At 70.6% G+C, this 55,657-nt stretch carries 48 protein-coding genes and 3 pseudogenes (1 of these 51 cut by a window edge); 28 read left to right on the plus strand and 23 right to left on the minus strand.

The genetic code is table 11. From position 1 onward, the window contains the following. Nucleotides 1–44: 44 nt before the first annotated feature. Entirely contained in the window at nucleotides 45–530 is a 486-nt protein-coding gene (locus ACIHCQ_RS06535; RefSeq protein ID WP_399658546.1) for a group II truncated hemoglobin, read from the minus strand. Between the two features lie 133 nt (nucleotides 531–663). Between ACIHCQ_RS06535 and ACIHCQ_RS06540 the strand changes: the two genes are divergently transcribed. The 5 genes and pseudogenes from ACIHCQ_RS06540 to ACIHCQ_RS06560 form a co-directional block, all read left to right on the plus strand. Then, a complete protein-coding gene (locus ACIHCQ_RS06540; protein ID WP_399658547.1) occupies nucleotides 664–990 on the plus strand; it encodes an ArsR/SmtB family transcription factor in 327 nt (108 codons plus the stop codon). Continuing rightward, nucleotides 983–1,252 carry a hypothetical protein gene (locus ACIHCQ_RS06545; protein ID WP_399658549.1) on the plus strand — a complete coding sequence of 90 codons (270 nt, stop codon included), beginning with the start codon at nucleotides 983–985 and terminating at the stop codon, nucleotides 1,250–1,252. Before ACIHCQ_RS06540 ends, ACIHCQ_RS06545 begins: the two co-directional genes overlap by 8 nt. A 155-nt stretch (nucleotides 1,253–1,407) precedes the next feature. After that, entirely contained in the window at nucleotides 1,408–3,696 is a 2,289-nt protein-coding gene (locus ACIHCQ_RS06550; protein WP_399658550.1) for an MMPL family transporter, read from the plus strand. A gap of 38 nt (nucleotides 3,697–3,734) precedes the next feature. Then, nucleotides 3,735–4,331 (plus strand): hypothetical protein, encoded by a 597-nt coding sequence (locus ACIHCQ_RS06555; RefSeq protein WP_399658551.1) that lies wholly within the window; start codon nucleotides 3,735–3,737, stop codon nucleotides 4,329–4,331. Nucleotides 4,332–4,643: 312 nt separating this feature from the next. Continuing rightward, a pseudogene (locus ACIHCQ_RS06560) lies at nucleotides 4,644–4,775 on the plus strand (site-specific integrase); the annotation flags it as partial. A 7-nt stretch (nucleotides 4,776–4,782) separates the two neighbouring features. On the opposite strand, the gene sodN reads toward ACIHCQ_RS06560, so the two are convergent. Then, on the minus strand, nucleotides 4,783–5,178 hold the full coding sequence (gene sodN, locus ACIHCQ_RS06565) for a superoxide dismutase, Ni (RefSeq protein ID WP_399658552.1): 396 nt from the start codon (nucleotides 5,176–5,178) through the stop codon (nucleotides 4,783–4,785). Nucleotides 5,179–5,329: 151 nt separating this feature from the next. Between sodN and sodX the strand changes: the two genes are divergently transcribed. Further along, the gene (gene sodX / locus ACIHCQ_RS06570) at nucleotides 5,330–5,758 is read left to right on the plus strand and encodes a nickel-type superoxide dismutase maturation protease (protein ID WP_399658554.1); all 429 of its coding nucleotides are present in this window, start codon (nucleotides 5,330–5,332) and stop codon (nucleotides 5,756–5,758) included. On the opposite strand, the gene ACIHCQ_RS06575 is transcribed toward sodX, so the two are convergent. After that, nucleotides 5,653–6,291, minus strand: coding sequence for a CGNR zinc finger domain-containing protein (locus ACIHCQ_RS06575; protein ID WP_399658555.1), 639 nt, complete (start codon nucleotides 6,289–6,291; stop codon nucleotides 5,653–5,655). The genes sodX and ACIHCQ_RS06575 overlap by 106 nt on opposite strands. A 94-nt stretch (nucleotides 6,292–6,385) precedes the next feature. On the opposite strand from ACIHCQ_RS06575, the pseudogene ACIHCQ_RS06580 reads away from it, so the two are divergent. The 3 genes and pseudogenes from ACIHCQ_RS06580 to ACIHCQ_RS06590 all read left to right on the plus strand — a co-directional run. Next, a pseudogene (locus tag ACIHCQ_RS06580) lies at nucleotides 6,386–6,522 on the plus strand (SAM-dependent methyltransferase); the annotation flags it as partial. Nucleotides 6,523–6,652: 130 nt separating this feature from the next. Then, nucleotides 6,653–7,156 carry a SigE family RNA polymerase sigma factor gene (locus ACIHCQ_RS06585; protein WP_399658557.1) on the plus strand — a complete coding sequence of 168 codons (504 nt, stop codon included), beginning with the start codon at nucleotides 6,653–6,655 and terminating at the stop codon, nucleotides 7,154–7,156. Continuing rightward, the gene (locus ACIHCQ_RS06590; RefSeq protein WP_399658558.1) at nucleotides 7,153–7,983 is read left to right on the plus strand and encodes a hypothetical protein; all 831 of its coding nucleotides are present in this window, start codon (nucleotides 7,153–7,155) and stop codon (nucleotides 7,981–7,983) included. Before ACIHCQ_RS06585 ends, ACIHCQ_RS06590 begins: the two co-directional genes overlap by 4 nt. An 88-nt stretch (nucleotides 7,984–8,071) precedes the next feature. On the opposite strand, the gene ACIHCQ_RS06595 is transcribed toward ACIHCQ_RS06590, so the two are convergent. The 3 genes from ACIHCQ_RS06595 to ACIHCQ_RS06605 are packed head-to-tail and all read right to left on the minus strand — an operon-like array spanning nucleotide 8,072 to nucleotide 10,785. Then, complete coding sequence (locus ACIHCQ_RS06595) at nucleotides 8,072–8,833, minus strand: amino acid ABC transporter ATP-binding protein (protein ID WP_399658559.1); 762 nt, start codon at nucleotides 8,831–8,833, stop codon at nucleotides 8,072–8,074. Continuing rightward, nucleotides 8,830–9,771: an amino acid ABC transporter permease gene (locus tag ACIHCQ_RS06600; protein WP_399658561.1), complete on the minus strand. Its 942-nt coding sequence runs from the start codon at nucleotides 9,769–9,771 to the stop codon at nucleotides 8,830–8,832. Before ACIHCQ_RS06600 ends, ACIHCQ_RS06595 begins: the two co-directional genes overlap by 4 nt. A gap of 36 nt (nucleotides 9,772–9,807) precedes the next feature. Next, nucleotides 9,808–10,785: an ABC transporter substrate-binding protein gene (locus ACIHCQ_RS06605; protein ID WP_399658563.1), complete on the minus strand. Its 978-nt coding sequence runs from the start codon at nucleotides 10,783–10,785 to the stop codon at nucleotides 9,808–9,810. Between the two features lie 531 nt (nucleotides 10,786–11,316). Here ACIHCQ_RS06605 and ACIHCQ_RS06610 point away from each other — a divergent pair. The 4 genes from ACIHCQ_RS06610 to ACIHCQ_RS06625 all read left to right on the plus strand — a co-directional run bounded on the left by ACIHCQ_RS06610 (nucleotide 11,317) and on the right by ACIHCQ_RS06625 (nucleotide 14,615). Further along, entirely contained in the window at nucleotides 11,317–12,573 is a 1,257-nt protein-coding gene (locus ACIHCQ_RS06610) for an NADP-dependent malic enzyme (protein WP_399658564.1), read from the plus strand. A 211-nt stretch (nucleotides 12,574–12,784) separates the two neighbouring features. Further along, on the plus strand, nucleotides 12,785–13,750 hold the full coding sequence (locus ACIHCQ_RS06615) for a zinc-binding dehydrogenase (protein ID WP_399658566.1): 966 nt from the start codon (nucleotides 12,785–12,787) through the stop codon (nucleotides 13,748–13,750). 71 nt (nucleotides 13,751–13,821) lie between these two features. Next, nucleotides 13,822–14,031, plus strand: coding sequence for a helix-turn-helix domain-containing protein (locus tag ACIHCQ_RS06620; RefSeq protein WP_018571396.1), 210 nt, complete (start codon nucleotides 13,822–13,824; stop codon nucleotides 14,029–14,031). Further along, on the plus strand, nucleotides 14,031–14,615 hold the full coding sequence (locus ACIHCQ_RS06625) for a Clp protease N-terminal domain-containing protein (protein WP_399658567.1): 585 nt from the start codon (nucleotides 14,031–14,033) through the stop codon (nucleotides 14,613–14,615). The genes ACIHCQ_RS06620 and ACIHCQ_RS06625 overlap by 1 nt, the downstream gene beginning before the upstream one ends. A gap of 689 nt (nucleotides 14,616–15,304) precedes the next feature. Here the strand turns inward: ACIHCQ_RS06625 and ACIHCQ_RS06630 are convergent. The 3 genes from ACIHCQ_RS06630 to ACIHCQ_RS06640 all read right to left on the minus strand — a co-directional run bounded on the left by ACIHCQ_RS06630 (nucleotide 15,305) and on the right by ACIHCQ_RS06640 (nucleotide 17,503). Continuing rightward, a complete protein-coding gene (locus ACIHCQ_RS06630) occupies nucleotides 15,305–16,279 on the minus strand; it encodes a helix-turn-helix transcriptional regulator (RefSeq protein ID WP_399658568.1) in 975 nt (324 codons plus the stop codon). Between the two features lies 1 nt (nucleotide 16,280). After that, on the minus strand, nucleotides 16,281–17,138 hold the full coding sequence (locus ACIHCQ_RS06635) for a DUF4097 family beta strand repeat-containing protein (RefSeq protein WP_399658569.1): 858 nt from the start codon (nucleotides 17,136–17,138) through the stop codon (nucleotides 16,281–16,283). Nucleotides 17,139–17,314: 176 nt separating this feature from the next. Further along, complete coding sequence (locus ACIHCQ_RS06640; protein ID WP_399658570.1) at nucleotides 17,315–17,503, minus strand: DUF6104 family protein; 189 nt, start codon at nucleotides 17,501–17,503, stop codon at nucleotides 17,315–17,317. A 146-nt stretch (nucleotides 17,504–17,649) separates the two neighbouring features. Between ACIHCQ_RS06640 and ACIHCQ_RS06645 the strand changes: the two genes are divergently transcribed. The 4 genes from ACIHCQ_RS06645 (at nucleotide 17,650) to ACIHCQ_RS06660 (ending at nucleotide 24,470) form a co-directional block, all read left to right on the plus strand. Next, entirely contained in the window at nucleotides 17,650–18,006 is a 357-nt protein-coding gene (locus tag ACIHCQ_RS06645; protein ID WP_399658571.1) for a CU044_2847 family protein, read from the plus strand. Nucleotides 18,007–18,019: 13 nt separating this feature from the next. Further along, nucleotides 18,020–20,047, plus strand: a complete 2,028-nt coding sequence (locus ACIHCQ_RS06650; protein ID WP_399658572.1) for a trypsin-like peptidase domain-containing protein — start codon at nucleotides 18,020–18,022, stop codon at nucleotides 20,045–20,047. 91 nt (nucleotides 20,048–20,138) lie between these two features. Continuing rightward, on the plus strand, nucleotides 20,139–21,164 hold the full coding sequence (locus ACIHCQ_RS06655; RefSeq protein WP_399658573.1) for an AAA family ATPase: 1,026 nt from the start codon (nucleotides 20,139–20,141) through the stop codon (nucleotides 21,162–21,164). A gap of 6 nt (nucleotides 21,165–21,170) precedes the next feature. Then, nucleotides 21,171–24,470, plus strand: coding sequence for an SAV_2336 N-terminal domain-related protein (locus tag ACIHCQ_RS06660; protein ID WP_399658575.1), 3,300 nt, complete (start codon nucleotides 21,171–21,173; stop codon nucleotides 24,468–24,470). Nucleotides 24,471–24,854: 384 nt separating this feature from the next. Here the strand turns inward: ACIHCQ_RS06660 and ACIHCQ_RS06665 are convergent, their stop codons facing one another. From ACIHCQ_RS06665 to ACIHCQ_RS06675, 3 genes are all read right to left on the minus strand, one after another. Beyond that, nucleotides 24,855–28,736: a multifunctional oxoglutarate decarboxylase/oxoglutarate dehydrogenase thiamine pyrophosphate-binding subunit/dihydrolipoyllysine-residue succinyltransferase subunit gene (locus ACIHCQ_RS06665; RefSeq protein WP_399658576.1), complete on the minus strand. Its 3,882-nt coding sequence runs from the start codon at nucleotides 28,734–28,736 to the stop codon at nucleotides 24,855–24,857. A gap of 319 nt (nucleotides 28,737–29,055) precedes the next feature. After that, nucleotides 29,056–30,243 carry an ATP-binding protein gene (locus ACIHCQ_RS06670; RefSeq protein WP_399658577.1) on the minus strand — a complete coding sequence of 396 codons (1,188 nt, stop codon included), beginning with the start codon at nucleotides 30,241–30,243 and terminating at the stop codon, nucleotides 29,056–29,058. Further along, complete coding sequence (locus tag ACIHCQ_RS06675) at nucleotides 30,240–30,977, minus strand: response regulator transcription factor (RefSeq protein ID WP_399658578.1); 738 nt, start codon at nucleotides 30,975–30,977, stop codon at nucleotides 30,240–30,242. The genes ACIHCQ_RS06670 and ACIHCQ_RS06675 overlap by 4 nt, the downstream gene beginning before the upstream one ends. A gap of 569 nt (nucleotides 30,978–31,546) precedes the next feature. Here ACIHCQ_RS06675 and ACIHCQ_RS06680 point away from each other — a divergent pair. Further along, entirely contained in the window at nucleotides 31,547–32,374 is an 828-nt protein-coding gene (locus tag ACIHCQ_RS06680) for a rhomboid-like protein (RefSeq protein ID WP_399658579.1), read from the plus strand. On the opposite strand, the gene ACIHCQ_RS06685 is transcribed toward ACIHCQ_RS06680, so the two are convergent. Genes ACIHCQ_RS06685 through ACIHCQ_RS06695 form a run of 3 tightly spaced genes read right to left on the minus strand, consistent with a single transcriptional unit; the run spans nucleotide 32,340 to nucleotide 34,746 of the window. Next, nucleotides 32,340–33,362, minus strand: coding sequence for an ABC transporter (locus ACIHCQ_RS06685; RefSeq protein WP_399658581.1), 1,023 nt, complete (start codon nucleotides 33,360–33,362; stop codon nucleotides 32,340–32,342). The genes ACIHCQ_RS06680 and ACIHCQ_RS06685 overlap by 35 nt on opposite strands. Further along, a complete protein-coding gene (locus ACIHCQ_RS06690) occupies nucleotides 33,359–34,303 on the minus strand; it encodes an ABC transporter ATP-binding protein (protein WP_399658672.1) in 945 nt (314 codons plus the stop codon). The genes ACIHCQ_RS06685 and ACIHCQ_RS06690 overlap by 4 nt, the downstream gene beginning before the upstream one ends. An 8-nt stretch (nucleotides 34,304–34,311) precedes the next feature. Then, nucleotides 34,312–34,746 (minus strand): GntR family transcriptional regulator, encoded by a 435-nt coding sequence (locus ACIHCQ_RS06695; protein WP_399658582.1) that lies wholly within the window; start codon nucleotides 34,744–34,746, stop codon nucleotides 34,312–34,314. Nucleotides 34,747–34,937: 191 nt separating this feature from the next. On the opposite strand from ACIHCQ_RS06695, the gene lon reads away from it, so the two are divergent. Continuing rightward, complete coding sequence (gene lon / locus ACIHCQ_RS06700; protein WP_399658583.1) at nucleotides 34,938–37,367, plus strand: endopeptidase La; 2,430 nt, start codon at nucleotides 34,938–34,940, stop codon at nucleotides 37,365–37,367. A 15-nt stretch (nucleotides 37,368–37,382) separates the two neighbouring features. Here lon and ACIHCQ_RS06705 read toward each other — a convergent pair whose 3' ends face one another. Continuing rightward, nucleotides 37,383–38,249, minus strand: coding sequence for a trypsin-like serine peptidase (locus ACIHCQ_RS06705; RefSeq protein ID WP_399658584.1), 867 nt, complete (start codon nucleotides 38,247–38,249; stop codon nucleotides 37,383–37,385). 66 nt (nucleotides 38,250–38,315) lie between these two features. Continuing rightward, nucleotides 38,316–39,161 (minus strand): lysozyme, encoded by an 846-nt coding sequence (locus tag ACIHCQ_RS06710; RefSeq protein ID WP_399658585.1) that lies wholly within the window; start codon nucleotides 39,159–39,161, stop codon nucleotides 38,316–38,318. Nucleotides 39,162–39,442: 281 nt separating this feature from the next. On the opposite strand from ACIHCQ_RS06710, the gene ACIHCQ_RS06715 reads away from it, so the two are divergent. Further along, a complete protein-coding gene (locus tag ACIHCQ_RS06715; protein ID WP_399658586.1) occupies nucleotides 39,443–39,874 on the plus strand; it encodes a MarR family winged helix-turn-helix transcriptional regulator in 432 nt (143 codons plus the stop codon). Between the two features lie 132 nt (nucleotides 39,875–40,006). Here the strand turns inward: ACIHCQ_RS06715 and ACIHCQ_RS06720 are convergent, their stop codons facing one another. After that, the gene (locus tag ACIHCQ_RS06720) at nucleotides 40,007–40,441 is read right to left on the minus strand and encodes an ankyrin repeat domain-containing protein (RefSeq protein ID WP_399658588.1); all 435 of its coding nucleotides are present in this window, start codon (nucleotides 40,439–40,441) and stop codon (nucleotides 40,007–40,009) included. A gap of 146 nt (nucleotides 40,442–40,587) precedes the next feature. Then, nucleotides 40,588–40,992: a winged helix-turn-helix transcriptional regulator gene (locus tag ACIHCQ_RS06725; protein WP_399658590.1), complete on the minus strand. Its 405-nt coding sequence runs from the start codon at nucleotides 40,990–40,992 to the stop codon at nucleotides 40,588–40,590. Nucleotides 40,993–41,091: 99 nt separating this feature from the next. Between ACIHCQ_RS06725 and ACIHCQ_RS06730 the strand changes: the two genes are divergently transcribed. Beyond that, nucleotides 41,092–41,919, plus strand: coding sequence for an NAD(P)H-binding protein (locus tag ACIHCQ_RS06730; protein ID WP_399658591.1), 828 nt, complete (start codon nucleotides 41,092–41,094; stop codon nucleotides 41,917–41,919). Nucleotides 41,920–42,025: 106 nt separating this feature from the next. On the opposite strand, the gene ACIHCQ_RS06735 is transcribed toward ACIHCQ_RS06730, so the two are convergent. After that, nucleotides 42,026–42,817, minus strand: a complete 792-nt coding sequence (locus tag ACIHCQ_RS06735; protein ID WP_399658592.1) for a hypothetical protein — start codon at nucleotides 42,815–42,817, stop codon at nucleotides 42,026–42,028. 253 nt (nucleotides 42,818–43,070) lie between these two features. On the opposite strand from ACIHCQ_RS06735, the pseudogene ACIHCQ_RS06740 reads away from it, so the two are divergent. The 3 genes and pseudogenes from ACIHCQ_RS06740 to ACIHCQ_RS06750 all read left to right on the plus strand — a co-directional run. Beyond that, nucleotides 43,071–45,029, plus strand: a pseudogene (locus ACIHCQ_RS06740) (nitrate- and nitrite sensing domain-containing protein); the annotation flags it as partial. A 206-nt stretch (nucleotides 45,030–45,235) separates the two neighbouring features. Further along, nucleotides 45,236–45,730 carry a roadblock/LC7 domain-containing protein gene (locus ACIHCQ_RS06745; RefSeq protein WP_399658593.1) on the plus strand — a complete coding sequence of 165 codons (495 nt, stop codon included), beginning with the start codon at nucleotides 45,236–45,238 and terminating at the stop codon, nucleotides 45,728–45,730. After that, nucleotides 45,727–46,110, plus strand: coding sequence for a DUF742 domain-containing protein (locus tag ACIHCQ_RS06750; protein WP_399658595.1), 384 nt, complete (start codon nucleotides 45,727–45,729; stop codon nucleotides 46,108–46,110). The genes ACIHCQ_RS06745 and ACIHCQ_RS06750 overlap by 4 nt, the downstream gene beginning before the upstream one ends. Before the next feature lie 7 nt (nucleotides 46,111–46,117). Here the strand turns inward: ACIHCQ_RS06750 and ACIHCQ_RS06755 are convergent, their stop codons facing one another. The 3 genes from ACIHCQ_RS06755 to ACIHCQ_RS06765 form a co-directional block, all read right to left on the minus strand. Further along, entirely contained in the window at nucleotides 46,118–47,260 is a 1,143-nt protein-coding gene (locus ACIHCQ_RS06755) for an NlpC/P60 family protein (RefSeq protein WP_399658596.1), read from the minus strand. Nucleotides 47,261–47,380: 120 nt separating this feature from the next. Beyond that, a complete protein-coding gene (locus ACIHCQ_RS06760; RefSeq protein WP_399658597.1) occupies nucleotides 47,381–50,281 on the minus strand; it encodes a PQQ-binding-like beta-propeller repeat protein in 2,901 nt (966 codons plus the stop codon). A 36-nt stretch (nucleotides 50,282–50,317) separates the two neighbouring features. Then, nucleotides 50,318–50,605: a hypothetical protein gene (locus ACIHCQ_RS06765; protein ID WP_399658598.1), complete on the minus strand. Its 288-nt coding sequence runs from the start codon at nucleotides 50,603–50,605 to the stop codon at nucleotides 50,318–50,320. Nucleotides 50,606–50,907: 302 nt separating this feature from the next. Here ACIHCQ_RS06765 and ACIHCQ_RS06770 point away from each other — a divergent pair, with 302 nt between their 5' ends. From ACIHCQ_RS06770 to ACIHCQ_RS06785, 4 genes are all read left to right on the plus strand, one after another. Then, on the plus strand, nucleotides 50,908–52,839 hold the full coding sequence (locus ACIHCQ_RS06770) for a hypothetical protein (protein WP_399658599.1): 1,932 nt from the start codon (nucleotides 50,908–50,910) through the stop codon (nucleotides 52,837–52,839). Between the two features lie 195 nt (nucleotides 52,840–53,034). Continuing rightward, nucleotides 53,035–54,294, plus strand: a complete 1,260-nt coding sequence (locus ACIHCQ_RS06775) for an extracellular solute-binding protein (protein ID WP_399658600.1) — start codon at nucleotides 53,035–53,037, stop codon at nucleotides 54,292–54,294. Then, the gene (locus ACIHCQ_RS06780; protein ID WP_399658601.1) at nucleotides 54,291–55,250 is read left to right on the plus strand and encodes a carbohydrate ABC transporter permease; all 960 of its coding nucleotides are present in this window, start codon (nucleotides 54,291–54,293) and stop codon (nucleotides 55,248–55,250) included. The genes ACIHCQ_RS06775 and ACIHCQ_RS06780 overlap by 4 nt, the downstream gene beginning before the upstream one ends. Continuing rightward, on the plus strand, nucleotides 55,250–55,657 hold the 5' portion of the coding sequence (locus ACIHCQ_RS06785) for a carbohydrate ABC transporter permease (protein ID WP_399658602.1). Its footprint extends 396 nt past the window's final position; 408 of the gene's 804 nt are visible here — the first part of the coding sequence; the start codon lies at nucleotides 55,250–55,252; the stop codon falls past the right edge of the window. The genes ACIHCQ_RS06780 and ACIHCQ_RS06785 overlap by 1 nt, the downstream gene beginning before the upstream one ends.

Genomic DNA, 55,657 nt, shown 5'->3' on the forward strand with positions numbered 1-55,657 from the left:
CGACGCCGACGCCGGCGGACAGCTGAGGGGCGGCGGCACAGGCCTCAGCGAAGCCCGTCCCAGCCCCAGCGTGGCGTCGGACCCGGGTCGCCCAGGTCCGTGCCCGCCGGGTCGGCCGAGACCTCGCGGGCGATCTTCGTACCCCAGTTGAAGTACTCCACGACCCGGCGGCGCAGCAGCTCGTCGTCCGGGAGGTCTTTTGCCACCGCGTCGGTCATCAGCTCCATCCAGCGCAGCCGCTGCTCCTCGGTGATCGAGAGCCCGAGGTGGGCGCGGAGCAGGGACTGATGACCGCCCAGTTCGGCGGTGAAGCGGGCCGGTCCTTCGAAGATCTCGGCCAGCCAGACGGCGACATGCTCGATGTGCGCGGCGGTGAAGTCCGCGAAGACGGGTGCGAGCAGCGGGTCGGCGAGGACGGCGTCGTAGAAGGTGCTGCTCAGCCGCCGCAGCGCGTCCGTGCCGCCCACGGCCTCGTGCAGCGTCGCCGGGCGCTCGCCCGGCGTACTCGCGCGCTCACTCTTTTCGATCATGCGGCCTCCTGGGTCCGTTCTGTGCGGCCAGGATTCATCGGATCCCGGATACTTCTGCCCTCTTCCGCTGTCGGCGGAAGCGTGTCGCCTACCCGCTAGCAATGAAACTCGGCACCTGCTAACTTTTCTTTGCATGACAGGCGACGAGCTGGTGCGCATGATGGCCACGCTCTCCAATCCGCACCGGCTGCGGGTCCTGGCGGCGCTCACGGCCGGCGGGCGCGACTACGTCAGCAGGCTGGCCAGGGAGCTGGGCATCAGCCGGGCACTGCTTCAGGTCCATCTGAAGAAGCTCGAAGCGGCCGGCCTGGTGTCGTCGCGGCTGGAGCTGTCGGACGACGGGAAAGCCATGAAGTTCTACGAGGTGAACGCGTTCGCGCTGCACCTGACGCCGGAGGACATCGTCACTGCGGTACGGACGCTGAGCAGCGGCGACGAGAAGGGATCACCTCATGAATGAGCACGAGTGGCAGGAAATCATCGGGGCCATAGGGCTGTTCACCCTGCTGATCATCGTGGTCACCATGACGCTCTGGTACCTCGTGACGGGGCGGCGGTCGCGGTCGGCGCTCGCCCGCGAGGACGAGCTCAAGGCGCTCGCCGAACAGGCGGTCGCGGGCCAGCGGCGTACTGAGCGGCAGCTGGCGGAACTGGGCGAGCAGCTCACCGATCTGCAGGGACGCACCGGTTCGCTGGAGCGGATCCTCAAGGACGTCGAGTAGTCGAGTAATCGACCGACGGCCGACCGACCGATCGCACGCAAGAGACAGACCCTGGGCCGCAGAGCTGCAACTCGGCGGCCCAGGAATGGAAGCCGTACCACCTCGCCATGGGCGAGTTCCACGGGAACGACCCTCCGAGTGAAGGAGAGCAGCTCATGCTGCCCAAAATCAAGTCACGGCAGGCCGGAGCGGTCGAAGCCGTCTCGGGCTGGTCCGCCCGCCACCCCTTCCGGGCCATCACCGCCTGGCTGCTCCTGGTCGTGGTCGCCGTCATGTCGAGCGCCCTCGCGGGCGCCTCCCCGGCGCCGCACAGCGACCCCGGGGAGGCGGGCAGGGCCCAGGACCTGGTCAACGCCCAGGACGCGGGCGACTCGATCCGCGAGAGCGTGCTGATCCAGGCGGGCACCGAGAAGGAGCGCCGCGCGGCCACGGCGGATCTGGTGGCCACCCTGCGCCGGATTCCTGACGCGGCGCACGACATCGGCTCCCCGCTCGGGGGCTCCTCGGTGGGAGGCTCTGCGGCCGAAGACTCCGCGGCCGGGGCTTCCGCGCCCGGAGGCTCCCCGGCCGGAGCGAACGGCGGGCGCTGGGTGTCCCAGGACGGACGCTCGCACCTCGTCACCTTCGAGGTCCCGGGCCCGGACGCGCGGTTCGAGGCCCACTACGAGTCCGCGCTCGCCGCCGTCGAGGAGGTACGCGACCGCCACCCCCGGACCCGTATCGCCCAGGCCGGCGACCGCAGCCTCTCGCAAGCGGTCAACGAGGGCATCCAGGGCGACATGAAGCGCGCGGAGACCACCGCCCTCCCGCTCACCCTCCTGATCCTGCTCTTCGTCTTCGGCTCGCTGATCGCCGCGGGCCTGCCCCTGCTGCTGGCGGGCACGGCCGTCGCCGCCGCTTTCGGGCTGCTCGAATTCGCCGCCCAGTGGGTCCCGTTCAACAGTGCCGCCTCCGCCATCGTGCTGCTCATCGGCATGGCGGTCGGTATCGACTACTCGCTGTTCTCACTGCGCCGGGTCCGCGAGGAGCGGGCCGCGGGCCGCTCCGTACGTGAGGCACTGGCCATCGCCTCCCGCACCTCCGGCCATGCGGTGCTCGTCTCCGGACTGACCGTGATGGTCTGCATGACCGGGCTGCTGCTCACCGGCATCGACGTCTTCAAGGGCCTCACCCTCGGCACCCTCCTGGTGGTGGGCCTCGCCGTGCTCGGCTCGGTGACCGTGCTGCCCGCGCTGCTCTCCGCGCTCGGCGACCGGGTCGACAGGGCGCGGGTGCCCTGGCTCGGCAGGCGCCGCACGGCCGCGGGCCAGTCGCGCGTCTGGACGTCCATCGCCCGTGCCGTCGTCCGCCGCCCGCTGCTGACGGGCTCGGCGGCGGCGCTGGCCCTCGTCGTCCTGACGTTGCCCGCGTTCTCCATCCACCTCCAGGACGCCGCGCAGACGCAGAGCCTGCGGCCTGGGGTCTCGGCCGCCGTCGACGCGGCGATCCGGATGCAGCGGGCCTTCCCCGGCGCGCCGACGCCCGCCCGCGTCGTGGTCTCCGCCGACACCCCCGAGGTGCGCGCCGCGGTGGACCGGCTGCACGCCGAGGCCGCGGCGAGCGAGGGCGCGCTGCGGGAGCCGATCACCGCGGTCCCGGTCGGCGGGACGCTGGTGGTACGGGTGCCCCTGGGCGGCACGGGCACCGACCCCGCCTCCGTAAGGGCGCTGCACACGCTCAGGGACGTGGCGCTGCCCGCGACGGTCGGGCAGATCGACGGAGTCTCGTACGCGGTCGCGGGCCGCACCGCCACGCCGTACGACTTCGCCCGGCAGGTGCGCGAACGGACCCCCGCCGTCTTCGCCTTCGTCCTCGCCCTCGCCTTCGTGGTGCTTCTCGTCGCGTTCCGCTCGGTGGCCATTCCGCTGGTGTCGATCGCGCTGAATCTGCTGTCGATCGGGGCGGCGTACGGAGTGCTGGCGTGGATCTTCCAGGACGGTCACCTGGAATCGGTGCTCGGCTTCAACTCCTACGGGGGAGTGGTGAGCTGGCTGCCGCTGTTCATGTTCATCATTCTGTTCGGGCTGAGCATGGACTACCACATCTTCATCCTCAGCCGGATCCGCGAACGCTGGTTCGCGGGGGGAGTGAATCCGAAGGAGGCGATCGTCGGCGGGATCGGCGCCAGCGCAGGGGTCGTCACCAGCGCGGCGGCCATCATGACCGGGGTGTTCTCGGTCTTCGTGATCCTGTCGGCGATCGAGTACAAAATGCTGGGCGTGGGAATGGCCGTCGCCATTCTCATCGATGCGACGGTGGTACGCGGGGTGCTGCTGCCCGCGGCGATGGCGCTGCTGGGGGAGCGGGCATGGTGGTTGCCGGGGCGCGGCCGTGGCGCCGGAACCGAGGTGTGTGACGCCGCGCCAACGCCCCTGCGCGTACGAGAAGTTCCCGCCGACCTGTGAGGGGTGCGGGGTGTGCGGCTGCTGGCATGATCGTCACCATGGCCCGGATACCCCGCCCCCGCCTCCCCGTCGCGATCACCGTGACCGCGGTCACGGCCGTCACGGTGATGGTCGTGACCGCTGTCGGATGGACCGTGTTCCAGCGTGTCGACGCCGGACTGGACCGGGCGAAGGACCGCCGGGACCTGATGGACCTCACCAGGCCGGCGCCCTGGCCGTGGGAGGAGCTGCACATTCCCGACGGCACTCCGCGCGAGGGCGCGCTGGGGGAGACGTACGACTCCGGCTTCAGCGTCACCTTCCCGTTCCCGCTGCCCACCGCCGACGACCCGCTGGCGCTGGTGACGTACCGCATGCAACTGCCGCCCGCCGAGGCGTGCGTGACGACGAAGACACGCACCTGTACGGACCTCGGCGGCGGCATCGCCAGGGTCGTCACGCACCGGACCGGCACCAGCGCCCCTTCGCTCGCCCTCTACCAGCGCCGCGACGGCCGGGTGTTCAGCGTGACGGCGCTCGATGTGCGTACGGGGGAGGACAGGCTGCGCGGCCTGCTCACGCGTACGCACCGGGCGACTGACGAGGAGCTGCTGCGGGTGTTGCGACCGCCCGGCTACCGGACCGACTGGAGCTGAACTGAGCTGAGTCGTTCGGTCGGTATCCGGGTGTGACGTGCGGCGTTGGCTGCGCCGCTTCCACCACGCCGGGCTGGAGGATCTCGGCGGGCAGGCAGCAAGCGGCGGATCACCGAGGCCGAGCGGTCCCGCGGGAAGGCTGGTGACGGATCTTCCGCAAGACCACCCTGACCGGGCGGTCCTTCGCCAACCCCAACGACATCACCCGCCGCTCCTGTCGAGAGGTGGCAACCGCCAACGCGTTGAGAGTAGCGCCGCTACCGCATGGGAGTAACGGCGCCACATGGGTCGCTGGGCACGCGTCCGCCGTCACTACACGCCCACCTGTGGCCGGGCAAAGAAGACCGCACCCGCTCCGTCATGGACGCCGTTCTCGGCGGCCTGCGGACCGGGTGCGGACAGGTAGGCGACGCGACCCGCGAAAACGCAGGTCAGACGGCCTAGGCAAAGATCAAGCCTTCTTGGTCTCCCAGAAGATCTTGTCGACCTGAGCGATGTAGTCCAGTGCCTTCTGGCCCGTCGCCGGGTCCGTCGACGCCTTCGCCGTGGACAGCGCCTTCAGGGTGTCGTTGATCAGCTGGTGCAGCTCCGGGTACTTCTCGAAGTGCGGCGGCTTGAAGTAGTCGCTCCACAGCACCGAGACGTGGTGCTTCGCGAGCTCCGCGCGCTGCTCCTTGATGACCGTGGCGCGGGCCCGGAAGTGCGGGTCCTCGTTGGCCTGGTACTTCTCCTGGATGGCCTTGACCGAATCGGCCTCGATGCGGGCCTGGGCCGGGTCGTACACACCACAGGGGAGGTCGCAGTGGGCGCTGACCTTCACTTTGGGGGCAAACAGGCGGGAGAGCATTGAGCCGTCCTTCCTCGTGATCGTCTTCTCAGGTGGGACATTACTCCGTGAGAGACCCGTTTTCGCGAGTGCCCCCTAGGGCTTACGACAAAAGTCCGGGGTCAGTATGGGACCAGTGGCCGAACATGCCGTTGGGACTGGGAGGTGGCGGATGACTGAGCAGGGGCGGGAGCCACGAGTGCCGTTCGGGGTCGCCGAGGTGATGGGTCCTTCCATGTACCCGACGCTGAAACACGGCGATCAGCTGCTGGTGCACTACGGCGCGGAGATGCGGGCCGGCGATGTCGCCGTACTGCGCCATCCGCTGCAGCAGGATCTGCTCATCGTCAAGCGGCTCGTCGAGCGGCGCGAGGGCGGCTGGTGGGTGCTCGGGGACAATCCCGGGGCCGAGGGGGACAGCCGGGTCTTCGGGACCGTGCCCCACGAGCTGCTGCTGGGGCGTGTACGCGGCAGATACCGGCCGCTCGCCGAGGATCAGCGGTCGGTGCGCGGGCTCGTCTCCTGGGTTGTGTCGGCGGTGCGGCCGGTGCTTGCCGACCGTTCCGTCCGTTCGGTTTCCAGACGTTTGCGGGCGCGGTAGGCGGCCACATTGGCGCGGGTCGCGCAGCGGTCCGAGCAGTAGCGGCGGGATCGGTTTGTCGATGTGTCGAGATACGCGTTACGGCACGGCGCCGCCTGGCACAGGCCGAGCCGGTCGACCCCGTACTCCGTCAGGTGGAACGCGAGGCCCATCGCGGCGATCGCCGCGTACCCCGCCGTCGCGTTGGAGGGGTGGTCGGCCAGGTGCATATGCCACTTCGGGTGGCCGTCCTCGTCCCGGAAGTCGTGGCCCGAGATCTGCGGGTTGACCGGGAACTCCAGCAGCAGCGAGTTGAGCAGGTCGACCGCCCGCGTCTCGTCGCCGGAGTCGGCGGCGGTGAAGACCGCGCGCAGTCTCGCCCGTACGGAGCGGAAGCGCGTGACATCCGCGTCCGTGGCGCGGCGGGCAGGCTGGGAGGACGCCCCGAAGAGTTCGCGGATGGCGTCGACGGAGGTAAGGGAGTCCTTGTTGCGAGCCGGTTCCTCGGTGTTGACCAGGCGCACGGCGTAGTCCGAGTAATAGGCCAGTTCCACTTGTAGTCCTTACTGCGGCGCTCTAGGTTCGGCGTAAGAGCTCACTCTGCTTTGAGGGTATTACGGATGGGAGGGTTCCGGTGTGCAGACGCACCTCGCATGCGGTACGGGAAGTATTACGGACCGGCTGCTCAACCGGTTCCCGAAGGCCACCAGTACGGGGCCGACCTGGACCCCGCCCGGTTGACCACCGCCGAGGGGCACTTCGATGGCGATGACCGCGTCACCTTCGGGCCGCACCCTCCGACACGCTGCTCCTGGCCCTGAAGTAGCTTCCCCGAAGCAGCCGCAACCTTCTTGCCGTCCCACCGCACTGGAAGGGTGAGACGGTCCGCACCCGCGGGCCCGGAGAGGGGCGGGGATGAGGCAGACCGACGCGGACGCGGACGCCGCGCTGCACGCCTTCGTCGAGGGAAGACGCACCGCGCTGTTCCGCAGCGCCTGTCTGCTGTGCGGCGACCGCGACGAGGCCGAGGACCTGGTCCAGACGACACTCGTCAAAGTGGTGCTCGGCGGGCGGCGGCTGCAGCGCCTCGACAACGTCGAGGCGTACGCCCGCAAGACCCTGGTCAACACCTTTATCGCCTCCCGCCGCCGGTTCTGGCGGCGCGAGCAGGCGTACGGCGAACTGCCCGACAACGTACAGCCGTTGACGGACACGGAAGCGGACACCGGGCTGGTGGTACGGGCGGCGCTCGCCCGGCTCAGCCCGAAGCAGCGCGCCGTGCTGGTGCTGCGCTACTGGGAAGACCTGAGCGTCTCGGCCACCGCCGAGGTGCTCTCCATGCGGGAGAACACGGTCAAGAGCCATGCGGCTCGGGGGCTTGCGGCGCTGCGCGCCGAGGTGCAGGAGGCATTCGTATGAAGGACGCAATGAACGACATGGGCGGGGACAAGGGCGACGGCATGAGCGGTGCCAAGGAGCTGCTGGGGCGGGCCGTCGCGGACGTCGGCCGCTCCACGGTCAGCGCCGACGCCGTGTACGCCAAGGCCGCCAAGGTGCGGTGGCGGCGCCGGGCGGTCATGAGCGGCGCGGCACTCGCCCTCGTCGCGGCCGGAGCGGTCTCCGTCCCCGTGCTGGCGGCCCAGGACAACAACACCACCTCGGTCGCCGCCCCGCCCCGACTCGCCGAGGACAAGGGCGACCAGGCCAAGGCCAGGCAACTGGCCAAGCTGCTGCCCGCCGAGGTGGGGACCATCGAGCGCGTCCGCTGGGACGTGCTGATCAAGATGGCGAACCCGAAGAAGGGCGAGCCGAAGTACGTCGGACCGCTCGACGGGCAGTACGCGATAAGCCGGGACGGCGGCGTGGGCTACCTCTCCATGGAGATCAAGGACCAGAAGTACATCGACGGCAAGACCGGCGGCAAGGGAATGGCGGACGATCTCTGCGCGCCGGACCCCCAGGCGGGGGTGCGACTCGACTGCGTCCGCGAGAAGCTTCCCGACGGTCGTGTCCTCACCATCTGGCGGAAGCCGGTCGCCAACACGAGCGGGGAGCCGCGCTGGGGGGCCGAGCTCACCGCGCAGCTGACGCTGAAAGGCGGTCAGGTGCTCCTCTCCCGGGACATCACCGGCTTCGCGGGCAAGGGCGAGCTGGGGCCGCTGCTGAAGACCCCGCCGCTCACGCGTGCGCAGTTCCGCGAGCTGCTGCTGCGGCCCGAGCTGCTCCCCGCGGAGTACACGAAGTAATAGCGGGGGGCGTCGGGGGTACCAGACGTACGAGAGGAGGGGCGGTACGGACCCGTGTCCGCATCGCCCCTTCTCGTACGCGTACCGCCTAAAGGACCTTCGACAGGAACGCCTTCGTACGGTCGTGCTGCGGGTTCGTCAACACCTCGCGCGGGTGGCCCGACTCCACCACCACACCGTCGTCCATGAACACCAGCGCATCGCCGACCTCGCGCGCGAAGCCCATCTCGTGCGTGACGACGATCATCGTCATGCCGTCCTCGGCGAGGCCGCGCATGACGTCGAGGACATCACCCACCAGCTCCGGGTCGAGCGCCGACGTCGGCTCGTCGAAGAGCATCAGCTTCGGCTCCATCGCCAGCGCGCGGGCGATGGCGACCCGCTGCTGCTGGCCGCCGGACAGCTGCGACGGGTAGTTCTTGGCCTTGTCGGACAGGCCCACCCGGTCGAGCAGCCGCTCGGCACGCGCCCGGGCCACCGCCTTCGTCTCGCCCCTGACCTGGACCGGCGCCTCCATGACGTTCTCCATCGCCGTCATGTGGGGGAAGAGGTTGAAGCGCTGGAAGACCATGCCGATGTCCCGGCGCTTCACGGCGACTTCGCTGTCCTTGAGCTCGTAGAGCTTGTTGCCCTTCTGGCGGTAGCCGACCAGCTCGCCGTCGACGTACAGCCGCCCGGCGTTGATCTGCTCCAAGTGGTTGATGCACCGCAGGAACGTCGACTTGCCGGAACCGGAGGGGCCGACCAGGCAGAACACCTCGCGCGGGGCGACTTCGAGGTCGATGCCCTTGAGGATGTGCGCTGCGCCGAAGGACTTGTGGACGCCCTCGGCCTTCACCATGGCGGTCATACGACGCCTCCCTTTGCGCGGCCGAGGCGCAGCACATTGAGCTTGATCCGCTGCAGAGGGGTCGGCGGCAGGCTGCGGCTGGAACCGCGTGCGTAGTACCTCTCAAGGTAGTACTGGCCGATGCTGAACACCGTCGTCAGGATCAGATACCAGGCGGCGGCCAGGAAGAGCATCTCCACTGCCGCGCCGGAGGTCTGCCCGATGTCCTGGGCCTGCCGCAACAGCTCGTAGAACTGCACCGCCGACACCAGCGAGGTCGTCTTCAGCATGTTGATGACCTCGTTGCCCGTGGGCGGCACGATCACCCGCATGGCCTGCGGGATCACGATCCGGCGCAGGGTCTTGCCGTGGCTCATGCCGAGTGCGTGTGAGGCCTCGGTCTGGCCCTCGTCGACCGCGAGCAGACCGGCGCGGCAGATCTCCGCCATGTACGCGGCCTCGTTGAGGCCGAGCCCGAGCAGCGCCGTCAGCAGCGGCGTCATGAACGAGGACCAGTAGTCCTTGTAGACCGGGCCGAGATTGATGTACTCGAAGACCAGGCCCAGGTTGAACCAGACCATCAGCTGGACGAGCACCGGGGTACCCCGGAAGAACCAGATGTAGAACCATGCGATGGACGAGGTCACCGGGTTCTTCGACAGCCGCATGACGGCCAGCAGGATGCCGCCGACGATGCCGATGGCCATCGACAGGAACGTGAGCAGCAGGGTCTGGCCCACACCGTCCAGGATCCGGTCGTCGAAGAAGTAGTCGGGGATCGCATTCCAGTTGATCTTGCCCCGGGCGAACGCGGAGACGATCGACGCCAGCAGGGCGATGGCGACGACCGCCGACACATACCGCCCGTAGTGCCGGACGGGGATGGCCTTGATGGCCTCCGGTCCCGCGGGCGGGGTGGGGGGCGTGTCGGACGGTCCCACCTTCTTGATGTCAGTCACAGATGTTGCCTCTCAGCTCCGTGATCGAGCACTCGATCAGGAGCCGCCGTTGATTACGGCCTCGGGGACCGCGCCGGCCTCGGCGCCCCACTTGGCGAGGACCTTCTTGTACTCACCGTTCTTGATGATGGCGTTCATGGCCGTCTGGAGCGCCTTGGTGAGCTGGTCGTTGCCCTTGGCGACGGCGATGCCGTACGGAGCGGCCTCGACGGCCTCGCCGACGATCTGGAAGTCGTTGCCGCCGCCCGAGGTCTTCACCGCGTATGCGGCGATCGGCGAGTCGGCCGAACCGGCGTCGGCGCCGCCGCCGCGCAGGCGGGTCTGGGCCTGCTGGTCGTTGTCGAACGCCTCGATCGTGATCGCCTTCTTGCCCTCCGTGGTGCACTTGGTGGACTGGTCCTTCGCCAGGTCGTTGGAGACCGTGTTGCGCTGGACGACGAGCTTCTTGCCGCAGAGGTCGTCCCAGCCGTTGATGCCCTGGTCCTTGCCCTTCGGGGTGTAGATCGAGACACCGGCGGTGAAGTAGTCGACGAAGTCGACGCCCTCGCCGACCTTCTTGCCGCCCTCGACGCCTTCCTGGCGGTCCTTGGTGTCGGTCATCGCGGACATGGCGATGTCGTAGCGCTTGGCGCGCAGACCCGTGACCAGGGTGTCGAAGACACCGTTCTCGAACTGGAACTTCACGCCGAGCTGCTTGCCCATCGCGTCGGCGAGGTCCGGGTCGATACCGGTCGTCTTGCCGTCCTTGTCCTTGAATTCGACAGGTGCGTAAGCGATGTCCGAGCCGACCTTGATGACACCCTTGTCCTGAATGGCCTGGGGCAGCAGGTCGTGGAGCGGGGCACCCTGGGTCGACGCGGTGGTGGGGCTCTCCTTGCCGCCGTCGGTCTGATCGCCGCAGGCGGTCAGCAGCATGGCGCCGGCGACCGCGATGGCGCCGACCGCGGCTGTCCGAGACGTCCAGGGCTTCCGGACCTTCGCGGCGGTCGTGGTGCGCGTAGTGCTAGCGGTCATGGTCGGGGTCCTCCGGCGGTGAGGGATTTTCCAGGGATTTTCCAGCGCGGTCATGTACTCGTCTTTGAGTGTTGCGACCTTGTCTGCTTTCGGCATCTTGCCATTCGGACTAGCCCAATCAGGGGCCCAGGCATGTCAAAATCGGGTAACGGGACACCCCCGGACCCCAACAGGCCGGTACATCAGGGCCGGACCTTTTACGGGTATGCCTTCTTGTGACCGGAAGATCTACGGTCGGTCGCGCGTCGCGGGCGGCATTCTTGGCGCATTGCGGACTTGTCCAGACATCCAGCCATGAGTCATGTCACCGGACTGATATCGACTCGTCGGCGGTGCTGCTTGTCCGGTAAGAAGGACGTTTACACCCCTCATCCGGGGCTCAGGGCGCGTGTGCGGCGCGCCCGCGCGTCTGTACCTTCCCCCTGCCAGGCGGGCCAACCGCTGCGGCGGGGCACGGACGCGGTGCCCGCCCACCCCTCCTCAACCAGGAGTGGCCACCCTCAAACCGATGAAGACCTAAGGGGTTAATCAATGGCAGCGGAGATCGTCAATCCTCGGAGCGACAGCGACAGCGACGGCGAACTGGGCGAACAGGGGGAGCTGGGCGAGCAGGGCGAGCTGGGCGAGCAGGAGTCGCCCTTCGACCCGGTTTTCGCCCTGCACCGCGGCGGCAAGATGGCCATCCAGTCGACCGTGCCCGTGCGGGACAAGGACGACCTGTCCCTCGCGTACACGCCCGGCGTCGCCAAGGTGTGCAGCGCCATCGCCGAGCGGCCCGAGCTCGTCCATGAGTACACCTGGAAGTCGCAGGTCGTCGCCGTTGTGACGGACGGGACCGCGGTGCTCGGCCTCGGCGACATCGGGCCCGAGGCGTCACTTCCGGTCATGGAGGGGAAGGCGATCCTCTTCAAGCAGTTCGGCGGGGTGGACGCGGTGCCGATCGCGCTCGCCACGACGGACCCCGACGAGATCGTGGAGACCGTGGTCCGGCTCGCGCCCTCGTTCGGCGGAGTGAACCTTGAGGACATCTCGGCGCCGCGCTGCTTCGAGATCGAGCGCAAGCTCCAGGAGCGCCTCGACATCCCCGTCTTCCACGACGACCAGCACGGCACGGCGGTGGTGACTCTCGCCGCGCTGCGCAACGCCGCGAAGCTGACCGGGCGCGGTCTCGGCGACCTGCGCGCCGTCATCTCCGGCGCGGGCGCGGCGGGCGTGGCGATCGCGAAGTTCCTGCTGGAGGCCGGGATCGCCGATGTGGCGGTGGCCGACCGCAAGGGCATCGTCAGCAGCGACCGCGAGGACCTGACGGCGGTCAAGCGCGAGCTAGCCCGGATCACCAACCGCGCGGGGCTGAGCGGCTCCCTGGAGAGCGCGCTGGTGGGCGCCGACGTGTTCATCGGCGTCTCCGGGGGTACGGTGCCGGAGGCGGCGATCGCGTCGATGGCGCCGGGGGCGTTCGTCTTCGCGATGGCCAACCCGAACCCGGAGGTGCACCCCGATGTGGCGCACCGGTACGCGGCGGTGGTGGCCACGGGGCGCAGCGACTATCCAAACCAGATCAACAATGTGCTGGCCTTCCCGGGGATCTTCGCGGGCGCCCTGCAGGTGCGGGCGTCGCGGATCACCGAGGGCATGAAGATCGCGGCGGCGAACGCGCTGGCGGACGTGGTGGGCGACGCGCTGGCGGCCGACTATGTGATCCCGTCGCCGTTCGACGAGCGGGTCGCGCCGGCGGTCACGGCGGCGGTGGCGGCGGCGGCGCGGGCGGAGGGCGTGGCGCGGCGCTGACGTTCTGCGCTGACGTTCTGATGGTGTGCGGCGGACCGCCCTGTGCCCCCTTGCCGGGGGTGCGGGGCGGTTTTCTTCTGGCTGTGGGCCGGCTGCGGGCGTGCGCCAGGAAAGTCGGTGCCGGGCCTTCTGCCGAACGGGTGGAACCTGGGGCGCGTGTCACACGGGTGTGCGGTACCGCCGCGCACCCGCCCGCCCTACGCTCAAGGTCATGTTTGCCGCCTATGCCGCCCGCATCGACCGTGACCACCCCCTCAACGGCCTTGAGCTGGGCGAACGCCCGGCCCCCGAGCCCCGGCCCGGCTGGACCACCGTCACCGTCAAGGCCGCCTCCCTCAACCACCACGACCTCTGGTCGCTCATGGGCGTCGGTCTCGCCGAGGACAAGCTGCCGATGATCCTCGGCTGCGACGCCGCCGGCATCGACGCGGACGGCAATGAGGTCGTGCTCCACTCCGTCATCGGCCAGAGCGGGTACGGCGTCGGTCCGGACGAGCCCCGCTCCATCCTCACCGAGCGCTACCAGGGGACGTTCGCCGAACAGGTCTCGGTCCCGTCCTGGAACGTCCTGCCGAAGCCGAAGGAGCTCAGCTTCGAGCAGGCGGCCTGTCTGCCGACGGCCTGGCTCACGGCGTACCGGATGCTGTTCACCAACGCCGGCGTGCGGCCCGGGGATTCGGTCCTCGTGCAGGGCGCGGGCGGCGGCGTCGCCACCGCCGCGATCGTGCTCGGCAAGGCGGCCGGGCTGCGGATGTACGCCACCAGCCGTGATGGAGCCAAGCGGGAGCGGGCCGTCGAGCTGGGCGCGGAGGGGGCGTACGAGCCGGGGGCGCGGCTGCCGCGGCGCGTGGACGCGGTCATCGAGACGGTCGGCGCGGCGACCTGGTCGCACTCGGTCAAGTCCCTGCGGCCCGGCGGCACGCTGGTGATCTCGGGCGCGACGAGCGGCGACCGGCCCTCGCACGCGGAGCTGACGCGGATCTTCTTCCTGGAGCTGAAGATTGTCGGCTCGACCATGGGCTCGAAGGACGAGCTGGAGGATCTGCTCTCGTTCTGCGCGGCGACGGGGGTGCGGCCGGTGATCGACCAGGTGCTGCCGCTGGACCGGGCGAGGGAGGGGTTCGAGCGGATGGCGGGCGGCGAGCTGTTCGGAAAGATCGTGCTGACGAACGCGTGACGGCTCGCGGTGGCGGACGGTGGTGTCAACGAGGGTTGACGGTTGAGTGGTCGTCAATGTAAGTTGACGTCATGACCGAAGCAACCGATCTCGCCGAGCGGGCGGGCGACCGTGACCCCCGAGTCGGGCTGCGAGCGGTCGCCGCGCTGCGGCGACTCCTTGAGCAGCTGGAAGCCGTACAGGTGCGCAGCGCCCGTAACCAGGGCTGGTCGTGGCAGGAGATCGCGGCCGAGCTGGGTGTCAGCCGGCAGGCCGTACACAAGAAGTACGGGAGGCAGTGATGTTCGAGCGTTTCACGAAAGAAGCCCGGGCGGTGGTGACCGGCTCCGTGGAGGTCTCGACGCGGACGGGCGCGGACTCGGTTACCGAAGAGCATCTGCTGCTGGCGATGCTGGACCAGGAGGGCACGCGGACGGCGTTCGCGTTCGCGGCGCTGGGGGTCACGGACCGGCGCGCGTCGGTGGAGGCGGCGCTGGCGGACGCGCGGCGGCTCGGGGGCCTGTCGAAGGCGGACATGGAGGCGCTGGCCGGGCTTGGCATCGATGTGGCGGAGATCGTCTCGAAGGTGGAAGAGGCGCATGGGCAGGGCGCGTTGCAGATGGGCGGGAAGTCGAAGCGGTGGTGGGCGGGGCATCGTCCGTTCACCCCGGCGGCGAAGGACATGCTGGTGAAGTCGCTCCGCATCGCGCTGGGCCGCGGGGACCGGCATATCGGCGGGGAACACTTGCTGTTGGCACTGACGGCGCGGCCGGGGGTGGTGGCGGATGTGCTGGCGGAGCACGGGGCGACGTATGGGTCGGTGGAGAGGGTGATGTTCGGGGGCGGAAGTGGGAGCGGGGGCGGGGACGTGGCGAAGGCGGGGTGAGGCGCCTCGGGGTGCGGGCGGTTTGTTCCCCCACCCCGCCCTTTCCCGTAACTGGGGGCTGCGCCCCCAGACCCCCTGTCGGGGGAGGGGCCATGTGGGGACTGACGCCCCCACACCCCCGTGCTCCGGCGGCTCCGCCGCGGAGCCGGTAGGAGCACCTTGTGGTGCGGCCGGCTTGGTGCCCGCGTCCCAACTTGTGGCCGAGACGCGTTGCGCAGTCACAGCCGGATGGGCATCTTCGCGCGCGCCGGGCCCTGGGTGAGTCGGCTTCGCCCGAAGCCGGTACCCATGCCTTGCCGGCGCGGCGGCGTCGCGCCCTCCCGGCCGGGGGCCGGCTGTGTGGGGCTGACGCCCCACACCCAGTCTCCAGCGGCTTCGCCGCGAAGCGTGTGGCAGCTTGGACCGCGTCCCCGGTGTCTGGGGGAGGGATTGTGTGGGAGCTGACACCCCCGGGCTCCGGGGCGCGGGGGACGCGCAAGGGTCGTGTTCTGGACGTAAAGCGGCGCAGCTCGCGCGAAGCGCGGTGGGGCAGTCGGGAACGCGAGCCCCTGCGCGGAGGTGACCGGCAGTGGGTGGACGTGGGTCAGGGGCGTGGGTGCTTGCTGCCGGTGGTCGGTCTCCCGGGCGCAAGCCCAGAGCTGCCCGCCCGCATTGCGGGCAACCCGCACTGGGCGTGGCCCCCCGGCGCGTCAGGGCTTTTTGGGGTGGAGCAGCGCTCCGATGTGGGCCGCCGCCGTGGACAAGTGGCGGCGTGCCTCGCCCAGTTGTTGTTCCGTTACGCCATGGTCCCGCGCCGCATCCCGGATGTCGTCCCGGAAGCGGTCCAGCAACCGGTCCAAGTCGCGCGCGGGGTCACCCGAGTCCATCGTCTCCTTCGCCCACTCCGGGTCCTCCTCCGCCGGTTCAGGCTTCCCATGGGGCGGCCAGACCGTACCCCGGGCCAAGCCCCCCAGCTGCGTACTGAGTTCGGACAGCCCCTCCCGTACGCCCGTGGGCCAGTCGCCCCGCGCGAAGTGGACCTGCACCTGGTCCTGCACCTGCTTGGCGATGCGCTGCATCTCCTCGCGCGCCGTCTCCTGCGCCTCCTTCGCCTGGCGGCGCGCCTGCTGCGCGTCCTCCCGGGCCCGGCGTGACTCATCCTTGGCTCGGCGCGCCTGCTCTTTCCACTCCTGCTTCGCCTTCCGCAGCTCCTCCTTCGCCGCGCGCCAGGACTCCTTGTCCCCGAAGGCGGACTCCCAGTCCACCCCTCCGGCGCCGGAGGCAGAGGCACCGCCGCTGCGCGTCTCCGTCGCCGCAGCCCGCATCTCGCTGCGCAGCTTCCCCGCCGCGCCCCGCACGTCGTCCCGGATCTCCGCGGCCAGTTCGGAGACCGACTCGCGGATCTCCAGCTCCAGGTCCGCCAGTTCGCCGCTGCGCCCCGCCAGTTCCGCGCGGCCGGCGTCGGTGATCGAGTAGACCTTGCGACCGCCCTCCGTGGCATGGGTGACCAGTCCCTCGGCCTCCAGCTTGGCCAGCCGCGGATACACCGTGCCCGCGCTCGGCGCGTACAGGCCCTGGAAACGCTCCTCCAGCAACCTGATCACCTCGTAGCCGTGGCGCGGGGCCTCGTCCAGAAGCTTCAGCAGATAGAGGCGCAGTCGGCCGTGTGCGAAGACGGGCGGCATGTCAGAGGACCTTTCCGGTAGGGGCTGCGTCGTACAGGTCGTCCTCCGTGGGCGGCCGGCGCAGCAGCGCGATGGAACCCGAGACCGTCGTCGCCTTGAGCGTGCCCGTGCCCGCGCCCAGCGTGCCGGTGATCTTCTTCGCGCCCCACTGGCCGCTGACCCGCAGATCCTCGAACGCGTTGGACACCGCGCCGCTCGCGGTGTTCGCCTCGACCCGCGCGTCCGCGGGGTGCGGCAGCCGGATCGCGATCTCCCCGGAGACGCTGTTCAGCCGGATCTCCGTGGGCTTGCCGGCCTGGTCGATGTCGACGACCATGTCGCCGCTGACGGAGTCCGCCCGTACGGATGAGCCCGCGCCGTCGATCACCGTCAGATCGCCGGATACGGAGTTGTAGCGCAGATCCCCGGTGACCGACTGGGCCTCCAGGTCGCCGGAGACGGTGTCGGCGCGGACCGTTCCGGAGACGCTGACGAGGGTGGTCTCGCCGCTGACGCCGCGTACGGAGGTGGGGCCCTGGATGCCGGAGACGACGGCCGCGGCGCCGACGACGCCCACCTCCACGGACGCGCGGGCCGGGACGGTGAGGGAGACGACCGCGCTGCGGTGCCAGCCCTTGCGGTCGAGCCACTGGAGGAAGCCCTTCCAGGGCAGGTCCTCATACGCGACGGTGAGGGTGGTGCCCTGCTGGGTCACGACCAGCGGGGGGCCTTCGAGCTCGGAGACCTCCAGACGGGCGGGACCCTCATCGGTGCCGACGACGTTGACCGTGCCATTGACGATGCGCACGTTGAGCGCTGTCACTGGGGTGTCGAAGGTGAGCTTCTGGGGCTCGGCGACTTCCCATGTCGACTCTGCCATGGTGATGGGCTCCCTTGAGCGGGCCGCGACGCAACATATCGCGTCTTCTGACCAACACGATATATCGCGCTTGTGGGATGTCAAGCGTGAAGTACCGAGCGCTCAGCCTCCGGGCATACGGGCCTCCGGGCATACGGGCATACGAGCGTCTGGGCCCGCGCCGTCGGCCGCCGGGGCTACTCCCCGTCCTCGTCCTCTTCGTCGTCCAACCGCGCCAGCCACGTCGCCAAGCGTTCCACCGGGACCTCGAAGTCCGGGTTGAGGTCGACAAACGTACGCAGTTGTTCCGCGAGCCACTCGAAAGTGACCTCCTCCTCGCCGCGTCGCTTCTCCAGCTCCTCGATGCCGCGATCGGTGAAGTACAAGACATGCTCCTGGTACGGGATGAAGGGATAAGGAAGGGATAAGGGGGACAGGGCCGACCCCTCCAGATTACGGCGACTTCCGGCTCTCCCCCGCAACCGCACAGGCCACTAACGTCGTCGTCATTGGTCGTGGAGACGGGGGAACCATGAACGAACGCGTCCAGCAGATCGAGTTACCCGGGGGAGCCGTCGTCCTTGCCCGGCTGTCCGCCCCGGGCGGCGGCGGATACGGCGAGGACGAAGAGGACGTCGGCTTCATCGAGAACGTCACCGCCAAGGTCGAGCAGCTCGACACACTGATCACCGAACTCGGCGCCTCCGTGCTGGAGGCCGCCGCTGCCGCCGGGCCCGACGAGGCCAGCGTCACCTTCGGCATCGAGCTCACCGCCAAGTCGGGCGTCGCCCTCGCCGTACTCGCCGCCGGCGAGGCCAAGGCATCCGTCCAGGTCACCCTCACCTGGAAGCTGAAAGATCAGCAGGAACCCGGCGAAGACACGCCATGAGCGAAACCGCGCCATGAGCGAATCCGAATCCGACTCCGACCCCCTCATAGGCGCCCTCGCCCGCGCCGCCACCGTCCACTTCGCGCTCACGGAAGACACCGGTATGTGGGGCACCGGCTTCTTCATCGCCCCCGGCTGGGTCCTGACCTGCGCACACGTCCTCGCGCCCCACCTCAGGGGCGACCGCACCCGCCCCTTCCACCTCATCGGCAGCGAGGTCAACGGCGGCGAGCCCCTCGAAGCGCGCCTCGCCTGCTGGCTCCTCGACGGCGACGGCGAGCCGCGCGCCGAACAGCGCGTCCCCGTCGAGCAGGATCTCGCCCTCGTACGGCTCATCGAGCCCGACGCCGAGCACGAGTGCGTCTGGCTCACCGACCGTACCGAGTACCCCGGCGGCCGAGGCATCGTCCAGGGCTACCGCCCGGAACAGTCACCACAGTCGCCAGAACGGTCAGAGGCGGAGACACAGCGCGCCGTCCGCTGGAGAGCCGCCGCCCGCATCAACGGCTTCGATGACGACTACGGGATGCGTTTCAGGCCAGAGGCCGAGTTCCCCAAGGGCGGCTCCGGCTCACCCGTCCTCGACGCCCACACCGGCGCCGTCGTCGGCATCCTCAAGTCCCGCCGCGTCGGCAGAGACGGCGGCACGGCCATCGCCGCCACCGCCCTGCGCCGCTTCGGCACCACCTACCAGCTCGTCATGGCCGCCCATGACCGCTGGCACGGCCACTCCCCCAAAGTCACCGGGCACAACTGGATCGAGCGACAGCACCAGCTCCCCGGCGCGGGCGTCCACACCAGCGGCGACCAGTGGAGCCCCGTCGACCGGCGCGAAGCGCTGTCGCTGCTCGCCGCCGTACACCCGCCGGCCTCCATCCGCCCCGTCGCCGAGCTCGCCAAGAAGGCCCGCGGCGGCGTCCCCCCGCCCCCCGGGCAGCTGCCGCCGCGCATCTGGCGCGACGGACACGGCCTGCTGTACGAGGCCGGGCAGCCCGTCGCCGCCATCGCCGCTCTCCACTACCTCCAGCTCGTGGTCGAGTACGAGCGCAGCCGCGGCGCGGACCCCGCTCCCCTCGCCGACTGGGTGGCCCGGCGGCTGATGGAGGTGCCCCGGATCGTGCACACCGTGGTCACCCAGGCGACGCTGCCGCCCGGACTCGTACACCCCCGTGCCCTCAGCGGCCAGGACAGGATCGTCGTCCCCTATCCGCGGCCCGGCGACGGGTCCGCCGTCGTCATTGTCGAGCTGGAGCCCGTCTGCGACGCCCGCCCCACCCGCTTCTACTGGCGCATACGCGTCGACGACGGCCACGACGTCAACGAGCCGCTGCACGAGGAGCAGACCGGCGACGGCGTCCCGCCCGAGCAGCTGATCCAGCGGCTGCGCGGCCCGCTGGACGAGGTGTTCGCCTCCGTCGACGGGCCAGGCGCCCCCGCCCCCCTCGAAGTCGCCCTGCCCGCCGACCACTTCGACACCGCCGTACACCGGTGGCAGCTCACCGAGATGGCCAGGCTGCACCATCCGGCGTACGTCGGCGTACGGCGGATGGTGGTCCTGCGCGACCTCGCCAGACGAGGCGAACCGGACACCGTGTGGGCGCGGCGCTGGGAGGAGATGCTCGCCGCCGACGCGCTCACCGCCTTCCGCGCCCCGCCGCAGCGGCAGGTTCCCCGGCCCCGCCACTTCGAGGACCTGCCGCCGTCCGCCGTGCCCGTCCTGTGCAGACCCGCGGGCAGGGGAGTGGGACGAAGGGCCATCGGCATGGCACTGCGCGCCGGACACGGCATCGCCCTGTGGCACACCGACGGCCATTCCGACCACGGCTGTACGGAGTTCTGCGAGGACCTGTACCAGGGCGCGGCCGCACTGCTCGCGCAGACCGCCGGCGCCGGTGAGCTTCCCGACCGGCTGCGCCGTATCAGAGACGACATCAGCGGATCGAGGAACAGCGGACACTGGGCGGAGGGAGTGGCCATCCTCTACGACGACCCGGGCCGCCCGCTGCCCGCCGACGACAGTTGTCCGCTGGACTCGCCATGAAAGAAGTGAGGGGCGGGTACGTATCGGACGTGGTCCGCCACGGGTCCCGCTGGGTTCCCCGATGCCACCGGCCGCCGACGAGGAGCGAGCGATGGACGACTGGCTGATCTACCGAGGTGTGGGCGCCCCCGATCCGGGCCGCATCCGGCACCTGCCGCCGCCGCCTCCCTGGCGCGCCTTCTCCGGTGAGCCGCTGCCCGGCGCCGCGCCGCCCATCGACAGCTCCTCCACCCGGCGGCTCGGCGCGCGCGTGGCCGCGCCGCCCGCGCAGGACGCCGAAGCCCTCGAACTGATCAACGCCGCCCTCTACTTACGGCGTCCGCTGCTCGTCACCGGCGAACCGGGCTCCGGCAAGTCCACGCTCGCGCACTCCGTCGCGTACGAACTGGGCCTGGGCCGGGTGCTCCAATGGCCCGTCGTCAGCCGCACCGAGCTGAAGGACGGGCTGTACACGTACGACGCCATCGGCCGCCTCCAGGACGCGCAGCTCGCCCAGCGTGACGAGCACCAGCGTGACGAGCACCAGTCGGACGACATCGGGCGCTACATCCGGCTCGGGCCGCTCGGCACCGCGCTGCTGCCCGCCGAGCTGCCCCGCGTCCTGCTCATCGACGAGCTCGACAAGAGCGACATCGACCTGCCCAACGACCTGCTGAACGTGGTCGAGGAGGGCGAGTTCGCGCTGCCCGAGCTGGAGCGGATGGCCGACCGGCCAGGTCAGGACCAGGTGCGCGTGCTCACCGACGACGGCCGCCGGGTGCCCGTCCAGGGCGGCCGGGTGCGCTGTCACGCCTTCCCCTTCGTGGTGATGACCAGCAACGGAGAGCGCGATTTTCCCGCGCCGCTGCTGCGCCGCTGCATCCATCTGCACCTCGACCCGCCGCGTGACGAGCGGCTCGCCGCGATGGTGCAGGCGCACTTCGGGCCCGGTTCCGACGAGCGGAACCTCGATCTGATCGGGCAGTTCACGCGGGAGGACGGCGACGGCGAACTGCGCCCCACCGACCAGCTGCTCAACGCGATCTTCCTCACCCAGCACGCGGTCCGCGAGGAGCCGGGGCGGCGGGAGGAGATCGCCGAGCTGCTGATACGTCCACTCGACACCCGGCAGCGGTGACCCGCCATGACGGCCACCCAGGGCCCGCTGACCGCGCTCGTCACCCGCCTCCGCGAGGCGGAACTGAAGCCCACCGCCGAGGAGGTGGCGGACGCCCTGTGGCTGTCCCGCTTCGTACCGGCGGCAGCGCCGCCCCACCGCCCTGGCGCCCGGCCGGACACCGGCCCTCCGGAGCAGCCGCCCGCGGACTTCCCGCCCATGGAGGCCGCGGAATCGCCCGCGCACTCGTCGTTCACGGCAGACCCGTTGCCGCGCGCCGCCCGAGTCGACCTGTTCGGGCCCGGTAGCGGCGTACCGGACGACGAGCCCGGCGGCGTACCGGACGGAGCGGACGGCCCGCTCGGCGGCGGCCTGCGGCGGGTGCCCGTACCTGCCCCCTCCGTGCTGCCCGACACGCTCGCGTTACAGCGCGCCCTGCGGCCCCTGCAGCGCTACCGGCCGCCCATGCGCCTGGTCCGCCGCGAGCTGGACGAGGTCGCTACGGCCGACCGGTCCGCCGACGCCGGTCTGGTGGTGCCGGTGCTGCACGCCGTCCGGCGGCGCGAGGCGCGTCTCGCCCTTGTCGCGGACGTTTCGACGTCGAACCTCGTGTGGGAGAAGGCGCTTGACGAGCTACGGCAGATCTGCGAGCGCGCCGGGGCGTTCCGTGAGGTGGCCGTGCACCACGTCCGCGAGGGAGAGCGCGCCCCCGCCCAGCTCGGCGACCCCACAGGCCGCCAGCTGACGCTCGTACTGAGCGACTGCGCGGGCCCCATGTGGCGCAGCGGCCGTATGCAGCGGCTCCTGCACACCTGGGCGTCGACCGCGCCGGTCGCCGTGGTGCAGCCGCTGCCGCAGCGCATGTGGCGGCGTACGCATCTGCCCGCGCTGCCGGGGCTGCTGCGGCGGCGCGAAGGTCCGGCCGGGCGGCTGGAGTTCAGCCCGCGCCGCAGGGTGGCGGGAGCGGGGATTCCGGTGCCGGTGCTGGCGCTGCGGCGGTCCTCCTTCGAGGCCTGGGCCCGGCTGGTGGCCGGTGCCACCGGCCAGTCGCTGCACGCCGCGGCCGGCCTGGTCAGGGCCCGCCACGAACCGGCCGCGGACCAGCCCCTCGCGGCACAGGACCTCGACCCCGTGGAGCGCGTGCGCGCCTTCCGCAGGACGGCCTCGCCCGCCGCCGCGCAGCTCGCGGTCTACTTCTCGGCGGTGCCGCTGATGCTGCCGGTGATGCAGCTCGTACAGCGCGCGATGCTGGTACGCAGCGGGCCTGACGTACTGGCGGAGGTGCTGCTCAGCGGGTTGCTGCGGCGGGCGGCCGACGAGGAGGACGAGAGCGCGGACGACGGCGACGGCGTCCCCTCGTACACCTTCCTGCCGGGCGTACGCGACGAGCTGCTCGGGCAACTGGGCACGAGCAGCGCGGCGCTGGTGCTCAAGCACTGCTCCGAGTACGTCGAGTCACGCTACGGCCGTACGGTACGGAACTTCCCCGCCATGGCCGCGGCCTTCCTCACCGGCGCGGTGGACCCGAGGCCCGCGGCGGCCGAACGCCCCGGCAGCCGGGGCCTGTGGGCCTTCGCGCAGGTGTCGGCGCAGGTGCTGCGGCGGCTCGGCGGCGCCGCGCCGACCGCGCCGCCGGGCGGTCTGCCCGGCGAGGGCCCGGCCGGTCTGGTGGCGCAGGCCCACGCCTGCCTGGCGCACTTCGGCGAGCACGGGACCGTACGGGACCTGGACGCGGCGATCCAGCTGCTCGGCGCGGCGACCCAGGCGGAGCGCCGGGCCGCCGAACGGGCCGCGCTGTACGGGGAGCTGGCCGAGGCGCTGTGGCGGCGCTGGCTGGTGCGCCGGCTCCCCGAGGACCTGCGCGAGGCCCTGGATGCCGCCCAGAACGCCATCACCGGCAAGCCGCGGGCGCATCTGACGCTGGCGCAGGTGCTGGAGGCGCTGGCGGACGAGGTGGAGGCGGGCCGGCTGAGCCCCGGTCTGATGCCGGAGTGGGTACGGGTGCAGACGTCCGCCGATCCGGATGACGTGCGCTGGGCGGCGGCTGTTCTGCTGTCGGCCGCGGACAGCAGCCTCGCCGAACTGACTGAAGGACCGCTGCGGTTGGAGGGCGCGGCGTCGGCCAGGGTCCGGGTACTGCGGCGGCTGGCGGTGACAGGTGCGCCGTACGCGCAGCGCGGGGGCGGGGGCGGGCAGCGGCGGCCCGAGGACTGGTTCACCGACACCCTCCAGACCGCGCTCGGTCTCGTACAACTGCTGCTGGCGGACGAGCGGCGGGAGACCGCGCTGCTGGTCAAGGGCGGGATCCTGCTCGAACTGGCCCGCCACTACCGGGGCGAGGGTCCCGTCGCCAGGCCCGGGGGCGCGGCGGCGGAGGACCTGATCAACGCCCGCGCGTTCGCCGACCGGGCCGACAAGGACCTGCACGCGGGCATCGACGGCCTCGACTGGAACGCCGTACCGCAGGCGGAACTCTGCCGCGCCTGGCTGGACTACGCCGACGCCATTGAGTTCGCCCACGAGTTCCCGGACGACGACGCGAGGCTGCGCACCCTCCAGGCTCTGGACCAGGCGCGCAGGCACGTCGGCAAGGACGAGGAGGCCGAGGCCGACTGCCTGCTGCGGATGGCCCGTGTGCTGGAGCAGCGGTACGAGTCGACGGGCGTCTGGGCGCACCGCGACTCGGCGATCGCGGCCTGGACCTCGGCGCTGCCGCTGCTGCTGCTCGGCGATCCGCGCCGGGCGGTGATCCACACGGCGCTCGGCAGGCAGCTGACCGAGCGCGGCGTCGACAAGGGCGCGCCCGCGGATGTGCACGCGGGGGTACGGGCGCTGCGCGGGGCGACCGACGAGACGCCCGCGGGCGATCCCGAACTGCCGCGGCGCAGGGCGCTGCTGGGCCAGGCGTACATTGAGTCCTTCCGCGCCGAGGAGGCGGTTGCCGACCTCCACGAGGCGGACTGGGCCCTGGGCGCGGCGGCCCGTACGGCGGCCGACCCCGCCCTGTCCGCCGAGGCCTGGTGGCACCGGGCCCTGGCCTCGGCGCTGCTGGCCCGCCGCACCGCGTCGCGCCACCGGCTCCGGGACGCGGCGGCGTACTACCGCCGCGCCGCCGCGGAGGCGGGCCCGGGCGAGGCGATGGAGCGGGCGGTCACCGCCCAGCGGCTGCGGGTCACCCGCCTGGAACGGACGGCGGGCCCGGAGCGCGCCCTGGAGGAGCACCGGGCGGTGCTGTCGATGCTGGTGACAGCGGACGCGGCGGACACCGGGGCGGCGGCGCACCTGCGCCAGGAGATAGCGAGACTGGAGGTACCGGGCGCGGCGTGAGCCGTACCGGGCGTGCCAGGCGTACCCGGAATGCCCAAGCCTCTGCGCCGGAAGGCTCCCGGGCCCCTGCCGGGCCCGGCAGGGTGTCCCAGGTGCCGAGCGCCCCGTACCGCGGGGACGCTCGACGCGGCCGACCCGCCGCCCCGGCGCCGCCCGAAGGGCCCGAATGCGCGCCCGTACGGCCGACCGGGCCGTGGCCGCCTGAGGTGAGCCGGGCCGAACCGGCTGCCGGGTCGTGCCGAAAGGCGCGAGGGCAGGATCCGAACGCGCCCGGATCGGCCGGCTGAGCGGGCCGCCCGTACGTGATGGAGGGCCCGGCGCATGCGCCGGGCCCTCCATCACGTACGGCCGTACGAGCGTGCCGAACCGAACTCAAGCGGTTCGTCAGGCCTCGAAGACCTCCTTGACCAGCTGCTGCTGCTCCGCCTGGTGGCGCTTCGCCGAGCCCACCGCCGGCGACGAGCCGTGCGCGCGCGAGATGCGTCGCAGCCGCTCGCCGTGCGGGATGTCCGCGCCGACCGCCAGGTCGAGGTGGTCGATCAGGTTCAGCGCGATGAACGGCCACGCGCCCTGGTTCGCGGGCTCCTCCTGGACCCAGAGGTACTTCTCCGCGTTCGGGAACTTGGCGATCTGCGCCTGGAGCTCCGCGCCCGGCAGCGGGTACAGCCGCTCCAGCCGGATGATCGCCGTTTCCGCCGCCGCCGCGTCCTGGCTGCCGCGCTTGTTCCGCTCCGCGTCCAGGTCGTAGTAGACCTTTCCGGAGCAGAACACCACCTTGCGGATCGCACTCGGGTCAACCGCCCCCGAGTCGACCCCGGTGTCGCCGATCACCGGGCGGAAGCCGCCGTTGATGAACTCCTCCGCCTTCGACGCCGCCGCCTTCAGACGCAGCATCGACTTCGGCGTGAAGACGATCAGCGGCTTGTGGTGCGGGTTGTGGACCTGCCAGCGCAGCAGGTGGAAGTAGTTCGACGGCAGGGTCGGCATCGCCACCGTCATGTTGTTCTGCGCGCACATCTGGAGGAAGCGCTCAGGACGCGCGGACGAGTGGTCCGGGCCCTGGCCCTCGTAACCGTGCGGGAGGAGCAGGGTGACGCCCGAAGTCTGGCCCCACTTCTGCTCCGCCGACGAGATGAACTCGTCCACCACCGTCTGCGCGCCGTTGACGAAGTCGCCGAACTGCGCCTCCCACATCACCAGCGCGTCCGGACGCGCCAGCGAGTAGCCGTACTCGAAGCCCATCGCCGCGTACTCGCTCAGCAGCGAGTCGTAGACGTTGTAACGGGCCTGGTCGTCGGAGAGGTTCTGCAGCGGGGTGTAGTCCTCGCCCGTCTCCTGGTCCACCAGCACCGCGTGGCGCTGGCCGAACGTACCGCGGCGGCTGTCCTGGCCCGACAGCCGGACCGGGGTGCCCTCCATCAGCAGGGAGCCGATCGCGAGCGTCTCGCCCATGCCCCAGTCGATCGTGCCGTCCTCCACCGAGGCCGCGCGCCGCTGCATCTGCGGCACCAGGCGCGGGTGGACCGCGATGCGCTCGGGGATGTTGACCTGGGACTCGGCGATCCGCTTCACGATCTCCTGGCTGATCGCCGTGGTGACGGCCACCGGGAACTCGGCCTGCGGCTCCGGGAGATGCGCCGGAGCGGACTGGCTGGTGGCCTCGCGGACCTCCGCGAAGACCTTCTCCAGCTGGCCCTGGAAGTCCTGGAGCGCCTGCTCCGCCTCTTCCAGCGTGATGTCGCCGCGACCGATCAGCGACTCGGTGTACAGCTTGCGCACCGAACGCTTCTTGTCGATCAGGTTGTACATCTGCGGGTTCGTGAACGACGGGTTGTCACCCTCGTTGTGACCACGGCGCCGGTAGCAGATGAGGTCGATCACGACGTCCTTGTTGAACGTCTGGCGGAACTCGAAGGCGAGCCGCGCCACGCGCACCACGGCCTCCGGGTCGTCACCGTTCACATGGAAGATCGGCGCCTCGATCATGCGGGCCACGTCCGTGGCGTACATCGAGGAGCGGGCCGACTCCGGCGCGGCGGTGAAGCCGACCTGGTTGTTGATGACGATGTGGACCGTGCCGCCGGTGCGGTAGCCGCGCAGCTGCGACATGTTCAGCGTCTCGGCCACCACGCCCTGGCCCGCGAAGGCCGCGTCGCCGTGCAGGGCGACGGGCAGCACCGTGAAGTCCGTGCCGCCCTTGTTGATGATGTCCTGCTTGGCGCGGGCGATGCCCTCCAGGACCGGGTCCACCGCCTCCAGGTGGGAGGGGTTGGCGGCCAGCGAGACCTTGATCTGCTCGCCGTCCAGGCCGGTGAAGGTGCCCTCGGCGCCCAGGTGGTACTTGACGTCGCCGGAGCCGTGCATCGACTTCGGGTCGAGGTTGCCCTCGAACTCGCGGAAGATCTGGGCGTACGACTTGCCGACGATGTTCGCGAGGACGTTGAGGCGGCCCCGGTGGGCCATGCCGATGACGACCTCGTCGAGGCGCGCCTCCGCGGCGGAGTCGAGGACCGAGTCCAGCAGCGGAATGACGGACTCGCCGCCTTCGAGCGAGAACCTCTTCTGACCGACGTACTTGGTTTGCAGGAACGTCTCGAACGCCTCGGCGGCGTTGAGGCGGCGCAGGATCCGCAGCTGCTCCTCGCGCTCCGGCTTGGAGTGGCCGCGCTCGATCCGGTCCTGGAGCCACTTGCGCTGCTTCGGGTCCTGGATGTGCATGAACTCGACGCCGGTGGTGCGGCAGTACGACTCACGCAGCACGCCGAGGATGTCGCGCAGCTTCATCATCGCCTTGCCGGCGAAGCCGCCGACCGCGAAGTCGCGCTCCAGGTCCCAGAGCGTCAGACCGTGCTCGGTGATGTCCAGGTCGGGGTGCTTGCGCTGCTTGTACTCCAGCGGGTCGGTGTCGGCCATGACATGGCCGCGCACCCGGTAGGAGTGGATCAGCTCGAAGACGCGCGCGGCCTTGGTGACGTCGTCGTCGTGCGAGGCGTCGATGTCCTTGAGCCAGCGGACCGGCTCGTAGGGAATGCGCAGCGACTCGAAGATCTCGTCGTAGAAGCCGCTCTCGCCGAGCAGGAGGTTCGCGACGATGCGGAGGAACTCGCCGGAGGCCGCGCCCTGGACGACCCGGTGGTCGTACGTCGAGGTCAGCGTCATGACCTTGGCGATGCCCAGCTTGTTCAGGGTGTCCTGGGAGGTGCCCTGGAACTCGGCGGGGTAGTCCATCGAGCCGACGCCCATGATGACCGACTGTCCGGGCATCAGACGCGGCACGGAGTGGACGGTGCCCAGGCCGCCGGGGTTGGTCAGCGAGACGGTGACGCCGGTGAAGTCGTCCATCGTCAGCTTGTTGGTGCGGGCGCGGCGGACGATGTCCTCGTACGCCTGCCAGAAGTCGAAGAAGTTGAGCGTCTCGGCCTTCTTGATGCCCGCGACGACCAGCTGGCGGTCGCCGTTCGGCTTCACCAGGTCGATGGCCAGGCCGAAGTTGATGTGCTCCGGCTTGACCAGGGTCGGCTTGCCGTCCTTCTCCGTGAAGGACCAGTTCATCGACGGCATGGCCTTGATGGCCTGGACCATCGCGTACCCGATGAGGTGGGTGAAGGAGACCTTCCCGCCCCGGGCGCGCTTGAGATGGTTGTTGATGACGATGCGGTTGTCGAAGAGCAGCTTCACCGGGACGGCGCGCACGGACGTGGCCGTGGGCACCTCCAGCGAGGCGTTCATGTTCTTCGCGACCGCGGCGGAGGGGCCCCGCAGCGTCACGTACTGAGGCCCGGCGGCCGGTTCCGCCGCCGGCTCCGCGCTGGGCTTGGGCGCATCCGCGGGTACGGCGTTGGCGGCAGGCGCGGACGGCCTGGTGGTGGCGGGGGTCGCCGCCGCGGGCGCGGCCGGTGGCGCCGCGGGAGCCGCAGCCGGTGCGGCCGGTGCGGCCTGTACGGGCGGGGCGGCCGGTGCGGCCGGGGCGGGCGCCCGGGCCGGGGCGGGAGCAGCCGGTGGCGCCGCGGTGACCGCAGCCCCCGCGACTGCGGCAGCCGAGGCCTGGGGGGGCTTCACGGCTGCGTCAGCCGCGCCCGCACCGGGCTTCTTGTAGTCGGCGAAGAAGTCCCACCAGGCGCGGTCGACCGAATTCGGGTCCTGGAGGTACTGCTGGTAGATCTCATCGACGAGCCACTCATTGGGGCCGAAAGCCGCGGCAGGGTTCTTGCCCTGCCCGGCTTGGTCGGGCGAGATGCTGGGGTTACTGGGGGACTGAGACGACACGGCGGCAACCGCCCTCTTCCGCTTCACAAGGTGATGGACAGCGGAAATAAAGGCTACGCCTCCCTGGCCGCGAGGTGCAGGCGGGGGCGGCCCATCGTCGCGCAAGTCACACCGGATGATCAGTTTCGTGGCAGGGAATGGCGGGAAACAAGCGTGGTTCTGCCCATTAGGGGTATGCGAGGCCCTGGCTACGACGCCCGGGCTCGGCCCTGCCGCGTCGCCGCCGGTGGTTGGGCGGCGTCTCCGCCGTGCGCCTGACCTCTGACTGCCTACGCCGTGTACGCGACTGACTGCGTACACGTGTATACGGCACCCTACGTCAATCGCGCGGCGGCGGGTTGCCCGGAAGGATGACCTGTATCCGGCAGCCCCGCGACGATTCGGCCACCCCGATATGGCCGCCGTGCAGATCCACCGCCCAGCGGGCGATCGCCAGCCCCAGTCCCGTACCGCCGTCGCTGCCCGGCCCGTGCGGCGAGGCGACGCGGCCCCGGTTGAAGCGCTCGAAGACGCGGTGGCGCTCCTGCTCCGGGATGCCCGGGCCCTCGTCCACCACTTCCAGGTCGAGGGACTCCGGCTGGAGCCCGCGGCGGGCCCTTACCGTCACCCGGCCGTGCGGCGGCGAGTGCTTGACGGCGTTGTCGATCAGGTTGGCGACCACCTGGTGCAGCCGTTCCGCGTCCGCGTGCGCGGTCAGCTCCGGCGGCGACACATCCAGGTGCAGATGCACGTCCGTACGGGAGTGATTGCCGGATCCGGAGGGCAGCCCGCGCTGGGCGGCGGCCAGATTGGCTTCCTTCAGCACACCGGAGAGGTACGGCCACACCTCGAAACGGCGGGACCTGAGCGGTACGACGCCGTTGTCGAGCCGGGACAGATCGAGCAGCGTCTCGACCAGACGGCTCAGGCGTTCGGTCTGCTTGAGGGCGGTGCGCATCGTCTCCGGGTCGGCGGCGGACACCCCGTCCACGACGTTCTCCAGTACGGCGCGGAGTGCTGCTATCGGGGTGCGCAGCTCGTGCGAGACATTGGCGACCAGTTCCTTGCGGTGCCGGTCCACGGCCTCCAGATCGTCCGCCATGCGGTTGATGGTGGAGGCGAGGTCGCCGAGCTCGTCGCGGCGGTCGGCGCCGCGTACCCGGCGGGTGTAGTCGCCGTGCGATATGCCCTTGGCGACGGTGTTCATCTCGTCCAGCGGCGCGGTCAGGCCGTGCGCCACGAACTGGGTGATCAGAAGGGTCGCTATCACCGAGAAGACCGTGATGAATCGGAGCTCGGTCTCGGTACGCAGGGCGACGAGCAGCAGGCCGGTGGTGATGAAGACGGAGACGACGACGAGCGTGCCGAGTTTCGTCTTGATCGAGACGGCGATGGAGCGCGGGCGGACCCGGGTCTGCCGTCGCGGGCCCGGCTCGGACCGCGGGTCCGGGTCCTCCTGGCTCCGCCGGTTCCTCGGGATCCGCCGGAGCCGCGTCCTGTCCCCGGCCTGCCGCCTTGTCGCGCTCATGGCGCGGGCGTCTCCAGCGCGTAGCCGACGCCGTGGACCGTACGGATCCGCTCGGCGCCGATCTTGCGGCGCAGCGCCTTGATGTGGCTGTCGACCGTACGGGTGCCGGAGGCGTCCGCCCAGTCCCACACCTCGGCGAGCAGCTGCTCGCGGGAGAGAACCGCGCGCGGCGTGTTCGCCAGGCAGACCAGCAGGTCGAACTCGGTGGGCGTGAGATGTACGTCATCGCCGCGCACCCGGACCCGGCGCTGCGCGTGATCGATCTCCAGCTCGCCGAGGCGCAGGATCCCGCTGCGCGGCGTCACCGCGGCGAGCGCCGCGCGCTCCACGCGGCGCAGCAGGACGTGCACCCTGGCCGCGAGCTCCCGCATCGAGAACGGCTTGGTCATGTAGTCGTCCGCGCCGACCCCGAGGCCGACGAGCATGTCGGTCTCGTCGTCGCGCGCCGTGAGCATCAGCACCGGCACCGGGCGCTGGGCCTGGACGCGACGGCAGACCTCAAGGCCGTCGAAGCCCGGCAGCATCACGTCGAGAACCATCAGATCGGGTTGCCAGGCCTCGGCGGCGTCGACCGCCGCCGGGCCGTCCACGGCCGTGTGCACCAGGAAGCCTTCCGCCCGCAGGCGGGCGGCGATGGCTTCGACAATTGTGGCGTCATCCTCGACGACCAGCACCCGGCGCTGGGCGCCTGGCGTAGCCGCGACGCCGTTGTGCGTGGTGTGTGTCTGCTCCATCGCCCCGCCCCTGTACGCGTTCTCGCAAGCTGCATGCAGATGTAGATCCCGTGTGTAGGTCAGCAGCGTAAGGGCTTTGACGGTGTCCCGGCTACGCAGGGCGAACAGCGAGGCGTACGACGCCGGGTTCGCCTCGGGCAACCCGGATCTCTTCGGTTCTTACCCCGGTGAACCCGGCATTCCGCAACGCGTCCGCGAAAGCGGGGGAGGGCCGCGCGGACCGTACGGCGAGGATGCGGCCCGGCTCCAACCGTCCCTGACAGGCGGCGAGTCAGGCGGTGAGAGGAGGTTCTCGCGGGTTCATTTGTCGATGTCCGGACAGAGCGCGTCGTAGCGGTCCGTCATACGTGACGAGGTCCGTGTGCAGGATCACGCCGCGGTGGTCGGCGAGGGGCGCGGGCCGGATATGTGTCGATGGCCATAGGGGCGGTCCGCGACGCGGCCGGGCCTGTGAAGGTTGCTCCCGAACCTGTGAAAGTCCTTATGTGTGGCGCAGGTCATAGACGGGGGAGAGCTTGATCGCGTTGGGTGGGGGCTGTTCGGGGGCTTGGTGGAAGGGGCCTCACGTGGTGGATCAGCTCACAACACGCGACTGGACTGCCACGGACCGCGCCAGGGACCAGGCCAGGGACCAGGCCACGGACCGGGAACTGCTCGGCGGTGTCCCGGCGCAGCGGACGCCCCCGCGGGCGACGGCGACGCCCATGCCGATGCCGCTCGTCACGGCCGCCCCGCCCGTACGAAGGCCCCTCTGGCGGCCGGTGCTCCACCTGCTGCCCACTCCCACGGGCACGCCGTTCACCTTCGCCTACATCCTCGTGCTGACAGCCACCTCGCTCTTCGTGGAGTACGGCGCGCCCGCCACCGTCTCCTCGCTGCTCCGCGGTTCCAGTACCGATGTCGCCCATTTGGCCCAGTCGCCGGTGCTTGTTCTCGGCGCCAGTGCGCTGTGGGTCTCGGGCAGCCTGGTGTCCCCGTACACCGTTGCCTTCCTTTTTGTTCTCACCGCGCTGGAGCGCCGTATCGGCGGCCTGCGCGCCGCCGGGGTCTTCATGGCCGGACATGTGGCGGCGACCCTGGCCACCGAGATCCCGGTCGGGCTGTGGGTGGTCGCCGGGCAGCTGCCCGTCACCTCGCTGCACCGCCTCGACTACGGCATCAGCTTCGGGCTGCTGACGAGCATCGGCGCCCTGGCCGGAGTGCTGAGCCCGGTCGTACGCGGCACGCTGCTCGGTTTTGTGTTCCTGATGCTGCTCCAGGATCTGCTGGCCCTCACCGATCCGCTCACCAACTGGGGCCACCTGCTCGCGCTGCTGGCGGGGATCGCCTGCTGGCCCGTGGTGCGTCACTGGGCGGGCGTCGTCAGGCCAGGCGCTTACGGCCCCACAGCAGGATGAACGCCGCGATGGCCGCGGTCATGCCCAGCAGGATCGCCGCCCCAGACCACTGCATGCCCGTCATCTGGGAGATCGGCAGGTACTCCGTCGACCAGCCGAAGAGGTCCGCCTTCTGCTGACAGGCCGCCATGGCCGCGTCCGACGGCTCGCGGGCACAGGTGCTCCAGCCGAGGAGCTCGCCGGAGCCGGTGACGTACGACCGGTCCATCTCGTACGCCCCGGGCGGCAGCGCCGGGAGGGACTCCCAGGCGAGGCCTTCCGAAGCCACCCTGGCCGAGTTTCCGAGGTCGATCAGAAAACTGGCCCAGACGAACTGCACCGTGACGGTGAACCCCAAGGTGACCACCATGGCCATCAGCGTCCGGCGCAGCAGCATGCCGATCGCCACGCCGCCGACGAGCGAGAGCAGGGAGAGCGCGACCGGCACGGGGCCGGTGTTGTTGAACGCGAGGGCCTCGTGCCAGGGGAAGCTGGTCTCCTTGCCCTTGATCGGCGCCCACCACCAGTTGAAGGCGAGGGACAGCGCCGTGGTGCCCACCGTGACCACCAGCGCGGTGATCCCGAGCTTCATGGCGAGCCAGCGGACTCGGGTGATGGCCTGCGAGGTGACCAGCTTGGCGGTGCCGTTCTCGAGGTCGGCCGCGAGCAGTGGCGCGCCAACGAAGACGCCGAGCAGGACGGGGACGGCGGCCAGAGCCAGTCCGGTCCGGTTGAACTCGCTGGTGTACGGCTGGAAGCCCAGCTGCCACTCCTCGGACTTCGGGTGGGGCCAGTCGTACCGGTCGAGATACTCCAGCATCCCCATGCGCTGGTAGGCGATCAACGCGATGGTGAGCAGCGTGAAGGCGATGAGGGTGCAGTAGGCGGCGCGGTGCTGACGCCAGACGAGCCAGGTCGCACCGCTCAGGCGGAGTCCGCGCCCGCGCGCGGTCGGGGCGGCGGGGGCGTGGCCGGGGGCGTTCGCCGGGGAGCCGGTCAGGGTGGTCACGCTGCCACCGCCGTCGCCGCGGAGCGGTCGCCGACCTGGGCGGTTGGGCTGACGAGGGGTGGTGCCTGCGGGGAGCGCAGATAGGCGAGCAGGAGTTCCTCCAGGTTCGGGGCGTCGGCCTGCCACGCGCCGTCGACCGGTCCGTGGGCGCGGACGAGTGCGGTGAACTGCCGTCCGCTCGTACGGGATTCGACAACGGTGTGGTGCGCGAGAGCCGCGGGAACGCCTCCGTCGGCTCCGGCTGTGGCTCCCGTGAGCAGTGTGTGGGCGCCGAGGAGTTCGTCCACGTCACCCGCGAGGCGCAGGCCGCCCTCGGCGACGACCACGAGGTAGTCGCACACGTGCTCCAACTCGGCGAGCATGTGGGTGGACATCAGCACGGTGGTGCCGTGCTCGGCGGCCTTGGCCATGATCAGGCCCATCATTTCGTGGCGCACCAGCGGGTCGAGGTCGGACATCGGCTCGTCCAGGAGGAGCAGGTCGGGGCGTTTGCCGAAGGTGAGGGCGAACGCGACCCGGGTGCGCTGCCCGCCGGACAGGGTGCCGACCTTCGCGTCGAAGGGGACGTTGCCCGCGCGGACGATGGCCTCTGCGGTCGGCTGGTCCCAGGTGGGGTTCAGCTCGCGTCCCATGCGCAGGGTCTCGGCCACCGTGAAGCGGCGGAAGAGCGGCTTCTCCTGGGCGAGGAAGGCGGTACGCCGGTTGGCCTCCGCGGATTCCGGCGGCGCGCCGAAGACCCGCAGGGTGCCGTCCGTCGGCTCCAGCAGGTTGGCCGCGATTCCCAGGAGCGTGGTCTTGCCTGCCCCGTTGGGGCCCACCAGACCGCAGATCCGGCCGGCCGGCAGCCGGAAGGAGCAGTCCCGCAGGGCCCACCCCCGCCGGTACTTCTTGCCGACGCCGTACGCCTCTATCGCCGAGCCTGTCGGGCCGCTGTGGCCCATCGGGTCACTCACCTGTTGCTGCTCCTTGCTTCCGATTCTGAGCCGCCCGTGTTTCCGGCGGCGTACCGCTGTTCCAGCACCGACGCGAACAGCGCGGCCACGTCCTCCTGCTCCAGACCCGCTTCGCGCGCCCGGACCATCCAGCCGTCCAGCTCCTCGCGCAGCGGCGAGTCCGCGCCCGCCTGCGGGCGGGCCAGCGACCGGCGCACGAAGGTGCCCAGACCGGGCCTCGGCTCGACCAGCCCCTCCCGCTCCAGCTCGCGGTACGCCTTGAGCGTCGTGTTCGGGTTGACGGCGCAGGTCTCCGCGACCTCCTTGGCGGTCGGCAGCCGGTCTCCCGGCATCAGGACGCCGAGCCGCAGGGCCTGCTTGGTCTGCAGAACGATCTGCTGGTAGGCGGCGACCCCGCTCCGTCTGTCGATGCGGAACTCCAACGCGCTCACCACCCTTTAGCTACTTGATTAGTGAAATGATGATGCAGGGGTGACGGCGGCCGTGTCAACGGAGCTGGTCAGCAGGGGTGTTGGCGCGCCGAGGAGAGGTGATCGCTCACAGCGAACGCCCGCCGGGGAACAACGCGGCCTCTCCGATCATTGAGTCGACATAGCTCAACTTGAGTGCCGAAGGGGAGATCATGGCTGCTGAGTCCACCGCGTTCACGTCGCTCACTCTGCCCGTGCTGCCGCTCGACAACGAGGTCGTGCTGCCCGGAATGGTGGTGCCGCTGGACCTCAACGACACCGATGTACGAGCCGCTGTGGAGGCCGCGCAGGCCGCCGCCCGTTCCTCCGGCGGCTCCGGCAAGCCACGCGTACTGCTGGTGCCGCGCATCGACGGGACGTACGCCGCGACCGGCGTCGTCGGCACCGTCGAGCAGGTCGGCAGGCTCTCCGACGGAGACCCCGGCGCCCTGATCCGCGGCCGGGGCCGCGTCCAGATCGGCGCGGGCACCACAGGACCCGGCGCCGCGCTGTGGGTCGAGGGCGTCCCGATCGACGAGAGCGTGCCCGACCCGCTGCCCGGCTCGGTCACCGAGCTGGTCACGGAGTACAAGGCGCTCGCCACCGACTGGCTGAAGAAGCGCGGAGCCTGGCAGGTCGTGGACCGCGTCCAGCAGATTGACGACGTCTCGCAGCTCGCCGACAACTCCGGCTACTCGCCGTTCCTGTCCACCGCCCAGAAGATCGAACTGCTGGAGACGGCCGATCCGGTGGCCCGCCTCAAGCTCGCCACCCTGCAGCTGCGCGAGCACCTCGCCGAACAGGACGTGGCCGAGTCCATCGCCAAGGACGTCCAGGAGGGCGTCGACAAGCAGCAGCGCGAGTTCCTGCTGCGCCGCCAGCTCGAAGCCGTACGCAAGGAACTGCGCGAGCTCAACGGCGGGGCCGCCGACGGCGCGGACGAGTCCGACGACTACCGGGCGCGCGTCGAGGCCGCCGATCTCCCCGAGAAGGTGCGGGAAGCCGCCTTCAAGGAGGTCGAGAAGCTGGAGCGGGCGAGCGACCAGAACCCCGAGGGCTCCTGGATCCGCACCTGGCTCGACACCGTGCTCGAACTGCCCTGGAACGAGCGCACCGATGACACCGCCGCGCACGACATCAAGGGCGCGCGGGAGATCCTCGACGCCGAGCACGCGGGCCTTCAGGACGTGAAGGAACGGATCACCGAGTACCTGGCGGTACGCAAGCGGCGCGCCGACCGAGGGCTCGGCGTGGTCGGCGGGCGGCGCGGCGGGGCCGTGCTGGCGCTGGTCGGACCGCCCGGCGTCGGCAAGACCTCGCTCGGCGAGTCCGTCGCGCACGCGATGGGACGCAAGTTCGTCCGGGTGGCGCTCGGCGGCGTACGCGACGAGGCGGAGATCCGCGGCCACCGGCGTACGTACGTGGGCGCTCTCCCCGGCCGTATCGTCCGCGCCATCAAGGAAGCGGGCTCGATGAACCCCGTCGTCCTGCTGGACGAGATCGACAAGGTCGGCTCCGACTTCCGCGGCGACCCGGCGGCCGCCCTGCTGGAGGTCCTCGACCCGGCGCAGAACCACACCTTCCGGGATCACTACCTGGAGGTCGAACTCGATCTGTCCGACGTGGTGTTTCTCGCCACGGCGAACGTCCTGGAGGCCATCCCGGAGGCCCTGCTCGACCGGATGGAGCTGGTCAGGCTCGACGGCTACACCGAGGACGAGAAGGTCGTCATCGCCCGGGACCACCTGCTGCCGCGTCAGCTGGAGCGGGCGGGCCTGGAGCCCGGCGAGGTGACCCTGGACGACTCGGCGCTGCGCAGGATCGCGGGCGAGTACACGCGTGAGGCGGGCGTCCGCAACCTGGAGCGCTCGATCGCCCAGCTGCTGCGCAAGGTGGCCTCCCAGCACGAACTGGGCGACCGGAAGCTGCCGTTCACCATCGGCGCCGATGACCTGCGCGGCCTGATCGGACGGCCGCACCATGTGCCCGAGTCCGCCCAGGACCCGGCTGAGCGCCGTACGTCCGTGCCCGGCGTGGCGACCGGCCTCGCGGTCACCGGCGCGGGCGGCGACGTGCTGTTCGTCGAGGCGTCGCTGGCCGACCCGGAGACGGGCGCGGCGGGGCTGACCCTCACGGGCCAGCTCGGCGACGTGATGAAGGAGTCCGCGCAGATCGCGCTGAGCTTCCTGCGCTCGCACGGCGCGGAACTGGAGCTGCCGGTGGCGGACCTGAAGGACCGGGGCACGCACATCCACTTCCCGGCGGGCGCGGTGCCCAAGGACGGCCCGAGCGCGGGCATCACGATGACGACGGCGCTCGCGTCGCTGCTCTCCGGACGCCTGGTGCGGACGGATGTGGCGATGACGGGCGAGGTGTCGCTGACGGGGCGGGTGCTGCCGATCGGCGGTCTGAAGCAGAAGCTGCTGGCCGCGCACCGGGCGGGCATCACGACGGTCGTGATTCCCAAGCGGAACGAGCCGGACCTGGACGACGTACCGGCCGAGATCCTGGAGAAGCTGGAAGTGCACCCGGTGACGGACGTCCGCCAGGTCCTGGAGATCGCGCTCGCACCGGCGGAGGTGGCGGTGGCGGCGGCGGCCTGACGCGCCGGGCGCTTGTCAGTCGGCGGCGGCCCGCTCGTACAGCGAGCGGGCCCGGCCGTCGAAGAGCGCGGCCGTCGACTCGCGGTCCGTGTCGCCGCCGCTCAGTACGCCGATGAGCCGGCCCTGATCTCCGGCGTCCCGGTAGTCGGCGAGCCAGGGGCCGCCGCTGGTGCCGTCCCAGAAGCCCGCGCATTCGATGAGCAGCGTCTGCGGCAGTTCCGGATCGGGCCGGGCGTCGGTGGTGCAGGCGATGGGCCGGTTGCTGGGGTGGTCGTCCGGGTTGGGGTAGCCGACGACGGTGACCCGGCGCTCGGAGCCCGATGACCAGTCGGGGGTGACGGCGCCGACGACCTGCTGCGCCTGGCGGCCCCGCGCGTCCGGCGCGAGGGTCAGGAAGGCGTAGTCGGCGACGTCGGCGTCGTCCGCATTGTCCGTCCACCGGTCGTCGAGGTGGACAGAACTCACCTTCCAGCGCCCGTACGGAGAGCTTCCCTGGCCCTTGCCCCGGCCCTTCTCCGAGAACCCCGGAGCGAACTCCAGCTCGCCCGGCCGGTGGTCCGGCTCGCCGCCCGCGTCCTGGAGACAGTGCGCGGCGGTGGCGATGACGTTGCCCTTGGGGCTGGCCACGACGCTCGCGGTGCAGAAGTGGTCGCCGTCGGCGCCGATCAGCACGCCCACGGAGGGGGTGCCGGCGAAGGGAGTGGCGGCTCGTACGCTGGGGGCGGCGAGAGTGGGGACGGGAGCGTGGTCCTTGCGCGGCGGCGCGGAACACGCGGCCAGTGCGACGCACAGCACGCCGCCCACCCCGACTGCGAAGCGGGTACCACTCATGGTGCTGGCGCTGGTGCCGGTGCTGGTGCTCGTACGGCTGTGCTTCTCCATCCCGGCATCATGCCCCGGCCGCCGCACCGCACCCGCCCGCATCCGGGGCGGGTGCGGCGGGTGTGCTCAGCCGTTGGCGAGCGCCACCACGCGGTCCAGCGCGCCGTTGAACCTGTTGTGGTCGCCGACGATCGGACCTGACGAGGTGTACTGCCACATCGTGTACGTGCCCCAGCCGGCCGGGAGTGTGCCGACGGTGGTGTTGTAGCGGGCCACCCAGAGGGGGTTGGTGGCCGCGAAGCCGCTGTAGTTGCCCGTGCACTGTGTCCACCAGCTGGTGGCGGTGTAGATCACCGCGTCACGCCCGGTGCGTGACTTGTAGCGGTTCAGGAAGTCGCGGATCCAGGTGACCATCCCGGCCTGGCTCTTGCCGAAGCAGGCGGCCCCGTACGGGTTCCACTCGATGTCCAGCACGCCCGGCAGGGTCTTGCCGTCGCGGGACCAGCCGCCGCCGTTGTTGACGAAGTAGTCGGCCTGCGCGGCGCCGGTCGTGGTGTCGGGGGTGGCGAAGTGGTACGCGCCCCGGACCATGCCGACGTTGTAGGAGCCGTTGTACTGCTGCGCGAAGTACGGGTTGTTGTAGTACGTGCCCTCGGTGGCCTTGTTGTAGGACCACCGCACGCCGCTGGACCACAGGCTCGCCCAGTTGACGTTGCCCTGGTGGCTGGAGACGTCCACGCCTTCGGTCTGGACGGCCCGGCTGGAGGCGGGGAGGCCGCCCTGGCCGTCGTGGGCGACGACGCCCATGCCCATGCGGGCGGAGCCGCGTGCGGGGGTGGCGGCGGCGGTGTCGGTGTCGGCCGCTCCGGCGGCTCCGGGGAGGGCGAGGAGGAGGGAGAAGACGGCGAGGAGAGTGCCGGTTGCTGTGGCGAGGCGATATCGGCGGGTCGTTCCGGATCTGAGCACGTGCATGGCGTGACTCCGAAGAACTCGGTGGGGGGGACCTGACGATGCATCAACATGTCGCTGGGAAATTATGGTGTGGACATGCCAGGCGCGACGCTACGCACGTAGACCGGTGTGGTGGAAGGGGGCCGAGGTGCTGCCGATGGTCTACGCCTGCGAAATACTGGCCGAGCTGCGGTGATGGCCGCCGCTGAAAGAAAGTTTCACGATTCGGAAAGCGCGCGAGGGGTGCTGACGTGCACGAAAGCGATACGGGGAGTGAACCGGACGCCACGGGCAGAAGTGGTATGGACCAGGTGGTTCTCGCGCTGGAGCGGGAGCTGGCCGTCTTTATGCGCCGGGCCCGCGCGTCCTCGGGCGAGATGGCGCGCGAGGTCCATCCCGAGCTGGAGCCCGCCGCGTACGGCCTGTTCGTACGCCTGGAAGACGCGGGCCGGCAGCGGGCCACCGAACTGGCCGCCTACTTCGGCGTCGGCAAGGCGACGATGAGCCGCCAGCTGCGCGTTCTGGAGGACCTCGGCCTGGTGACCCGCGAACCCGACCCGGCGGACGGCAGGGCGTCCCTCGTCCGCCTCACGGACGAGGGAATGGCACGCTTCCGTCAGGTGCGGGACGCGCGCCGGGAGCGCTATGTGAACAAGCTGGCGGACTGGGACCAGGCCGAGATCGCGGAGCTGGCGCGTCTGCTGCACCAGCTGAACGAGCGAGCCGAAGGCTGAACCAGCTCGGCCTGGATGCGCGCGACGGTGCGGTGTTCGACGCTGAGCCGGGCGAAGGTGTCGGTCAGGTGGGGGTTGTGGACCGCGATCCCCGGGAACAGGCGCGCGTTTTCGTGATGATGACCGGCGTAGCTACGTGGTTTCCCCGCTGGGGGTCGCGCCCGCTGTGGTGAGGACAGCGGCAGTTTCGGGATGGGGGCCATGGTTCGCCCAGTCCAGAGGGGACCGGCCTGTGCCGTGATCTTCCCGCACATTCGGATCGGCGCCGTGCGCCAACAGCTCACGCACTGTCTCGGTGTGCCCCCAGGATGCGGCTGCGCACAACGGCGTGCCCTCCGCGCCGATTCCACTGCTCTCGGTGTCGGGGGAGGCGCCGGCCGCCAGGAGCAGGCGGGCGATCTCGGCTTCTCCGTTCACGGATGCCTCGTACAGAGGGGTGGTGCCCTCACTGTTGGCTCGCTGCGGGTTGAACCCAGCCCGCAGTACCGCCTTCACGACGGCGGTGTCACCCTCCAGAATTGCTTCGAAGAGACGCCGGGAGAGCTTCTTTTGCTGCCGCTGGTTCATGGGGGCCGAGGTTAGCGACTGGTTACGTGGCGGGGCCACTCGTATCCACTCGTTGATGGCCGCGACCAGTACGTTCGCTACGTAGCGAACGGCACGCCTTGATCGGACCCGTACCCGGGTGGTCGAGGTTCCGGTGAACCTCGGGATCAGATTCGACGGCTGCGGGTCTGATCCCTGGCGTCGTAGCCCAGCCGGGCCTGCTCGACCTCGCCCAGGTTGACCGACCAGTCGGCGAGTGATGCGAACAGCGGCCCCAGGCTGCGTCCCAGTTCGCTGATCTCGTACTCCACCCGCGGCGGAACCTCCGGGTGGTAGGTACGCACGACGAGCCCGTCGCGTTCCAGTTGTCGTAGCCGCTGGGTCAGCACCTTGGGTGTGATCGTGGTGATGCGGCGTTCCAGCTCCACGAATCGATGCCGCCCGTATGTATGGAGCGTCCACAGAATCGGTGTGGTCCAGCGGCTGAAGACGATGTCGACCACTGGGGCGATCGGGCATGCCAGCTCCGGGGCGACCTCGATACGAGCCCCCTTGACTGTGTTGTCAGTCATAACGGGCCCTCCTCTCCATTACTTTCCTCTAGGTACCTACTATGCCGACGACGGTAGCTTCCGCTGAGTCCAAAGAGAACTCGACAACTGGGAGCGAACATGATCGTGGTGACTGGAGCCACCGGCAACGTCGGACGGCCGCTCGTACAGGCGCTCGTCGCGGCCGGCGAACAGGTGATGGCGGTGTCGCGAGGGATCTCGGCGCAGGACGTGCCGGCGGGGGTGCGGCATCAGCAGGCCGACGTGGCCGAACCGGAAAGCCTCACGCCCGCGCTCGACGGTGCCGAAGTGCTGTTCCTGCTGACCTCGGGCGACTTCGTGTCGGCAGGTGGCAATGTCGGCGACGTCCTCGATGCCGCGCGGGCAGGCGGGGTCCGCCGGGTTGTCCTGCTGTCCTCCCAGGGCGTTGCCACGGGAAGCCACCCCTCGACACTGGAGGACCCCGTCACGCACTCGGGCCTGGAATGGACACTGCTGCGGCCGGGAGGTTTTGACTCCAACACGCTCCAGTGGGCCGAGATGGTCCGCGCGCAACGGATGGTCGCCGCGCCGTTCGGTGATGTTGCGCTGCCGACCATCGATCCGGCCGACATCGCTGAGGTTGCCGCTGTGACGTTGCGGGGCGCCGGCCACGTCGGTAGGTCGTATGAGCTGACCGGGCCGGCACCGATCTCACCTCGGCAGCAGGCGATGGTGATCGCCGACGTGCTGGGCGAGCCGGTGCGGTTCGTCGAGCAGAGCCGCGAGGAGGCTCGGGCGCAGATGGTGCGGTTCATGCCCGAGCCGGTCGTGGAGGCCACCCTTGACATCCTGGGCGCGCCGAAGGCCGCTGAGCAGCGGGTGAGCCCCGACGTCGAGCGGATTCTCGGCCGCCCGCCCCGCACCTTCGCCGAGTGGGCGGCGCGCAACGCCGCAGCCTTCAAATAGCCTGTACTGAACACGACATCGTTGCCGGGCCGGGAGCGGCCCGAGGTAGGCAGATACCCCGCACGGTCAGAGACGGTCGGAGACAGTCGGAGACGGTCAGAGACGGTCAAAGCTCGACGAAGACCGCCGTCGCGTCGTCGTGCAACTTCCAGCGGATCACCGCCGTACGGGCCTGTGCCGCCGACTCCTCCAGCTCCCGCACCCGGTCGATGAGCCCCTGCGCCCCCTCCTTGCGGAGCACACCCAGGCACTCGGCCCAGCCGCCCTCCGTGAACATGTCGACCCAGCGGGACGCCCCGTCCGTGAGCGCGGCCACGGCGCGTACCTCCGCGCGCGGCGTGGTGCCCGTCACCGCGCGCGCCGCCGTCTCCGGGTCGGCCGCCGCCGTGAAGAACCCGCCCTCCGAGTTGCGCAGGGCATCCGCCGAGGCGTGCGTCAGCAGCGCCTCGCGGGGCAGCCGGTCGAGCCGGTCGTCCACGACCGCCCGCACCTCGCCGTTCGGGGACTCCAGCAGCAGTACCGCGTCCGAGAGCACCAGGTACTCCACCGCCTCCGACTCCGCGCCCCAGCGCGCCATGGCCACCGTCGCCTGAGGCGTACGCACGTGAGAAAGGTCACAGGTGTCGCGGTGGGTATCCGCAGTGCGCCGGATTGCCCCGGAGAGGACCTCCGTGAGCGTCAGGTCCCGCCGTGTACCGGACAGTTCGGCCAGGGCTCCGCCGAGCCGGGCGGTGAACCACGGGACCCCGTGCACACACCCGTCGTCGCCCTGCGGAGGCGTCACGCCGTCCAGCACGACAAGTGTTCCGCCTCGGCCCGAGGCGGGCAGGGCCACGGAAGCCCAGTCCTCGTTGGGGCGTTCGGGCGTGCCGGGGGCGGTGGCGAGTTCGATGCGCATGAATCCCAGTTTGCCCGGCGCCCCACCGGTCACCGCCCGTATCGGCAGGTCAGCGGGAGCACTGGGCCACGGTCGAGCGGGTTCGCCGAGCTGCGGGCGCGCATCCTGCCAAAGCCCGGCCCGAAGATCCAGCTCATGTTGCGCGCGCCGTCGCACCCTTTGTCGTCGCGAGTTGTTCGCCAACTCCTCAGTGTTGTTGACTCGCTTGTCACCCCCCGCTTCATGGGCGAGTCAAGCAAGATTGCGAGCACCGGTGCAGAAGACGCGGCCTCGGGGCCACGACGGCAGACCCACGGAGAACCCGGCCGGTCGCGCCGTACGCGTACGCAGTCGGCTCGTCGCCGGTGTCGCGGCCATCAGCCTTGTCGTCATCGCGGCCGGCACCCCCGGCATTCTCGCCACCTCCGCCGAACTGAGCGAGTCCCAGCGGCTGGTCACCCTCGCCTCGCTCAACCGGCAGGCCGTCACCCTGGCCCACTCCCTCGCCGACGAGCGCGACGAGGTCACCGAGTACGTCGCGGCGGGCCGCGACACCCCCAAGACTCCCGGCAGCCGCAGCGCTCGCGTCGACCGGCAGATCGGCGAGATCAGCCTGAGCCTCACCGACGGGCCCGCCGCCCATGCCGGGCTGCACCGCGACCTCGCCACCGTCCCCTCCGTACGCCGTACCGCCCTCACCGGCAAGGGCACGGCGCTGGAGGCCCACCGCGCGTACACCGCCGTCATCGTGGGCCTCCGCTCCCTCGCCGACGAACTCACCGAGCAGACCCCGCCGCGCGCCGCTGACGGCACCCGCGCGCCCGCCGACCTCGGTCTCGCCGTCGAGCAGGCATCCACCACGCGGGGGCTGCTGCTCTCCGCGCTCTCCATGCCCGCGCGGGAGGATCAGAAGGCGCGGGACGGCCTCAGCGCCGCCGCCCAGCAGTCGCGCGTGCGCGAACTCGCCGCGCTCGCCGACTTCGACCAGGCCGCGAACGAGGACGCCCGCGACAAGCTGTCCGCCACCGTCACCGGACCCGAGGTCAAGACCGCCGAGAGCTACCTCGCCGCACTCACCGATCAGCCCGCGCTCTCCTCCGCGGAGCGCAGGTCCGACCGCGAGAAGGTGGAGTCCGCCCTCACCGCCCGCATCGAGCAGATGCGCGGTGTGGAATCCGCTCTCGCCTCCGGTCAGATCCGGGGCTTCGAGCAGTTGCGCGACGACGATGTGACCGCGCTGGAGGCACGGGTCGCGCTCCTCGGCGGCCTGCTGATCCTCACCATCGGCGTGTACGCCGCCGTCGCCCGCACCCTCACCCGCCCGCTCGCCGTCCTCCGGCTCGGCGCGGCCCGGCTCGCGGCCGATCCCGAGGCGGCGGAGCCGGTCCGCTTCACCGGTCGTAACGACGAGTTCGCGCAGGTCGTACGGTCCCTCAACACCCTGCACGGCAAATTCCGGGACCAAGGCGTACGGGAGGTCCCGGAGGTTGCTGAGGTCCCGGAGGTCGCTGAGGTCCCCGAGGTACGGGAAGTGGAGGCGCCGCGCCACGCCGACCACCGCCCCTTCGCCAACCTCTCGCTCCGCAACCTCGGCCTGGTCGAGCGGCAGCTCGGCGTCATCGAGAAGCTGGAGCAGCGCGAGGCGGATCCCGAGCGGCTCACCACGCTCTTCAAGCTCGATCACCTGGCCACCGTCATGCGCCGCCACAGCGAGAACCTGCTCGTCCTCGCGGGCGCCGAGCGCAGGCACGGCCAGGTGACGCCGGTGCCCCTCGTGGACGTACTGAGGGCCGCCGTCAGTGAGATCGAGCGGTACGAGCAGGTCGTCATCCAGTCCCTGCCGCCGCACGCCCACGTCGCCGGGTTCGCCGCGGACGACCTCAGCCACCTGATCGCCGAACTCCTGGAGAACGCCACAGCCTTCTCCACGCCGGACGCCCCGATCGAGCTGTCGGCCGTGCTGCTGGAGAGCGGTGAGGTGAACCTCTCCGTACAGGACACCGGCACAGCGCCGGCCCCCGCACGCCTGGCCGAGCTCAACGCGCGACTGGCCGACCCCGAGACGTACGAGACGCAGCCGGTCGGCGACCCGGACGACGGCGAGGAGGGGCTCGGGCTGCGGGTGGCCGCGCTGCTGGCCGCGCGCCACGGCGTACGGGTTCAGCTGCGCGAGCGGGCGCAGGGCGCCGGGCTCGCGGCGGTCGTCGTGCTGCCGGAGGCGCTGCTGCCAACCGGAGCGGCTGAGGGCACCGGCTCCGGCAGTGTCGACGCCGAAGCCCTGCGGCGCCGCCTCGGTGGCTTCCAGCAGGGAGCGCAGGACGGCCGCCGCGATGCGGAGGTGGAGATAGCCGAACAGGACGCGGAGAAGCACGCGGAGAAGCACGCGGAGAAGCACGCGGAAGCGAAAGAAACGGGGGACACAGTCGAGGAGGCACGCAGTTGACAGCGTCCGGCACATTCGATCTGAGTAACGAAGCCCGCAATCTGCACTGGTTGTTGAGCACTCTCGTGGAGGAGGTGCCAGGCGCGCGCTCCGTCGCGGTCGTCTCGTCCGACGGACTGCTGCTGCTCTCCTCCGACCCGGTAACCGACGCCAACGCCAACATCAACGTCACTGCCACCGGCCGCCGGCCCAGCCCCAGGGGTGCCGGCGCGGACCTCGCCACCGTCGTCGCCGGCATCGGCAGCCTCACCCTCGGCGCGGCCCGCCTGATGGACGGCGGCGCAGTCAAGCAGACGATGGTCGCGATGGCGGAGGGCAATGTCTTCGTCATGTCGATCAGCGACGGCTCGCTGCTCGGAGTGCACACCACCCCCGACTGCGACATGAGCGTCGTCGCCTACCACATGGGCCTCTTCGTCGGCCGCGCCGGACACGTACTGACCCCCGAACTCCGCAGCGAACTGCGCGCCTCGATGGAGGGCGCCCAGTGACGCTCGCGCCCGCCCACGGTCTGCCGGTGCGCGGCGCGGGGCGACGCCCCGCCCGGGTTCGCCCGTACTCACTCACCGGCGGCCGTACGAGTTTCAGCCACACCCTGATGGTCGAAACGTTCGTGGCCGCGTTCGACGCACCGGCCGAGCGCCGGGAATCGCCGCTGCCCGAACTGCGGGCCATTGTCGAACTGTGCCGCCGTATGCGTACGGTCGCCGAGGTCTCGGCGCTGCTGAGGCTGCCGCTCGGTGTCGTGCGGGTGCTGCTCAGCGACCTGGCCGACCAGGGAAGGATCCGCGTGTACGGGACCGAGCACGGCACCGGCCGACCCGATCACGCCCTGCTGGAAAGGGTACTGAGCGGACTCCGCCACATCTGAGGCGCGGTCAGCTCTCTGCCTCTTCGTCGGACCGGCCATAGGTGTCGGCCGGTAGCTCCGGCGGGGTGTACGAGCTCAGGGCCGGGCCCCCCGGGTCCGGCCGGACCGCCCCCAGCAGCGGGTTCGCCGCGATCGGGGAGACCTTGACGCGGGTGCCGGGGCGCGGGGCCTGGACCACCATGCCGTCGCCCAGGTACATCGCCACATGCGTGGCCTCGGGGAAGTAGACCACCAGGTCGCCGGGGCGCAGCTCGCGCAGCGGCACCTTCGGGAGCTGTTCCCACTGCGCCTGGCTGGTCCGCGGGATGGCACGGCCCGCCCGCGCCCAGGCCTGGGATGTCAGCCCCGAGCAGTCGTACGACCGAGGGCCCTCCGCGCCCCACAGATACGGCTTGCCGAGCTGCTCGACGGCGTACCCCAGCGCCCGGCCGCCCTCCTCGGAGGGATTGCGCTCCCCGTCGAGCACGCCCGTGGCCAGCAGCTTCTCCTGGGCCTTCGTGGTGTCGGACCGCTCCAGCGCGGCCAGTTCGGCGAGCTCGCCGGCGGAGAGCGCGGCGAGCGTCTCCTCGACCTCCTTCAGGCGCGCGGCGGCGTTGTCGCGCGCGTGCCGCTGCCGTGCCGCCAGGGTCTGCTCGCGGTCCAGGGCTCTGCGGGACTCGGCCGCCAGTGCGTTCGCCCGCCGCGCGCCCGTCTCCAGCCGGGCCATCGTCGCCAGCCGGCCGGTGGCCGCGCGTGCGATGAGGTGGTTCTGCTCCAGGGCCTGGCGCGGGTTCTTGGCGAGGAGCAGCTGGAGGTAGGCGGAGAGTTCGGAGCCGCCCTGGTACTGCTCGCGCGCGAGCCGTCCCGCGTCCTCCCGGCTCAGGGCGAACGCCTTGCGGGCCCTGGCCACGGCACGGGAGAGCCTGACGGTCTCCGCCTGCTGCTTCTTGAGCGCTTCTTCGGTCGCGTTGTACGCCTCGCCCGCCTCTTCGGCCTGCCGGTACCGCTTCTGAAGGCCGGTCAGCAGCGCGGAGACGGACGCCGGGGACCCTGTGGCGGGCTGGATGCGGGGCTCGGGTTCGGCGGCGGCCGGGGCCGTCGCGAGCACCGTGGCGGCGGCCAGCGCCACCGCCGTACAGACCGTATGCCTGGCTGAATACCTGGCTGACACCTCGTCACCTCCGCTGCCGGGGCGGACCGTCCGCCCGTGCGGCGATCATGCGGGCGCGCCAGTCGGACGGCCCGTCCGGTGGTCGGTTCAGCGCAATCAGGTCACTCGTTCGTAGCGGCGTCAGCCCACGGGCAGCGCGTAGAAGGTGCGGTTCCGCCGTACGACGAGGTTCCGGCCGCCGCCCGCGAGGGGCTCGTACCGGGGCGTGGCGGTTCCGCTGTCCTCCGCGCCCGCGTCCTGGAACTTCCACAGCCGTTTGCCGTCGCGCGCGGCGAACGCGGTGAGCTGCACGCTGTCGTACGCGAGGACCATGGCACCGCTCGCGGTGACGGCCGTCCCCGGAATCTCCCTGGTCACGGGTGACTCGGTGGAGCGTCGCCACAACTGCCGACCGGGCGCGACATCGAGGGCGCACACCTCTTGGTGGCGGTTGGCGATATACAGCATGTGGCCGCGGACCGCCCCGCCCCCGAAGGGGAAGAGGCCGCTCTCGCCGGGAGCCGCCTTGGCCGGGGCGAGCTTCCACAGGAACGCGCCGTTACGACTGCTGTACGTGTGCAACTCGCCGAGCTCGGAGGCGAACAGCTTCCCCGACGCGTCGCCGATGATGTCGGCGGCGGGGTGGATGGCGGGGAGCCGGAACGTCTGGAGCCGCTTGCCCGTCTTCCGGTCGAGGACGAGCAGGGTGGACGCGCCCTTGGCGGCGACGAGCTGCGCGGGGGTGAGCGAGCGGGTGTCCTGCCGAACGACGATGTCGGTGGGGCGGACGGCGATCAGGTCGTACTGCGGGACGTACAGGCCGGTCCCGGCGGTGACGGGGGATCGCCAGAGCCACTTGCGCGCGGCGAGGTCGTACGCGAGGAGGTACGACAGCAGCGCGGCGCCCTTCTTGACCTGGCCGGTGAACCAGAGGGTGGTTCCCTCCCCGCCGACCCTGCCGGTGAGGGTCAGGGTCTCGCCGGGGACCGCGAGGGCGGTCTTGGCGACGCGGTGTCTGACCTGCCCGTTCCGCGCGGTGATCCAGAGGAACGCGTCGGCGGAGTCCACGAAGCAGAGCGCGTCGTCGACGGGCACGGCCGGGGCGAGCGAGGCGACCTCAGCCCGCTGCCAGAGGGGCCGCCCGGTGCGCAGGTCGACCCCGGCGGACTGCTCCTTGCCGGTCAGTACGAGGACGCGGTCCTGCCAGAGGGTGGCGTTGAGGGGCCCGGCGGCCGTGGCGGGGTGGTCGTACCGCCACACCGGCGCGGGCGGCTGCCCGGCGACGGGGGAGCGGGTGGGCGCGGTGAGCGCGGGGATCGTGCGCTCGGGATCGGTATCGGGGCCGGGGTCGCGAAGGGCGTACACCGCGCCCCCGCCGACGAGAACCCCGGCAACCCCGCCGACGACCCCGGCGAGCAAGGCACGCCGACTGGCTTGCGGGCCGGCGTCGGGGGCGTTGCGGGGCACGGCCGGCACGACGAGATGCACGGCCCCGCGCTCACCCTCCCGGGCCCCGGCCCCAGCCCCGGGCCCGATACCGGGTGCGTACGGGGGGCCGCCGATTCCACCGGCCTCCGGACCTGCGCCGTGCGCATATTGCCCGGCCGCGCCGTCTGCGGGCTGTCCGCCTGCGGCGGCCTCCGGAGCTGCGCTGGGCGCATACTGCGGAGCTTGCGCGTTCCCGGCGCGGGCCGCGCCGTCTGCGGCGAGCGACGGTCCACTGCCGGCTGCGTACTGCGGTCCCACCGCGCCTACGGATTCCGCGCTGCGCGCATGCCGCGCGGTCTGCACGTTGACGGTCGCGGTGTCGGCTGTGGCAGCTTCGGGTGCCTCGCCGCCTGTGCCCTTGCCGGGCCCTTCGCCTCCAGCCTGCGCGTCCGTGGACGCGGGTTGTCCGGTCGGCCAGGTCCCGGTTCCGGCGTCGCTTGCGGTGCGCTGCGGGCCCACCGTGCCGACAGGCTCACCGTTGCCGACCAGTTGCGGGGTACTTCGGCCGGCGCCTGTGCCGGGCCCGTTGCCCGCGACCTGCGCGTCCGTGGAGGCGGGTTGTCCGGCCGCCCCGGCTCCGGGTTCCGCGCCGCTCGCCTGCCGCCCACCCTGCGCATCCGGCTCACCGCGGGCACCCGCACCCGCACCAAGGCCGCCGCCCGCGGCCAGGGACCGGACCCCCGCCGCCTGGGTCTCCACCGCCGTCACCAGGCTCGGTGGGAGCCAGCCCTCGCGGGCCAGTGCCGCCGCGCCCTCCAGGGCCAGAGACGCCGCTACCGTGCCCGCCGAAGGGCGGTCCTCCGGAAGCTTCGACAGGCAGTCGGCCACCAAGGGGCGCAGTTCGCCCGGTACCCCGGTCAGGTCCGGCTCTCCGTGCGTGATGTCGTCCGCGTCCGCCAGCGGGGTCGTCCCCGTCGACGCGTACGCCAGCAACAGGCCCAGCACGAAAATGTCCGACGCCGGGCCGGGCTTCGCGCCCGTGGCCTGTTCCGGGGTCAGATAGTCCAGCTTGACCGTCAGTTGCCCGTCCTCCCGCGCCTCCGCGACCGCCGCCGCGCCCAGCGCCCCGAACGCCGTCACCCGCGGCCCGTCCGCCGCCAGCAGCACCGTGTCGGGCGCCAGCCCGTGCAGCACCGCGCCGGTGGCGTGCACCCGGGACAGCGTCTCCGCGAGTGCCGCGCCCAGAATCCGTACGGACCGTTCCGGCAGCGGACCCGCGAGGGCGATCGCCTCGCGCAGCGTCAGCGCGGGGACGTACGCGCTGGCCGTCCACGGCCGTTCCTCATCACCCGGGCCGGACTCGATCGGCATCACCCACCCGCCGGCCAGCCGCTGCGTCCTCCGCGTCTCCGACTCGAAGCGGCGCCGGAACGCCGGCAGCGCCGCCAGCTCCGGCCTCACGACCGAGACCACCGAGACCACCGAGGCCGAGGAGACCGCCGAGATCACATCCGACTGCGCCAGGTAGCGGACACTTACCGCCGACTCGCCGAAGCGCGCCAGCGCGATGAACGGTCCGATCCGGCGCGGGTCGTCCTGCTGTAGCGGCTCCATCGCGACCATCTCCCCTGGCGACACGGTCCCGCGATCTTATTGCCCGCCGTTCGGCTTCGACCAGGGCCATTTGAGCTTCCGGCGCTCCGCGCCCCCGGGCACGTACTCGTACCGCCAGCCACGCGGCAGCCCCAGCCGCTTGGTGAAACCGGCGGGAACGCGCCGGTACGCGTACACCGTCGGCGGCGTTCCCGGCGCCGCGTCCGGGGGAGGCGGCACGGGGATCTTGTACCACTTGGGCGGGTGACCGGTCGGCCCGACCAGCACCGGCAGCACTCGCCCGTCCATCGGTCCGCCCTCGAAGGGTGTGTTCTCGCTTCTCACAGCGGCCAGTGTCACCCAGAGACACCCCCATCCCCGCATCGCACGCGCGGCAGATGGCCGTGGCGGACGCCAACGTCATTGGCCCGTTGGAGTGCTGTCCGGTCACCGTCCGGTCCGCACCGTTGACGCCCCCTTTGGGCGTGGCGTATCACTTTCGGCTAGTGCCGTAACTCCCGTTTCCTTCGAAGGTGTTACCCTCTGTGACGACGCGACGTGCGTTTCTCGCCGGCTCGACCGCAGCACTCTCCGGCTCTGTACTGTCATTAAGAGCCCCGAGTTCCGCGTCCGCCGAGGAGGCGCTGATGCGCGATCCCGTATCCCTGGGTGTACCACTCGCCGACGTACTGCTGCTGGGCGGCGTCGTCGCGCCGGGCCCGGGAGGCAAGCCCGCCCTGTGGAACGTGTCCACCGGTAAACCCGCCTACCTCAACGCCATCGACCCGGCCACCGGAGACCAGCTCGTCAGCGCCCCCCTCACGGGAGCTGACGGAGGGTGGGCCGTCACCGCCACAGCTGACGGGGTGTACGCCGGCACCTACGGCTCCACCCCCCACCTCTACCGCTGGCAGCCCGGCGCCGGGAACACCGCCGAGAACCTCGGTCTGCCGATCGCCAAGGAGACCTTCATCTGGTCGCTGACCCGCGACGCGGACGGCATGGTCTATGGCGGCACCTTCCCCGGCGGGAAGGTGTTCCGCTTCGACCCGGCCACCAAGGCGTACACCGACTTCGGGCAGATGGTGGCGGGTCAGACGTACGTACGGAGCATCGCCTGGGCCGGCGGCAAGGTCTACACCGGTTCGTACGCCTCCGCGCACATCGCCGAACTCGACCCGCAGAGCGGGTCCGTCACCGAACTCCCCAAGCCCCCAGGGCTGAGCAGCATAGAGGGCGAGGCCGTCTACGACCTCGACGCGCGCGACGGACGGCTGTACGCGCGCATCGGATCCGATCGGCCCAGCCCGCTCTTCGTCTACGATCTCGCCGAGGGCGCCTGGATCGACGAGATCCCCGACGCGCACGGCCTGCACATCTCCCCGACCGACGCCGACGGCTGCATCTACTTCGTCCAGCTGGGCCGGTTGCGCCGCTACGACCCGGCCACCAAGAAGCTCGCCGACACCGGCCTCGCCCTCACCGGCAAGGTGCGCAACACCCGGTCCCTCGGCTTCGTGGAGCTTGGTCTGACGGACTATCCGGGGCTCAGCGTCGTCGGCACGCTCTCGCGCGGCGAGATGTTCCGGTACAACCCGACCACCGGCTCTCACGCGATTCTGGAGAGCACGGTCCGCAAGGAGCCCGTGGAGATTCTCTCGCTGGCCGCCGGCGGGAGCGGAACCGTCTACGCGGGCGGCTTCCTCAACGGCGGCCTCGGCTCCGTCCGTACGGACACCGGCGCCTCGACGTTCCACCGCTTCGCGCAGATCGAGTCGCTCCTGCGGGCATCGGACGGCACGGTCTGGATCGGCGTCTATCCCGAGGCGCGGCTCTACCGCTACCGGCCCGACGAGACCTGGAACAGCCCCGATTACTCGCCGGGACCGCCCGGCACCGACGCCAACCCCGAGCTGATCCTCAACCTCGGGTCGCAGCATCAGGCGCGCAGCAGGTGCCTCGCCGAGGTGGACGGGCAGATCGCCGTGGGCACCGTACCGGCCGGGGACCGGCTCGGCGGCGGGCTGGCCATCTACGACCCGGACACCTCCACCTCGGAGTTCACCCGCAACGTCGTGCAGGACCAGAGCATCTTCTGTCTGGCCGCGCACGGCGACGTGGTCTACGGCGGCGCCTCCGTGACCGGCGGTCTTTCCACCACCCCGCCGACGCGGCGGGTGGGCGCGCTCTTCGCCTGGGACGTGACCCGTGGCGAGAAGCTGTGGGAGATCGAGCCGGTCTCCACCGAACACACGGTCAGCTCGCTGGTCATGGGGCCCGACCTGAAGCTGTGGGGGCTCGCGGGACACACGCTCTTCGCGGTCGACCGCGTCACGCAGGAGGTCCTCCACGTCTTCGAGCTGGGCACCAGGAGCGTCGGCGGCACCATCGTGTCCATGCGCTCGAAGCTGTACGTCAGTGTGGACGTCGGGCTCATCTACCGCGTCGATCCGTTCGATCTGGACCGCGATCCGGTGCTGATCGTGGCCTATCCGCACCGTCGGCTGACGGGACATCAGGACGGGCGGCTGTATTTCAGCCGTGTCGCCGAACTCTTCGTGGTCGATCCCGGTACGTGAGCAACGCGGCTGTCTCCGGATACGTGGTCCGCGTACGTCATCCGTACCCCGGCGCGAACGGACCGTTCAGCTGTTCAGCTGATTAGCGGATCAATCACCCCGGAAGCATTGACACGCCAAATCTCGCGCGGCTAGTTTCGGTCCAGGCCGAAACTAGCCGGGCTCTGGCCCTCTCTAGGCCTTCCGGAGGCCCCTATGAAGTCAGGCTTCACGCGCGCCGCGGCACCCCTCGCGCTGTTCACGCTCACCGCCCTCCTCACGGGTTGCGGCGGCGACAGCGCTGCGGACTCCAAGAAGGTCACCGTCTGGATGTACCCGGTTATCGGCGACCCCAAGGCCAACTCCGCGTACTGGACGCAGATCGAGAAGGACTTCAAGAAGGCGGAGCCCGATGTACGGCTGACCATCGAGCAGCAGCCCTGGGAGAACCGCGACGAGAAACTCGCCACCGCGCTCAGCGGCGGCAAGGGCCCCGATGTCGTCCTCCTCGGACCCGACCAGATCCCGCAGTACCTCTCCAACGGAGCCATCCGGCCGGTCGACGGCGCGCTCAAGGGCGTAGAGGACAAGTTCCTGCCGACCGCCCTCGACGCCATGAAACAGGACGGCAAACTCTACGCCGCGCCGATCTACCACACCGTCACCACCACGATGTACAACAAGAAATTGCTGGACCAGGCGGGCATCACCACGCCCCCCACCAGCTGGGACGAGATCAAGGCAGCCACCCCCGTGTTGAAGTCGAAGGGCATCGCCGTCCTCGACTACTCCGCGAGCAACGAGGCGACCCAGAACCTCAACTTCTATTTGCTGCTCTGGCAGGCGGGCGGCAAGGTCTTCGCCGACGACGGCAAGAAGGTCGCCTTCAACGGGCCGAAGGGCGTCGAGACCCTCACCTTCGTGAGGGATCTGTACAGGGCGGGCGCGATCCCCAAATCCGCGCTGACCAACACCAACCTCATCGCCGACCACGCACTCGGCAAGCAGCAGGTGGCGATGGGCTTCTCCAACACCCCCGCCGACGCCGCCGTCGCGGCCGAGGCGTGGGGCGAGGAGAACGTCATCATCGGCGCGCCGCTCTCCGGCGGCGCCGAGCAGGTCAGCTTCGGCATCCCCGGCGGCCTCGGCATCAACGCCAAGTCCAAGAATGTCCCGGGGGCGGAGAAGTTCCTCGCGTTCATGACGCAGCCCGAGCAGCTCCAGTCCATGGGCAGGGCGAGCGGGTTCCTCTCCCCGCGTACAGACGTCACGGTGGCCGGCGACGGACCGTTCGCCAAGGAGTTCCAGGCGGCTCTGGCCCATGCGTACCCCGGTGAGCCCAACCCCGCCGCCCGCCAGGTGATGTCCCTGATCGCCCCGGAGATCCAGGCCGCGCTCACCGGCAAGAAGAACCCCAAGGAGGCCCTCGACTCGGCGGCCGAGCAGGCGGACGACCTGCTGGCGCGGCAGCGTTGAGCAAGACCGCCGTCGTCGTCAAGGACGAGGATCCGTTCAAGGGGAGGACGGCGTCCAAGGAGTCGTCCAGGACGACGGCGTTCAACAGGACGGTACGACGGCGTGAAGCGCGCGTCGGGCTCCTCTTCGTGGCCCCGATGCTGCTGCTGTTCATCGTGTTCCGGTTCGGCCCGACACTCGGCGCGGCGTTCATCTCGCTCACCGACTACCAGCTGAACGGTGAATGGCAGTTCATCGGCGCCGAGAACTACAGCCGGCTGCTGGACGACAACCTGTTCTGGACCAGCCTGGGCGTCACCGCCCTCTACACCGCGTTCTTCGTCCCGCTGACCGTCCTGCTCTCGCTGTCCACCGCCCTGCTGCTGCACCGCACCGTCTGGATGCGCGGCTTCTTCCGGGGCGTGTTCTTCCTGCCGTACGTCACAAGCATCGTGCTCGCCGCCGTCATCTGGAAGTGGATCTACGAACTCCAGGACGGCCTGATCAACGCGACGCTCGGCGCGCTCTCCCTCGGGGAGATCGACTTCCTCGGCGACGACTCCCTCGTCCTGCCGTCGATCGCGGTCACCTCCGCCTGGAAGGGCTTCGGCTACTCGATGCTGATCCTCCTCGCCGGGCTCCAGTCCATCCCGCGCCATGTCATCGAGGCGGCCACCATCGACGGCGCGGGCAGCTGGCAGCGGCTGAGGTGGGTCACGCTCCCGCTGCTCCGCCCCGTGCTGTTCTTCGTCCTCGTCATCGAAGCCATCCAGTCCTTCCAGGTCTTCGACGCGATGTATGTGATGACGGAGGGCGGCCCGGTGCGCTCCAGCTATTCGCTCGTCTACATGCTCTACGACACCGGCTTCAAGTTCTTCGACTTCGGTTACGCCAGCGCGATCGGCCTGGTCCTCTTCCTGGTGGTGCTCATCTTCTCCCTCATCCAGCGCCGGCTCATCGGAAGGGACGCGGACTGATGGCGCGGCTGCGACTGCCGGTCCTGCTGATCCTGGTGGCGCTGGTGACCGTCACCCCCTTCGTGGTGATGGTGCTCGTCGCCTTCGCCCCGCCCGGCGGCCAGACGCTGCCGGGGGCGTTCGACCTCACCCGCGCCACCTGGCGCAACTTCTCCGACGTCCTCGGCAGCGCGGACATCATGCGCTGGGCACTGAACTCGCTGATCTACTCGGTCGTATCGGTCGTGCTGATCCTGCTGTTCTCGTCGATGGCGGGGTACGCCTTTGCGAAGAAACGGTTCCCCGGCCGCGAGGTGCTGTTCTGGTCATTCCTGGCGACGTTGATGGTGCCGTTCCAGGCCACGCTGATCCCGTACTACATCCTCGTCTCGGAGCTGGGCGGGGTCGACACGTACTGGGGAATGATC

Source organism: Streptomyces sp. NPDC052236 (assembly GCF_044548015.1).
GTDB lineage: Bacteria > Actinomycetota > Actinomycetes > Streptomycetales > Streptomycetaceae > Streptomyces.

Bases quoted from the DNA above. Each gene is read 5' to 3' on its own strand.
- ACIHCQ_RS06675 (WP_399658578.1), bottom strand. From the start codon at position 30,977: ATGGAGCAGACACACACCACGCACAACGGCGTCGCGGCTACGCCAGGC.
- ACIHCQ_RS06590 (WP_399658558.1), top strand. From the start codon at position 7,153: ATGAAGGACGCAATGAACGACATGGGCGGGGACAAGGGCGACGGCATG.
- ACIHCQ_RS06615 (WP_399658566.1), top strand. From the start codon at position 12,785: ATGTTTGCCGCCTATGCCGCCCGCATCGACCGTGACCACCCCCTCAAC.
- ACIHCQ_RS06585 (WP_399658557.1), top strand. From the start codon at position 6,653: ATGAGGCAGACCGACGCGGACGCGGACGCCGCGCTGCACGCCTTCGTC.
- ACIHCQ_RS06550 (WP_399658550.1), top strand. From the start codon at position 1,408: ATGCTGCCCAAAATCAAGTCACGGCAGGCCGGAGCGGTCGAAGCCGTC.
- ACIHCQ_RS06730 (WP_399658591.1), top strand. From the start codon at position 41,092: ATGATCGTGGTGACTGGAGCCACCGGCAACGTCGGACGGCCGCTCGTA.
- ACIHCQ_RS06540 (WP_399658547.1), top strand. From the start codon at position 664: ATGACAGGCGACGAGCTGGTGCGCATGATGGCCACGCTCTCCAATCCG.
- ACIHCQ_RS06610 (WP_399658564.1), top strand. From the start codon at position 11,317: ATGGCAGCGGAGATCGTCAATCCTCGGAGCGACAGCGACAGCGACGGC.
- ACIHCQ_RS06555 (WP_399658551.1), top strand. From the start codon at position 3,735: ATGGCCCGGATACCCCGCCCCCGCCTCCCCGTCGCGATCACCGTGACC.
- ACIHCQ_RS06650 (WP_399658572.1), top strand. From the start codon at position 18,020: ATGAGCGAATCCGAATCCGACTCCGACCCCCTCATAGGCGCCCTCGCC.
- ACIHCQ_RS06625 (WP_399658567.1), top strand. From the start codon at position 14,031: ATGTTCGAGCGTTTCACGAAAGAAGCCCGGGCGGTGGTGACCGGCTCC.
- ACIHCQ_RS06735 (WP_399658592.1), bottom strand. From the start codon at position 42,817: ATGCGCATCGAACTCGCCACCGCCCCCGGCACGCCCGAACGCCCCAAC.
- ACIHCQ_RS06605 (WP_399658563.1), bottom strand. From the start codon at position 10,785: ATGACCGCTAGCACTACGCGCACCACGACCGCCGCGAAGGTCCGGAAG.
- ACIHCQ_RS06620 (WP_018571396.1), top strand. From the start codon at position 13,822: ATGACCGAAGCAACCGATCTCGCCGAGCGGGCGGGCGACCGTGACCCC.
- ACIHCQ_RS06775 (WP_399658600.1), top strand. From the start codon at position 53,035: ATGAAGTCAGGCTTCACGCGCGCCGCGGCACCCCTCGCGCTGTTCACG.
- ACIHCQ_RS06690 (WP_399658672.1), bottom strand. From the start codon at position 34,303: ATGGGCCACAGCGGCCCGACAGGCTCGGCGATAGAGGCGTACGGCGTC.
- ACIHCQ_RS06760 (WP_399658597.1), bottom strand. From the start codon at position 50,281: ATGGAGCCGCTACAGCAGGACGACCCGCGCCGGATCGGACCGTTCATC.
- sodN (WP_399658552.1), bottom strand. From the start codon at position 5,178: ATGCTCTCCCGCCTGTTTGCCCCCAAAGTGAAGGTCAGCGCCCACTGC.
- sodX (WP_399658554.1), top strand. From the start codon at position 5,330: ATGACTGAGCAGGGGCGGGAGCCACGAGTGCCGTTCGGGGTCGCCGAG.
- ACIHCQ_RS06710 (WP_399658585.1), bottom strand. From the start codon at position 39,161: ATGCACGTGCTCAGATCCGGAACGACCCGCCGATATCGCCTCGCCACA.
- ACIHCQ_RS06705 (WP_399658584.1), bottom strand. From the start codon at position 38,249: ATGGAGAAGCACAGCCGTACGAGCACCAGCACCGGCACCAGCGCCAGC.
- ACIHCQ_RS06635 (WP_399658569.1), bottom strand. From the start codon at position 17,138: ATGGCAGAGTCGACATGGGAAGTCGCCGAGCCCCAGAAGCTCACCTTC.
- lon (WP_399658583.1), top strand. From the start codon at position 34,938: ATGGCTGCTGAGTCCACCGCGTTCACGTCGCTCACTCTGCCCGTGCTG.
- ACIHCQ_RS06725 (WP_399658590.1), bottom strand. From the start codon at position 40,992: ATGACTGACAACACAGTCAAGGGGGCTCGTATCGAGGTCGCCCCGGAG.
- ACIHCQ_RS06715 (WP_399658586.1), top strand. From the start codon at position 39,443: ATGGACCAGGTGGTTCTCGCGCTGGAGCGGGAGCTGGCCGTCTTTATG.
- ACIHCQ_RS06655 (WP_399658573.1), top strand. From the start codon at position 20,139: ATGGACGACTGGCTGATCTACCGAGGTGTGGGCGCCCCCGATCCGGGC.
- ACIHCQ_RS06645 (WP_399658571.1), top strand. From the start codon at position 17,650: ATGAACGAACGCGTCCAGCAGATCGAGTTACCCGGGGGAGCCGTCGTC.
- ACIHCQ_RS06535 (WP_399658546.1), bottom strand. From the start codon at position 530: ATGATCGAAAAGAGTGAGCGCGCGAGTACGCCGGGCGAGCGCCCGGCG.
- ACIHCQ_RS06595 (WP_399658559.1), bottom strand. From the start codon at position 8,833: ATGACCGCCATGGTGAAGGCCGAGGGCGTCCACAAGTCCTTCGGCGCA.
- ACIHCQ_RS06660 (WP_399658575.1), top strand. From the start codon at position 21,171: ATGACGGCCACCCAGGGCCCGCTGACCGCGCTCGTCACCCGCCTCCGC.
- ACIHCQ_RS06630 (WP_399658568.1), bottom strand. From the start codon at position 16,279: ATGCCGCCCGTCTTCGCACACGGCCGACTGCGCCTCTATCTGCTGAAG.
- ACIHCQ_RS06720 (WP_399658588.1), bottom strand. From the start codon at position 40,441: ATGAACCAGCGGCAGCAAAAGAAGCTCTCCCGGCGTCTCTTCGAAGCA.
- ACIHCQ_RS06770 (WP_399658599.1), top strand. From the start codon at position 50,908: ATGCGCGATCCCGTATCCCTGGGTGTACCACTCGCCGACGTACTGCTG.
- ACIHCQ_RS06670 (WP_399658577.1), bottom strand. From the start codon at position 30,243: ATGAGCGCGACAAGGCGGCAGGCCGGGGACAGGACGCGGCTCCGGCGG.
- ACIHCQ_RS06545 (WP_399658549.1), top strand. From the start codon at position 983: ATGAATGAGCACGAGTGGCAGGAAATCATCGGGGCCATAGGGCTGTTC.